At 43.7% G+C, this 57,671-nt stretch carries 32 protein-coding genes and 1 tRNA gene (1 of these 33 running past the window's edge); 10 read left to right on the top strand and 23 right to left on the bottom strand.

Features of this window, described 5'->3' with window-relative positions:
• Window positions 1-929, bottom strand: the 5' portion of a protein-coding gene (gene asnA, locus BUC01_RS18510) for an aspartate--ammonia ligase (protein WP_073314477.1). The gene continues 109 nt to the left of window position 1, outside the view; the window shows 929 of its 1,038 coding nt (coding positions 1-929); it begins with the start codon at window positions 927-929; the stop codon falls past the left edge of the window.
• A gap of 203 nt (window positions 930-1,132) precedes the next feature.
• Between asnA and BUC01_RS18505 the strand changes: the two genes are divergently transcribed.
• Window positions 1,133-1,205: transfer RNA gene (locus tag BUC01_RS18505), tRNA-Arg, on the top strand.
• 63 nt (window positions 1,206-1,268) lie between these two features.
• Here the strand turns inward: BUC01_RS18505 and BUC01_RS18500 are convergent.
• The 17 genes from BUC01_RS18500 to BUC01_RS18415 form a co-directional block, all read right to left on the bottom strand.
• A complete protein-coding gene (locus BUC01_RS18500; protein WP_025831734.1) occupies window positions 1,269-1,556 on the bottom strand; it encodes a transcription termination/antitermination NusG family protein in 288 nt (95 codons plus the stop codon).
• A 567-nt stretch (window positions 1,557-2,123) separates the two neighbouring features.
• Entirely contained in the window at window positions 2,124-2,852 is a 729-nt protein-coding gene (locus tag BUC01_RS18490) for an inorganic diphosphatase (RefSeq protein WP_025831736.1), read from the bottom strand.
• A gap of 101 nt (window positions 2,853-2,953) precedes the next feature.
• Window positions 2,954-4,291: a glucose-6-phosphate isomerase gene (locus tag BUC01_RS18485; RefSeq protein WP_073314474.1), complete on the bottom strand. Its 1,338-nt coding sequence runs from the start codon at window positions 4,289-4,291 to the stop codon at window positions 2,954-2,956.
• A 47-nt stretch (window positions 4,292-4,338) separates the two neighbouring features.
• Window positions 4,339-5,334 (bottom strand): NAD(P)H-dependent glycerol-3-phosphate dehydrogenase, encoded by a 996-nt coding sequence (locus BUC01_RS18480; protein WP_007210337.1) that lies wholly within the window; start codon window positions 5,332-5,334, stop codon window positions 4,339-4,341.
• A 99-nt stretch (window positions 5,335-5,433) separates the two neighbouring features.
• Window positions 5,434-7,164 carry a lysine--tRNA ligase gene (gene lysS, locus BUC01_RS18475; protein ID WP_025831741.1) on the bottom strand — a complete coding sequence of 577 codons (1,731 nt, stop codon included), beginning with the start codon at window positions 7,162-7,164 and terminating at the stop codon, window positions 5,434-5,436.
• A 344-nt stretch (window positions 7,165-7,508) separates the two neighbouring features.
• Window positions 7,509-8,660, bottom strand: coding sequence for a glycoside hydrolase family 88/105 protein (locus BUC01_RS18470; protein ID WP_034524278.1), 1,152 nt, complete (start codon window positions 8,658-8,660; stop codon window positions 7,509-7,511).
• A 16-nt stretch (window positions 8,661-8,676) separates the two neighbouring features.
• Entirely contained in the window at window positions 8,677-11,055 is a 2,379-nt protein-coding gene (locus BUC01_RS18465) for a glycoside hydrolase family 3 N-terminal domain-containing protein (RefSeq protein ID WP_025831745.1), read from the bottom strand.
• Window positions 11,056-11,064: 9 nt separating this feature from the next.
• Complete coding sequence (locus BUC01_RS18460) at window positions 11,065-13,137, bottom strand: beta-galactosidase (protein WP_073314472.1); 2,073 nt, start codon at window positions 13,135-13,137, stop codon at window positions 11,065-11,067.
• An 11-nt stretch (window positions 13,138-13,148) separates the two neighbouring features.
• Window positions 13,149-14,444, bottom strand: a complete 1,296-nt coding sequence (locus BUC01_RS18455) for a DUF4861 domain-containing protein (RefSeq protein ID WP_025831750.1) — start codon at window positions 14,442-14,444, stop codon at window positions 13,149-13,151.
• 8 nt (window positions 14,445-14,452) lie between these two features.
• Window positions 14,453-16,924 carry a hypothetical protein gene (locus BUC01_RS18450; RefSeq protein ID WP_073314470.1) on the bottom strand — a complete coding sequence of 824 codons (2,472 nt, stop codon included), beginning with the start codon at window positions 16,922-16,924 and terminating at the stop codon, window positions 14,453-14,455.
• A gap of 137 nt (window positions 16,925-17,061) precedes the next feature.
• Window positions 17,062-18,261, bottom strand: a complete 1,200-nt coding sequence (locus BUC01_RS18445; RefSeq protein ID WP_025831756.1) for a glycoside hydrolase family 88/105 protein — start codon at window positions 18,259-18,261, stop codon at window positions 17,062-17,064.
• Window positions 18,262-18,285: 24 nt separating this feature from the next.
• On the bottom strand, window positions 18,286-22,320 hold the full coding sequence (locus BUC01_RS18440) for a fibronectin type III domain-containing protein (protein WP_025831758.1): 4,035 nt from the start codon (window positions 22,318-22,320) through the stop codon (window positions 18,286-18,288).
• Between the two features lie 99 nt (window positions 22,321-22,419).
• A complete protein-coding gene (locus tag BUC01_RS18435; protein ID WP_244895764.1) occupies window positions 22,420-26,448 on the bottom strand; it encodes a two-component regulator propeller domain-containing protein in 4,029 nt (1,342 codons plus the stop codon).
• Window positions 26,449-26,539: 91 nt separating this feature from the next.
• Window positions 26,540-28,912 carry a hypothetical protein gene (locus BUC01_RS18430; RefSeq protein WP_073314467.1) on the bottom strand — a complete coding sequence of 791 codons (2,373 nt, stop codon included), beginning with the start codon at window positions 28,910-28,912 and terminating at the stop codon, window positions 26,540-26,542.
• A gap of 100 nt (window positions 28,913-29,012) precedes the next feature.
• Window positions 29,013-30,536, bottom strand: a complete 1,524-nt coding sequence (locus tag BUC01_RS18425) for a RagB/SusD family nutrient uptake outer membrane protein (protein WP_025831760.1) — start codon at window positions 30,534-30,536, stop codon at window positions 29,013-29,015.
• A gap of 12 nt (window positions 30,537-30,548) precedes the next feature.
• The gene (locus BUC01_RS18420; protein ID WP_025831764.1) at window positions 30,549-33,755 is read right to left on the bottom strand and encodes a SusC/RagA family TonB-linked outer membrane protein; all 3,207 of its coding nucleotides are present in this window, start codon (window positions 33,753-33,755) and stop codon (window positions 30,549-30,551) included.
• A gap of 159 nt (window positions 33,756-33,914) precedes the next feature.
• Window positions 33,915-35,819, bottom strand: coding sequence for a hypothetical protein (locus BUC01_RS18415; RefSeq protein ID WP_025831766.1), 1,905 nt, complete (start codon window positions 35,817-35,819; stop codon window positions 33,915-33,917).
• 258 nt (window positions 35,820-36,077) lie between these two features.
• Here BUC01_RS18415 and BUC01_RS18410 point away from each other — a divergent pair, with 258 nt between their 5' ends.
• Both BUC01_RS18410 and BUC01_RS18405 read left to right on the top strand, forming a co-directional pair.
• The gene (locus tag BUC01_RS18410) at window positions 36,078-37,436 is read left to right on the top strand and encodes an MATE family efflux transporter (protein WP_025831768.1); all 1,359 of its coding nucleotides are present in this window, start codon (window positions 36,078-36,080) and stop codon (window positions 37,434-37,436) included.
• A gap of 72 nt (window positions 37,437-37,508) precedes the next feature.
• Window positions 37,509-38,135, top strand: coding sequence for a cytidylate kinase-like family protein (locus BUC01_RS18405; protein ID WP_073314465.1), 627 nt, complete (start codon window positions 37,509-37,511; stop codon window positions 38,133-38,135).
• 79 nt (window positions 38,136-38,214) lie between these two features.
• Here BUC01_RS18405 and BUC01_RS18400 read toward each other — a convergent pair whose 3' ends face one another.
• Window positions 38,215-39,876: a putative transporter gene (locus BUC01_RS18400; protein WP_025831770.1), complete on the bottom strand. Its 1,662-nt coding sequence runs from the start codon at window positions 39,874-39,876 to the stop codon at window positions 38,215-38,217.
• Window positions 39,877-40,310: 434 nt separating this feature from the next.
• Here BUC01_RS18400 and mutA point away from each other — a divergent pair, with 434 nt between their 5' ends.
• Both mutA and scpA read left to right on the top strand, forming a co-directional pair.
• A complete protein-coding gene (mutA, locus tag BUC01_RS18395) occupies window positions 40,311-42,173 on the top strand; it encodes a methylmalonyl-CoA mutase small subunit (RefSeq protein ID WP_025831772.1) in 1,863 nt (620 codons plus the stop codon).
• Between the two features lies 1 nt (window position 42,174).
• Complete coding sequence (gene scpA / locus BUC01_RS18390) at window positions 42,175-44,322, top strand: methylmalonyl-CoA mutase (protein WP_073314463.1); 2,148 nt, start codon at window positions 42,175-42,177, stop codon at window positions 44,320-44,322.
• Between the two features lie 377 nt (window positions 44,323-44,699).
• Here the strand turns inward: scpA and BUC01_RS18385 are convergent, their stop codons facing one another.
• On the bottom strand, window positions 44,700-45,137 hold the full coding sequence (locus BUC01_RS18385; protein WP_025831774.1) for a DUF6078 family protein: 438 nt from the start codon (window positions 45,135-45,137) through the stop codon (window positions 44,700-44,702).
• 224 nt (window positions 45,138-45,361) lie between these two features.
• Here BUC01_RS18385 and BUC01_RS18380 point away from each other — a divergent pair, with 224 nt between their 5' ends.
• The gene (locus BUC01_RS18380) at window positions 45,362-47,578 is read left to right on the top strand and encodes a DNA topoisomerase 3 (protein WP_025831777.1); all 2,217 of its coding nucleotides are present in this window, start codon (window positions 45,362-45,364) and stop codon (window positions 47,576-47,578) included.
• Between the two features lie 6 nt (window positions 47,579-47,584).
• On the opposite strand, the gene BUC01_RS18375 is transcribed toward BUC01_RS18380, so the two are convergent.
• The gene (locus tag BUC01_RS18375; protein WP_073314461.1) at window positions 47,585-48,661 is read right to left on the bottom strand and encodes an anhydro-N-acetylmuramic acid kinase; all 1,077 of its coding nucleotides are present in this window, start codon (window positions 48,659-48,661) and stop codon (window positions 47,585-47,587) included.
• 85 nt (window positions 48,662-48,746) lie between these two features.
• Here BUC01_RS18375 and porE point away from each other — a divergent pair, with 85 nt between their 5' ends.
• Window positions 48,747-50,753: a PorE family type IX secretion system protein gene (gene porE, locus BUC01_RS18370; RefSeq protein WP_073314459.1), complete on the top strand. Its 2,007-nt coding sequence runs from the start codon at window positions 48,747-48,749 to the stop codon at window positions 50,751-50,753.
• A gap of 19 nt (window positions 50,754-50,772) precedes the next feature.
• On the opposite strand, the gene BUC01_RS18365 is transcribed toward porE, so the two are convergent.
• Window positions 50,773-52,131 carry a dipeptidase gene (locus BUC01_RS18365; protein ID WP_025831778.1) on the bottom strand — a complete coding sequence of 453 codons (1,359 nt, stop codon included), beginning with the start codon at window positions 52,129-52,131 and terminating at the stop codon, window positions 50,773-50,775.
• A 15-nt stretch (window positions 52,132-52,146) separates the two neighbouring features.
• A complete protein-coding gene (aroC, locus tag BUC01_RS18360; protein WP_025831780.1) occupies window positions 52,147-53,223 on the bottom strand; it encodes a chorismate synthase in 1,077 nt (358 codons plus the stop codon).
• Window positions 53,224-53,586: 363 nt separating this feature from the next.
• Here aroC and BUC01_RS18355 point away from each other — a divergent pair, with 363 nt between their 5' ends.
• The 3 genes from BUC01_RS18355 to BUC01_RS18345 all read left to right on the top strand — a co-directional run bounded on the left by BUC01_RS18355 (window position 53,587) and on the right by BUC01_RS18345 (window position 57,580).
• A complete protein-coding gene (locus tag BUC01_RS18355; RefSeq protein WP_175560900.1) occupies window positions 53,587-54,954 on the top strand; it encodes a DUF4925 domain-containing protein in 1,368 nt (455 codons plus the stop codon).
• A 381-nt stretch (window positions 54,955-55,335) separates the two neighbouring features.
• On the top strand, window positions 55,336-56,838 hold the full coding sequence (locus BUC01_RS18350) for a PCMD domain-containing protein (protein ID WP_073314455.1): 1,503 nt from the start codon (window positions 55,336-55,338) through the stop codon (window positions 56,836-56,838).
• A 298-nt stretch (window positions 56,839-57,136) separates the two neighbouring features.
• Window positions 57,137-57,580 carry a calycin-like domain-containing protein gene (locus BUC01_RS18345; RefSeq protein ID WP_073314453.1) on the top strand — a complete coding sequence of 148 codons (444 nt, stop codon included), beginning with the start codon at window positions 57,137-57,139 and terminating at the stop codon, window positions 57,578-57,580.
• The last annotated feature ends 91 nt before the right edge of the window (window positions 57,581-57,671 follow it).

The raw sequence follows: 57,671 nt of genomic DNA, 5'->3' as shown, positions 1-57,671 counted from the left end.
CGTGACTGACCTATACCGCCACCTATGGACAAAGGTAACGTATCATTCATCAAACGTTTATGGAAGTAAAGTTCCAGTCGCTTTTCTTCTCCTTCTTGTTTTAACTGGCGTTGCAGGGTCGCCTTGTCCACACGGATCCCCATTGACGAGAGCTCGATGCTGCGTTGCAGTACATGATCCCATAATAAGAGGTCGCCATTCAATCCGGGGAGGCCATTCAGCCCTTCTGAGGTGTAGTCGTCGTAGTCCGGAGCTCGTCCGTCATGCTTCTCCCCGTTACTTAGCTTACAGCCGATACCGATAATGAATACTGCACCATATTTCTTCGTAATGGCATGTTCGCGGCATTTAGGCTCCAGATCCGGGTAAAGCTGGCGTAACTCTTCGGCATGGATGAAATGTAGCTTTTGAGGCAGGCAAGGTTTAATACCCGGATACATTTCATACACCATATATTCAGTGCGTATCATGGCCGCATATATGCGGTTCACGATTTCTTTTAAGAACTCTACGTTGCGGTTCTCGGTAGTGATGACGCGTTCCCAGTCCCATTGGTCCACGTAAAGAGAGTGCAGGTTTCCCAGCTCTTCATCCGAACGTATGGCATTCATATCTGTGTAAATGCCATATCCGGGTTCAATATTATAGTCTGCCAGTGTCAGTCGTTTCCATTTGGCAAGAGAATGTACTACTTCGGCTTGTGCGTCTCCCAGATCTTTGATGGGAAATGATACGGCACGCTCCACACCATTCAAATCATCATTGATACCCATACCTTTCAATACGAAAAGAGGGGCAGTGACACGGCGCAAACGTAATTCAGACGAAAGATTCAACTGAAAGAACTCTTTGATCTGTTTGATTCCTAATTCTGTTTGTTTTAAGTCCAATAAGGGTTTATAACCCTCTGGTTTTATCAGATAACTCATATGTGTATACTATGTTTTTGTTCGGCAAATATAGGTATAATATTTATATTTGCATTGAATTTATCTAAATTTGTGAGCAATTTGTTTCTTGTTAACCTGTTGTTGCTCTCAAAATAACATTCCTGTTATGAAAGATTTGCTGCAAAAAAAGATGAATAATTAGGAATATGCCCGAATTTTTTATACTTTTGTCCCCGCATTAGGGCTCCGTAGCTTAGTGAATAGAGCGTCAGATTCCGGTTCTGAAGGTCGTGCGTTTGAATCGCACCGGGGTCACTTAAGAGAAAGGATACCCATAGGTATCCCCCTTTCTCTTATTTCCTTTTTGCAGCTCTGTTATCAGTTTCCCTCTTCCGCCATCTCTATTGGGAGTGTAGGGTAGGTGCCTTTCAGCGTTTCTATCTCTACTTCTGTAGCATAGATAAAGATGCATCTGTTGACAGCAGGGATTTGTATTTCCCTTGTCCGTTCTTTCCATTGGCGCTTTACGCGAATGGTGGGAAGATAAGTTATCACACCTTTATTATCTAAAGTCTCTTTAGCTTTTTTTTCTCGCCGGGGCGATGTCAGTACAATGTACCAGTTTCGCGTTTCGTTAAGGCGGTTTTTAATGTCTTGAAGTATCATAATCAATAAGATTGTGTAATAATAAAATTTGAGGTATTGAAGAATTGTGGATTGTCGGTAGACAAAACTTGCATAGTGGCTGGTAAAACCAGAAATAATAGTAATAAAGAGCAATTCTGTTTTTTGTACTTTTGATAATCATTGAAGATCCACAACAGAATTGTCAAAATACAGACAGGAATAGCTATAAGAATAAGAATCAATAAGGTCATAATAATATATTTGTTAGTTGTTTATATGATTCTGTGGCAAAAGTATCATAATTTATTTGATAAAACAAATAAATTGTGAATAAATGAAACCGGTGAAACTGATAACTCTTTTTTTACTCTTCGGAACGCAATTTATACATCATGCTTTCATAATAATGAAATAAACTACTATAATACTTGGCAATAAATGATTTGTAGGAAAGAAGATGAACTGCATGAAACATTTCCCGCCTATATTTTGATAAGCTGAAGTTAAATTCTGAAGAAATGAAAAAGTTAAATTTGGAGAAAATGTAAGTCGGGCTAATCAGATAAAATATTTTCTTTTTCATAAAAGAAAAAGCGTCCGGTTTCTTTATCCGAACGCTTTACGTAAATCTTCCCAATTGTTACAGAAGTCCTGCATGGATGAGAATAGAACATCCGCACCGGCATCCAGCAACACTTGTCCGTCGATAGGGCCTGTGTTGACGGCAACCGTAAATATACCCGCCGCTGCTCCGGCTTGTACTCCCATAGGGGCATTCTCCACAACAATTGCTTCGTTAGGTTTTAATCCGCCTTTTTGTAAAGCCATCAGATAAGGTTCTGGATGTGGTTTGCCGTACTTTACATCAAATGCAGTCACCATAAGTTCACGATGGAACATACCCGGAAAGTTGTGAGATAGACGGTCTAATAATGAATGCTGACCGGAGCCGGTGACTACCATCGGTACCAGCCCGTCCGCTTTTATTTTTTGTAATACTTCCCATGCGCCGGGCATACGCTTGGGTTCGGGATTACTGTTGAATTCTGCACTCTTCTCTGCGTAAATGCTCTCTATCATTTCGGGGGTGGCATCTTTGCCATATTGCCGTTGATAGACGATGTTTATAGTGGCAGCCCCGGTACGACCTTCGTGCAGATAAGCTTCTTCACGGCTTAAGTGCAGTCCGTGGCGTTCCATGACCTTGTGCCAGGCATCTGCGTGATAAGGCATGGAATTGAACAATACACCGTCCATATCAAAGAGGACGGACTTCAGTTGGATTTGTGAATACCCGTGAGATTGAAGATAACGGGTGACAGCTTCTTGAAACATAATACCTATTGTTTTATGACTGCAAAGATACAATAAAAAAACGAGGTGTGAACGATTTTATTCATTCACACCTCATCCTATCTATAGGTTACTTGTTTCTTTTACAATCTTGCCTGGATAGCCTTTGACTCTTCTTCGTATCCCGGTTTGTTCAGCAATGCAAACATATTCTTTTTGTATGCTTCTACACCCGGTTGGTTGAACGGATTAACCCCCAGCAGATAACCACTGATACCGCAACCTATCTCGAAGAAATACAGTAACTGACCGATGTTGAACTCATCCAGTTTTTCGATAACGATACGCATATTAGGCACGCCACCGTCCACGTGAGCCAACTGCGTACCCAGTTCGGCCATCTTGTTCACCTCGTCTACGCGTTTTCCTGCCAAGAAGTTCAGGCCGTCCAGGTTGGCTTCATCCGAAGGAACTTCCAGCTTGTGGTCTACTTTCTCAACAGAGATTACTGTTTCATAGATGGTGCGTTCACCTTCCTGAATCCATTGTCCCATAGAGTGCAGATCGGTAGAGAAGTCTACAGATGCGGGGAAAATACCCTTGTTTTCTTTACCTTCTGATTCTCCGTAAAGCTGTTTCCACCATTCGCTTACATAGTGCAGTTTGGGGCAGAAGTTTACAAGGATTTCAATCTTTTTACCGCTCTTATACAGTTCGTTACGTGTAGCAGCATATTGTGCGGCAGGGTTTTCTGCAAACGGAACATTCACACCGCAAGCCTTTTCCATGTCGGCAGCACCGGCTACCAACTTTTCGATATCGAAACCTGCAATTGCAATCGGCAACAAGCCCACCGGAGTCAGTACGGAGAAGCGGCCGCCTACATTGTCGGGGATGATGAATGATTTGTATCCTTCTTTATCAGCAGTAATGCGGGCAGCGCCTTTCTTGGCATCTGTGATGGCTACGATTACCTTCTTTGCCATCTCCTTGCCGCGTTGGTCTTCGCATTGCTTTTTCAGCAGGCGGAAAGCGAGAGCGGTTTCGGTGGTGGTTCCCGACTTGGAGATATTGATCACGCCGAATTTCTTGTCTTTCAGGAATTCAGTCAGTTCATACAAATAATCTTCGCTGATATTATGTCCTGCATAGATCATGACAGGTGCAGTTTTCTTTTCCTGCAACCAGGTGAAGCTGTTTGACAAAGCCTCGATCACTGCACGTGCGCCGAGGTAGCTTCCGCCAATGCCGGCAACGATCACTACTTCGCAGTTGTCGCGCAACACTTGTGCAGTAGCTTTCAAGTCAGCCAAATCCTCTTGGCTGATAGACGAGGGGAGGTGTAACCAGCCCAGGAAGTCATTACCTTTTCCGGTACCGTTTTCCAACGCTTCCTGCGCAGCTTTTACCTGAGCTTCGTAAGCGGCAACGGATGCTTTGGAAATAAATCCAAAAGTCTTTTCAATGTTCAAACTAATCATAATATTCTAGGTTTTAAATTCAGTGTACTCATTTTAATTACAGGTGATTACCGCAACGAATCAGTCAGCAGCTTAATTTCTATCATCGGCGAGATGCGTTCGTACAGGATGTTGTAGACGGCATCCAGTATCGGCATATTGACGTGATGATGCTTGTTGATTTCCTTGATACATTTCGTTCCGTAATATCCTTCGGCAATCATTTCCATTTCTATCTGCGCGCTTTTCACGGAGTATCCTTTGCCGATCATTGTACCGAATGTACGGTTACGGCTGAAGTTGGAATACCCCGTTACCAGCAAGTCGCCTAAATAAACAGAATCATTCACATTTCTGTTCAGTGGATGCACGGTTTGCAGGAAGCGGTTCATCTCTTGCACGGCGTTGGATATCAATACTGCCTGGAAGTTATCACCGTACTTCAGACCACTACAGATGCCGGCGGCAATGGCATACACATTCTTCAGCACAGAACTGTATTCTATGCCGGCTACGTCATTGCTGACAGATGTCTTGATGAATGAACTGGCCAGACGTCGGGCGATGGTACATGCCTTGTCTGTATCCGGGCAAGCGATGGTGAGATAAGAGAGACGTTCCAGGGCTACTTCTTCCGCATGGCAGGGACCTGCCAGTACAGCAATGTTTTCGGGCGGAACGCCGTATTCTTTCGTAAAATACTCCGATACAATCAGGTTGTCATCGGGTACGATTCCTTTAATAGCAGTAATGATGAATTTGTCCCGTATCCGTGTTTTCAGCTTTTTCAGGTGAGCTTTTAGATAAGGAGAGGGGGTGACGAATATCAGCGTATCAGACTCTTTCACTACGTCATTGATATTAGAGCTGAAGTTGATACGCTTCATGTCGAATTTGACGCCCGTCAGGTAGGCAGGGTTATGGCCCAGTCGTTTAAAATCAGTTATACGGTCATCTCGTCGCATATACCAGTTTATCGACTCAGCCTGAGCGAGTACCATTTTTGCAATGGCTGTAGCCCAGCTTCCTCCGCCCATTATGGCTATCTTTCCGGGTAATTTCATATTGTGAAATTAATAATTAAAAATTAAAAATTAAAAGAGGGTAAAGGAAAATCCTTTCCCTCTTTCGATCTTTAATCTTCTTATTTAATTTTTAATTCTTTAATTCTTAATTTTCTCAATCCAGCCTTCTACGTCGTTAACAGACGGGTTGGTCAGTTCCAGTTTGTATTTCTTGTTGATGCCGCAAATGTCCTGGTGCAGTTTTTGCGGATTCACACCTTGCATATCTTCTATTGTGTTGTAACCGGCTTTTTGGATGACGGGCACCCAGTCTTCGGCAATACCCAATTCCATGTATTTGGCGGGAGCATCTTTGGCGATGACTTTTTCGGGGCGCATCTGCGGGAAGAACAATACTTCCTGGATGTATGATTTGCCTGTCATCAACATTGTCAGACGGTCGATGCCGATACCGATGCCCGATGTGGGAGGCATACCGAATTGCAGGGCGCGCAGAAAATCCTGATCGATGAACATAGCTTCGTCATCACCTTTTTCGCTCAGGCGCAATTGATCTTTAAAGCGTTCTTCCTGGTCGATGGGATCGTTGAGCTCGCTGTAAGCGTTAGCCAGTTCTTTACCGTTCACCATCAACTCGAAACGTTCGGTCAGTCCGGCTTTTTCACGGTGCATTTTGGTCAGCGGACTCATCTCGACAGGGTAGTCAGTGATGAAAGTCGGCTGTATGAAAGTTCCTTCGCAGAATTCACCGAATATCTCGTCTATCAGTTTGCCTTTTCCCATAGTGTCGTCAATTTCCATGTTCAGAGCCTGACAAACCTGACGGATTTCGTCTTCGCTCTTGCCGTTGAGGTCATAGCCGGTCTTTTCTTTGATGGCATCCAGAATAGGCAAGCGGCGGTAAGGGGCTTTGAAACTGATGGTTTTTCCGTCGATGGTGGTCTCTGTGCAGCCATTAACAGCAATACAGATGCGTTCCAACAGTTTTTCGGTAAAACTCATCATCCAGTTATAATCCTTATATTGTACGTACAACTCCATGCAGGTAAATTCCGGGTTATGGTTTTTGTCCATACCTTCATTGCGGAAGTTCTTTCCTATTTCATATACACCCTCGAAACCACCTACAATCAGACGCTTCAGATAAAGCTCGGTAGCGATACGCAGATAGAGATCGATGTTGAGTGAGTTGTGGTGTGTGATGAACGGGCGGGCACTTGCTCCACCGGCTATGGATTGCAGGATCGGAGTTTCCACTTCAGTATATCCGGCTTCGTCCAGCACGGCACGCATGGTCTTGATGACGGTGGCACGTTTCAGGAAAGTTTCTTTCACGCCGTCGTTCACGATAAGATCCACATAACGTTGGCGGTAGCGCAGTTCGGGGTCTTCGAAAGAGTCGTAAGCAACGCCGTCCTTGTACTTCACGATAGGCAGTGGTTTGATGGACTTTGCCAGTACGGTCAACTTCTTGGCGTGGATACTGATTTCGCCCATCTGTGTGCGGAACACGAATCCTTCAATCCCAATGAAGTCGCCTAAGTCGAGCAGGCGTTTGAATACAGTGTTGTAGAGTTCCTTGTCTTCTCCCGGACAGATGTCGTCGCGGGTGATATACACCTGGATACGGCCTTTGGAGTCCTGCAATTCGATGAACGAAGCCTTACCCATTACACGGCGCGTCATGATACGGCCGGCTACGGATACCTGGCGAGGTTCAGCGTCATCATTGAATTCCGCTTTTATATCAGTGGAGAAAGCATTGGTTACATACTCTGCGGCGGGATAAGGCTCGATGCCCATCGCGCGAAGTTCATTCATACTGTTACGTCGAATGATTTCCTGTTCACTTAGTTCTAATACATTCATTTCGTTGTACATTAACACTATTTGGGGACAAAAATACGAAACATTTTCAATATATCGGCATGAAGAGAGGGAGAATTAGGAAAAGTTTAGGGCCAACGTGTGCATAGATACCTTGATTATAGGCTGGTAATTGATTGTGGGAGCGGGTAATGGGGAGAGATAGGGCGATTGCTATAAGATGTATTTATTAAGGTGTGCTACTTCGTTGCTATATCTTTACTACTTCTCTTTTTTATGGTTCCTGCAAAGATAGTACGAGCTGTATGACTCGTACCGTTTCAGTCGTACAACTCGTACTATCTTTGCGGGCATCATAAAAAACAAAGGGAGGCATATTGAAGGAGTTATTCAGCCTTCAATTGATGGTATTGGTCGTAGAACATGGTAGCTATGCCAAAGGCATAAGCTCGTGAATCTACGATACCTCTGTTGTAATAATACTCTTTATCTCCAATACAAGTTCCATCGCAGATGTTTTTCATTTTCAGGAATTCACCGGCAGGTTGCAGGCTGTTCGCTTCTAAACCGACGTATGCACGTTCTATCATGGGCATATATTTATCTGCCGGTAATATTCCCAGCGCAATGCCTTTGGCTGCCGCGTAGGCATACATAGCCGTGCTGGAACTTTCTATGAAGTTTCCTTTTTCACCCGGATAAACAGGGAGTTGGTACCAATGGCCTGTTTTTTCGTCTTGTAGTGGATATAGTGTATTGACTTTCTTGGTAAGGGAGGCTTTCAGATAAGCATAGTCCTCATCATTTTCCGGGAGAAGTTCCATCAAGTCTACCAGGGTCATTAATATCCAGCCGTTGCCACGTCCCCAGAATTCGTTATTCCTCCGGTTAGGATTCTCTGCCCATCCGGGCTGGCAGCAAGGATCTTGCGAAGGAATGGTGTCGTTATCCCATCCATGATACCAAAGTCCAGTTTTAGGATCTTCCAGTTTCTCCGCATGCTTTTTAAGTTGGGAGATGGCTTCCTGGAGGAATTCCTTATTACCTGTCAGTTTATACATTTGCATGAGGAACTCACCTACCATATATACGGTATCGTCCCATAACTCAATCACCTCTTCTCTGTGCGATACACCTCCGTTGCTGGCTCTGGGGATATTCTTGTATTGTTCAAAAATCTCAAATGCCTTTTCTCTGTATCGCTCTTCGCCAGTGGCTTGTGCCAGATAGGCCAATCCTAAACCTGAAATGACGGCATTGGGATGTCGTCCGTTGGCATCCCGGAAGGTGGAGTCTACGGCTGTCTGGATGTATGGAAGCAGATAATCTTTATCTATATTATTTTCGCAACGCACCACGGCGAACTTCAGGAATACTGCTTCATTCCAATTCCAGATGTAGTCTTTGGCAGGCATGTAATCTTCTACTACGTATTGGGTCAGTTTGTCTCCCCAATTATTGAACTCTTTCTCCGATGAACAGGAAAAGAGCGACATGATGCTTAATAAACTCAGGCATGTGATGAAATTCTTTTTCATGATACAAATCTTTATTCTATTTAATATTAAATTTTCCTTCTAATCGAATGTCTGTTGAGGAAGCCCCCACCATGACTTTGAATGTTCCCGGTTCTACTATAAACTTGTTATTCTTATCCCATAATCCGAGATCTTGGGGAGTCAGTACGAAAGTAACTTTCTTGGTTTCTCCCGGATTCAATGAAATACGCTCGAAACCGCGTAATTCTTTCATATAGGTAGTCACACTGCTCACTTCATCCCGAAGATATAGCTGGACTACTTCGTCACCTGTCCTGCTTCCGGTGTTTGTAACTTCGCAACTTACTGTAATTTCTCCTTGTGGCCCCTGTTCTTCAGGAGTGATTTGCAGATTATCATAACTGAAATTTGTATAACTCAGTCCATGTCCGAAAGGATATAAGGCGCCATACACAGCTGTCTCGCAAGATTCATCGGAACCTGGTTTGAAAGGAAAAGCAAAAGGTATTTGTCCGACTGACTTCGGAAAAGTCACGGCTAAACGTCCGCCCGGATTATAATCGCCGAATAAGGCTTCCGTAACGGCAGTTCCTGCAAATTCTCCAGGAAACCAGGCATGTATGATAGTCGGAATATATTGATTGGCGTAATTGATGGTAGAAGCACGTCCGTCGAGCAGAACCAAGACAGTCGGTTTGCCGGTTGCGTAAATGGCTTGCATCAATTCTTGCTGATGTCCCGGAAGGTTCAGGCTGGTGCGTGAACGGTCTTCACGTACTGTCAGTTCCGAGCCACCCAATACAAGTATTACTACTTCGGCATTGCCGGCAGCTTTAACCGCCTCGTTCAGCATCTGTTGTTCCTCAGCAGTTTTTTCGAAAGGTAATATTTCACTTTCCGGGAAATGACTGTCTATAATTTCACAACCTTTCTTATAAACAACCTCTACATCGGGCAACATTTCTTTAATACCTTGGTAGACGGTCTTTATAGGAGCATTTGCCGGGCCATATCTACAAATCAGTTGAGTACGTTCGTCGGCATTGGGGCCGATGACGGCTACTGATTTCACTGTTTTCTTCAAAGGCAATAGTTGATTGTCATTTTTCAATAAAACCAGTGATTGGCGGGCAGCTTCAAGGGCAACTTCCTGATGCTCCTTGCAGTGTACTATCTTTTCGGCCAACTTGCCGTCTCCCCGGTAGGGATTGTCGAACAGTCCTAACCAGAACTTAACTTTTAAGATATCGGCTACGCGGTTGTCGATTGTTTTCATGGATATTTTTCCTTCTTTTATTGCCTGGCGCAATGGCAGAACGAAATCTTCCGGTCGGGTGAAGTGGGTGCGGACGTTCAAGCCTGCATTTACGGCTTGCGCCACTCCTTCCACTTCGTCAGAAACTACGCGGTGTTTGGTGGTAATGAATTCTACTGCTTCGCTGTCCGATACTACATAGCCTCTGAATCCATATTCCTGACGAAGAATTTCAGTCAGGAAGTGATAACTTCCTGTAATCGGCTCTCCGTCGTAATCGTTGTACGAACTCATCACCCCCAGTGCACCGGCTTCACAGAAAGCGCGCCGAAACGGTTCCAGGTAAAGCGTACGCATTTCACGGGGAGATACATGAGGGTCGGTACGGGTTTTTCCGTCACGTCCACCTACCGGCACGCTGTATACGGCAAAATGCTTGACGGTAGAGACTAATCCGTGATTTTGCAGGCTTTGAATCATTTGTTTGCCTAATTGCCCCACCAGATAAGGGTCTTCACCATAACATTCTACCGAACGTCCCCAACGAGGGTCCTGACATATATCAAGGATAGGAGAATAAATGTTGGTATATCCTAAGGCTACGGCTTCCTTAGCCTCTACTTCACCGATACGCGCTATCAACTCTTTGTTCCAGCTGCTTCCCTGTCCGCTTTGAGAGGGGAAAAAGGTGGCGCGATCATGACACAACCCGCGGATGCCTTCGTTTGTGAAATCAACCGGAATACCTAAACGGGTTTCTTCTACAAACCAGCGTTGGATATCGTGTATCGCTTTGACATGTTTACTATAAGGGTAAGCGTATTCAGAACCGAAACTACCCAGCCCGTTGTGTTCTTCGTCAATGTTTCCGATACCATCTTTCCATAACGCTTGCTTCCAGTGTGCCTCCGGCAGCGCATCTTCCAATACACGTCCTGAACCGTAAAGAGTAGCCATTTGGCAAGTCTTTTCTTCTGTTGTCATTTGGGATAGCAAGTCTTTAACACGTTCCTCTATGGGGGCGGAAGGATTTTCATAGATATCCATTTTCCCATTCTTGTTAAAGTCTATCCAACCTTTCTGATAGATCTTTTCTTTTTGGGGAGCGCTCCATACAACTATACCGGTGCATATCAGAAGTATGAAACTGTTTAGTCTGTATAAATACTGCTTGTTCATAATTATTGTTTATTGATTTATTTGCATTAATAAATAATCCATCGCTTTCACAGAAGCAGATGTAGTGTATTCCTTTTCTGTCTTAATGTCTGAGGCGTAGGTGCTTAGTTCAATGGTTTGCTCTTCATCCGAGAAGTTGACTACGTAGATGTATTGTTTTCCGGAAGTATCTTCTAATTCAGATATTTCGACTAACGGGTGCTTACATCGGGCTAAAGGTACTATTGAAGAGGAGTAAACCGCTTCTGTTATTAATTTATCAACGATGCTCTGTTCTGGTACAGTAGCTACATAGTATACTTTTCCTTTTCCATATTCATTGCATGTGATGGCTGGCATCTCCTTAAAGTAATTCCCACTGAATGAAGCAAGTTTTGAAGCTGTTTTCAGGCGAATCTGATCGAACCAGAACTGACAACATCCGGTTTGTTGTTCATAAGTCAGTATATTACTTTTTCGACCGAATAGTGCCTCTTGTCCTTCGACTTCAATGCCCGCCAGTTGTTGCAAATCGGTGGTGACTAAAGCATCTGCTTTATGTAGTTGCGCATTGCGTATGCCACTGACACAAGTCAGGATAACTGTGGAACCTTTTTGGGTTGCGGCTTCCAGCCGTTTACAGAAGTCGGGGGAGGCCATAGCCAGATAGGGAACTACAATTAAATCATAATTTGTCAAGTTGGCTTGTGAGGAAATAACGTCTGTCATAACTGACTGGGAACGTAAGGCATGATAATACTTATAAACCTCGCGCAGGTATTTCAAGTCGGGGCAAAATGTATAACCGTTCTCAAAAGCCCAGTCTACCTGGAAGTCACGGATTACGGCGGCTTTGGCTACGGGTAACATTTCACCGGTTTGGATATAAATCTCCTGCAATTCTTGGGCTGTCTGTTGTAATTCACGAAATTTACTTCGCTTGACGTTATCCGATTCTATGACTCCTGCCATCAAATGTTCATGTCCGGATTCGAAAGAACGGAACGGGAAAAATACAGATAGACGGCATCCGTAAGCTAATTGCTGATGATTCCATAAACGCGGATATCCTTCCTTTACAATCTCCTTTTGTGTCAATGCCGTGCGTCCTATCTGTGCTTCGGGCACCCATATGGGGCGTGACTTGCCGCCGCGTATGATTTGCATGGCGAAAGATGTCATGGCGGGATCAAAGGGATGTCCTGTATCATTCCCATAGAGATGTTCCAATGTCACATTCACCGGATAATTGTCGAATGACAGGACATCACTGGTGTCAGATAGTTTATACAGATCCATTGTGGTTACAAAACCGCTTCCTCCGATGTTGGTGGTGACTTTCATATTAGGAGCCACCGCTTTGATAGCTTCCCGTTGCATACGGAAAAAGTCCAAAGCTATATCCGAATAAAATTGCTGATAATCCAGATAGGCACTTGGATTGTCCATTTTGCGGGGTAACCATGCCTGTTTAAAATTGTTTAATGTCTCACTCCAGAAAATGGTTCCCCATGCCCGGTTTAAGTTGCCTATTGTGTGGTATTTCTGTTTCAACCAAGTCTGAAATTTCTTCAGGCATTCCGGACAGTAACAGTATGGTTCTTCGGTTGCCAACTCGTTGTCTATCTGAAATCCGATAATGGATTTATTGTTTTTGTAGCGCTCGGCCAGCTTGTGTGCGATACGTAAACTGTATTGGCGGTAATCCTCGTTGTTGAGACAGGCGTGGCGCCGACGTCCGTAAGGTTTTCTTTTTCCATCCGCTCCCATAATCATTATTTCAGAATGTGCGTCGTGCATCCATTTAGGGATGGCGGCAGTGGGAGTACATAGCAATGATTGTATTCCATACTGTGATAGTATCTGTACGGCATGGTCCAACCATTCGAATGTGAATTTTCCATCTTCGGGCTCCATACTGTGCCAGGCAAAATCACCCATCCGTGCAACGTTGAAACAGGCTTCTTTCATGAGGCATGCATCTTTTTCCACTTGTTTGCTATCCACGTGTTCCGGATAATATGCAGAGCCTATATAGACTTGTCCACGGACTGATATAAAACAACCTAAGAAGACCAGACTACTGATTAGCAATTTCTTCATACCCTCGTGTCCTATAAATGAATGATAACAGGGTGATTGATGCGTTGTGCCTCATGGGCAATCAGAGCGGTGAATGCTTCCCGCTCACGGAATTGCTCATCTCTCAGCTCCCAGGCTGCATAGATCCGGAAGTTGTATTCTCCGTTTGCATCGGGCTTCATTTTTACACACCAGGTTTTTATAATATCTGCATTTTCTTCCGGTGTGTGGAAGGTTTCTACTAAATTAGTGGCAGGCACCAACAATCCCATGCCGAAATAAAAACTGCCATTCACGGTCTGTTTGTCGTGGGTCAGTATGGCATGTTGTTTCCCTTCATATTCTTCTTTCGTAAAAGGCTGGGTATTCAGATTATTGACGATGCCGCTCACTAGAAAGTAATCCTGTGGCAAGGGAGAAGTCCGTATTTTCTTTTCATATCCGTATCTCCCGGCCCAGATGCTTACTTCTTCGCAAAGGTTTATTTTGCTGTCCTTTATTTGCCAACCGTCATAGCTCAAACGGATAATAGAACGGACGGGGCCTTCGGTCACCAACTCATAAAAAGTAGAGTCAATGACGTCTTCCGTAAGTGAAGCGGGGACGCCCATACGTACCAGACTATCCGGAATCTGCATGGCGAGTCCTCCAAGTCCGAACGAGTTGGCGGCACTCAGAATGTCGCAGCCCCATTCGCGTACTACCTGGTAGGTATTTGCCGGATGTCCTTCTGCATTGATGCCAACGGTGTCTAAGACCATTTCAGGGATTCTCTTACCGAAAACATCGCAGCAGTTACGACCATCAAAGTATTGCCGGAACCCCATCTTGTCATTTTCCCAAACGGGGCCGTCCATTTGATAAGGATACATTTCACTTCCACGTGGAAGGTTGTATTTGTCATGTACATCTTTGGATAGTTCTTCTATAACCCCAGGAGAAGTCATTTTTCCATAACGGATATTGGTGCGTGGAGTAAAAACCGGGTATTCTTCCGGTTTAAGCCACTGTATATTCAGTTTCGTTTTTTCTGAAGGTGCCAAGGTGTACACGAATGCCAGTTCGTCCCATTTTCCGTCTCCATCCAGGTCGTCCAGTTGACAGGGAATGTATTTTCCCTGTTCGTTGGTTATGGCAGGCTGAAGAAGATTGTCTGTCGGATTGAGCTGTGTACGTGTAAGTATCAGAGCTTCGTCCTCACGGTTCACATTCAGCGTGTTTTCTATAGTAAACTCCTTCAAGGGCTGGGGAGAGGTGCAACCAGTGAGAACAGCCAATCCTCCTGACAGAATGAAACAACTTACGGTGAAATAATATTTTATATTCATGACTCTTTTTATTTGTTACGTATTACTTTCCAATCATCATTAATTCCCATGTATATTTCCAGGTTGACAGGAGTTGCAACCCGATCTCGCCATTTGATATTTACTGTATAGCCCTTTTCTCCCTGATTCTTGATTTTTACGTCTTTGGACAGTTTTATAGCATCCATGTTTGCAGAGTGGGGAATTAAAACGGATAGCCAGCGTATCGCTTTTCCTGCTTCCAGCGCACATTTGCTATAGATGGCATAATCATCATTCTTCCAATGTTTGGGTTGATATTGAATACCGTTTTCGTATCCGGCTGGTGCATCAAAAGCTATGAATAAGTTTTTGTTTCCTTCGCCATACTTATCGGTGAATGCACGTGCATGTGCTGGATAGTGTAACAGGGAAGCATCAAACCAATCGGCGGTCGGCCCATCCGAATTACCGCAATGGGGAGCGGAGGGAACATGCCATACCGGGCCGGCAACCAGTTTGTCAGCTGCTTTTCCAGGTCGAAATTCGTCCAATACAATCAGGAAACCTTCTTTTGTCAGAATACTGCTTCTTTTCCAGGATGAATCGTGTGTCCATATTTCCTTGTAAGATACAGAACCATAACTGTCTTCCGCCTTATTTTCGGCTTTGGCATCGGTCAGAATACCACCTTGTTGGCGATCCAGGCGCAAATTATGCTTCATGTCATTATCATTGAAAGCAATTAAAATAGGTACCCTTGTCCATCCTTTTATCGGGGTTACGTATTTATAGGATAATCCGATGCGACTGTAATCGTCGTTTACATTGATTTGCTCGTTCATTTGGATACGGAGAACGGTACGCCCATATTTGGTGCGGATGCGTAGCACCTGTTTTCCGGTTTCGGAATCAGTCACAATTGCATAGTCTTCTTTGGCTAATTCCGTTTCCGGAAATTGTTGTGTCTTGTCGGGAGCTATAAAGCCGAATGATATCTTATCCGTCAGTTTATCGAAAGGAACCATAACTTTTTCTCCTTTATCTCCGGCAATGAACAGATTGCTGATATAAATATCTACAGGAACATCAGAAGGGCATACATTACGCTTCTCATACCCACCGAACCAAGTTCTTCCAGGAAACACTTTGCCTACCGATTCTTCTCCTTCGACAGGAAGCAATGCGAACTCCAGTCTGATTTCACGAAGGTTTATCAGGTCATTATTGCCTGCCACTGCTTCCGGATTTCCCCACATATATCCATACGGGGCTTTCTGGTCAGTCAGTGCATAATGTACATCAGTCGATTTTTGGGAATTAATGGTGTATCGCTCTGAAGGCATATACCCCCTGGTGACACGCATATTGGCGGAAGAGTTATACCATCGTCCGGAATAAACTCCCGTAGTCTGGCGGAAAGGATACTGTGCATCCGGTTCGGAAACCAGCAGGGTATTGTTCCATGCCGGCCATTCGTAGCGCCCTCTGTCTGCGATAATCATGGTTCCGTCCACTTCGTAGTGTATCAGATCCCCACGGGTATCCGAAATACCTCCATGATAGAGGACGTTGCAATCGTCCTGAATCCAGAATTGTGCAAAGGGTGCACCAACCTTGCGCGAGGGGGCTAATATCAGGCGGTCTTTACTCTGATAGGTGGCAGGAAAGAGGCATTGTACGGATGCCTGCATTTCCGGCACTTTCGTTTCCATGCCGACATACTGGGGATATGCTTTTTTAAAAGCCTCTTCCGAGAGTCTCCCGCTTTTCATGTTGCCTGCCAGATATGTCTTTTTCAGTGCCCATAAGATGGTCGGGTCAGGGCATACCTCCATAATAGCGGCAAAAGCTTTTACGTATGATTCCTGATCGTAAGGTTCTCCATCACCGGTGGAACATACCAGCCCGGAAGAACTGACATGGTTTCTGAACTTGTAATACACTTGTTTCAGTTTGTCTCCTTTTAATTCTTTCTGTTTTCCGAGTTTTATTCCTAAAGCTATCAGGCGCGGAATATTGTGGGCTACATAGGCAGGCTCATAACTGTCTCCCGGCTCATACCAGTCGTTCCATACAGCTTCGGCATAAGCTTTCCATAATTTGGCATCTTTGTGTTTCGGAAATAATCTGGCTGCTGCCAATGCTCCCATTGCATAGTTGGCTGCCCGGTTGTTGGGTCCGCGCTCTTCACAAAAACTAATTCGGTTTACAAGTGATTCTGATAGGCGATTGAGTTCGGTATCCATCATATTTCTTTCTTTGAGTATGCGTAGGGAGTCAAAGAATTTTTCGCGGGCAAAGAAGGATATCTCCAGTGTGCGGGGTTGTCCTTTATTGCTATCAAAAGCGTCCAGAATACCCAGAAGAATTGTTTTTCCCTGAAGCATTTCTTTTTTATCACCTGAATTTACCAGATCGTAAGCGGCGTAAATATCTTTATCATTGCTGTGATAGAATGTTACGTGGTCTTTAATCTGCATGTGCTGAAGAATTCTTTGCTTTACTTCACTACGTGTCATACGGTCAAGTGTTTTTTCTTGTGCACACAATGGAAGTGCACACAAGAAAAATACTGTTAGCAAAGAATATTGAGTAATTGATAATATGTTTTTCATGTTTTGTAAGGTTATTTTCTTGCATTACAAAGAACGTGATTTTATTTGGCAAGTAAGGCATATGCACACCACAAAACGGGTGCCTGTCCGTGAAGATCTCCTGTCAGGGCCTTGCGGTTTCGGTAGTGTTCACTGTTATCTCCCAGCATAGTACCTTCACACACGGCTTCTACATCTCCCTTCTCGTTAACGTAGTGAGTCAGGGCTATCCAAGCATTCCGGGCAACCGGTCCGTATTCTTCTGCGGGTAACCAACCTTTTTTGACTCCGGTAATCATGGCGTATGCGAACATGGCAGAACCGGAAGTTTCTTCCCACATAGAAATGTCATCTACAACCTGTTTCCACATGCCATTCTCATCCTGTGTATCTTTTAGTTTTTCCATCATTTTCAGATATCCTTTCATGATCTCTGCCCGGTCCGGATTGTTTTCCGGGAGCATCCGAAGCAATTCGGACATGCCTGCTGCCATCCAACCATTGCCGCGCCCCCAGCAGAATGGAGCTGTCGGGGCATGATAGAACAAGCCTGAAGGTTGCTGGATGGAGTCCAGATAAAGCACCATTTCGCGGGCCGCCCTGTTTATGTATTTGCAATCGTTCGTTACCCGGTAGGCCTGTGCTTGTATGGTGGTTATCATATACATATCGTCCAGCCAGAAACGAGTTTGCCAGGAATATCCTTTATCAGCCCATGCTTTTTGTTCAGGCTGGCAGATGTTGGCATCGGCGAAATCACCATACATATTACTTTTACGTACTTCCCCTTCTTGCAGCTTCCACCCTTCCGGCAATTCCCATTGGGAGTCGGCATACATCATGCCTAAAGCCTTATAACGTTCTTCGCCGGTTTGAAGATAAAGTTCCAGTGGGAGGGCACCGAAAACATTATTGTCTACATGGTTCGGTTTGGGCTGTAGGTAGGCTTCGGAGCTAAATAGAGGCTCGAAACGGGCTTTTAGACGTTCGGTAAGTTCTTTGTTGTCTGTCTCCTGGGCAAACCAAAGTCCTCCTAACCAAGTACACACGTCAGGATAAGTGATTTGTGTCCTCGGTTCATTAACGCGTAGCGGGCTACCATATTGGGAATGTCCCTGTTCCAAAAACCGGTTGGTAATTTTGTTTCCAATTTTGATAGGATCGGCTTCCTGGGGGAGATTGTCAAAATACCCGCATTCTTTGGGGGTACAAGATGCCAAGGCCCATGCTGTCAATACTGCTGTGAATAATTTACTTCTCATATTTTCTTGTATTTTTTTATATTGTTAGTTCGGATAATATTTCTCAGGTGTCATAGCTGAGGAAACGTAAGGTTCCATCCAGAATGCAGAGGTACGTTTGTATTTCAGTTCTGTAGCCGGATACCAATTGGCCCAGGATGCCGGATGAGTGTCGGCAATCGGAGCTTTTACGCTTTCACCGTATCCATTGACGGCTGTAACGGTATATTCGTAAACAGTGAATGAATCACCGGCAAGATTTGGATTGTCCAGTTTGCCGGGTAATTTGCAGGCTTTGATCACTCCGGGGACTTTTGTATCGGTATATTGGTTAGCCTTACCTTCAAATATGAGTGTGAAGTCTTTTTCTCCGGCTTTTCTCCGGTAAATACGATATTTTTTTGTACCTAAGACATTTCCCCATGACAGGGTTACTTTTCCACTATCCAGATTCAGGTGTAAACCTTCCGGGTAGTGTGGTGCCTGGTCTGTGGTGTAGACTGGATACTCCTGGGCAAAGTCGGCAGTATGCTTTTTGTTGACAGATATTGCCCGTATATGTATCTTTCCGACCGGTTGCGGTGCTAACTTATATGTTGATTGGGCTGTAATGCCTGCTTCTTCCCAGGTTTGGGCATTATCCCGGGATATTTCTATTTTTACCTTCCGGGCTGATGTCGGTATATCCAGATAGACAAGTGTGCCGTTTGGGGAATATTCGGTATCAATAATCCGGGTAGGCATAGGGGTTGCTTCGCGTGCGTATTCTATAGAATGTTCTCCCTCGGGTAAAAGGATGTTGGCAGTTCCTTGCTGTGCGATGCCATCAATGTATAATTTACCATCGGATACTCCCTTTAATGTCAGGCTGGCTTTTCCATCACTTTTGTAGCATCCTTTACAAGTATTGATGCCGGTACGGGTCATAGCGATAGCCGTACCGGTCTTCGATAATTCGATAGAGAGACCATCGGCGGAAAGAACTGTACCTTTCATCAAGGCAAGTTGAAGAGTACCGTCATTCATTCTGCGGATGATTCCAGCTTCGCCGGTGAATGATTCCTTGTCTGTCTGATAGTTTATCTCTGTTCCGTTGCGGAAAATAATATCCGTACTATGTGGAGCTTTGATATGCAATATATCGGTCCTTGCACCTTTTTCTGCGGGCACGAATTCATAAATACTCGTATTGTTCAGTAAAGAGGGATTGACCATTTTGCCATACAGGACGTCAATCGCGCCTTTTTTATGTGAAACCAAAGTTAATAATGAGCCGTCCGCATCGCGATAGAAACCTTTGGAGTTGTTTGTTTCTCCCTTAGTCCAATGATCCGGGCGTGCTTTTTTACCGAAGAAAACGATTTGTGGGAATTCATCTTGTTTCTGAACAAACCAGGAGAAACGGGCGGCTGCTCTCCAATTGGTTCCGGTCTGGTCGTAGAGCAAAAAATAATCTGTACCTATCAGCATTATACTACGTGACAAGTATTCCGGCCAGGAAAAACTGTCTTCTCCCTGGGCTGAACGAAGTTCGGCTAATTGGGCAATTCCTAAATCATAAAGTGGAGCTACAAGTTCGTTCATTCCGATATTGCAGAATGCTCCGTTTTTCATGACTCCGAAATTGGTGATGCCGTCCAGATTGTTTTGTACATGGTCGCCTACCACTTCATTTTCATGTCCTGTATAGATTTTACCTTTTGCATAAAAGTAGAGTCCGCCGGAGTTTCCTTGTCCTTGGTGCCCCCAACGGTAGTTGGGACCTTTATCCACTTGATTTAAGTGGATGGATAGTTCTTCGTCCGTATCCACTCCTGCACGCAGGACAATACCATGCCCTGTGTATTTGGTACTTTTCAGATGTGGGTTAGTTCCCTTGTTTATGGTTGGGTATTGTTTTTTGTGGACGCTACTCCAGTTGGTATGAGTTTCTTTTGTTTCCACACCGGGACCCATCGGGCCGGTCCAATATAAATTTTCTGCAAGCAACGGGTCATAATACTGCATCCAGTCCGCTAACTGATAAACTGAACAATATCGCGGAACGATTCTTCCTCCTCCATGAGCGCCGTGTGGCGGATAACATCTTTCCAGGCTTTTTCCATTTTTGTCTTCGTATAGAACCGGAGCGGTCATCATGTCCAGCATCCAATGTCCCCGTTGTACCATATATTTTCCGGCAAAACGATTTTTACTGTCTGATTTTTGCAGGGCGATATGGGTGGCGGAAGTCGGTCTTAAAAAGGCCCAGTTATAGATACCCATGCTTTCCACCCAGCGACCGCCGTTGGATTCAAAGGCCTTCACGTCAGGACGGGTATAAAAGAGACCGTATATTTCAAGTGTTTTTTCAAAAAAATCGGCCCATTCTTTAGCCATGGGGTGTTCGGGATAGAGAAAAGCCATTTGGCCCGGTACCGCCCAACCGTCTGCTGCCATGTTAGCGGTTCCGGCCAATGACGTGCGGATGGTATTCATTGCTTCTAAAGTGTTGACATAAGCAGATATTAGCAACAGACCGTCTACTGTCTTTCTCTGCTCTTCTGTCAGTTGCTTGTAAAGTGCCAGATAATCTTCCACCCAGCTACCAAAAAGCGGACGGTGGGATATGGAGTGAATGCCTGGAAATCCGTTTAACCCGGTCATATAGTAGGCCATTGGAGAAGTTGTTATCTGCTGATAGAATTTTTCAGCAGTCGGTGATCCTGCTTTCCCAGTAAAGGGAGTATCCGGATGCTTGGCATTTACCGGATACTCCAGAATCCAATCTTTCACCCTATTTAAATTTAATAGCGCATATTGGCGGTGCAACAGCATTGCATAGCGGAACCCCATCTCGTTGGAATGGTCTGCACCACCTTTCATGGCTATTTTGTCAATACATTTATTGAATTTGTCAACCAGCCCCTGCTTCTCTTCGATAGTATAGAGGGTTATGGCTGTAGACCGGCTGCCACTATGAAGGGGGTATTTGAAGTGTAATTTCTGATTGTCATAGCGGAAATATACGGATAAATCGGGAGTCGGTTGCCAGATTCCATATTGTTGGTCGTCCCAACGGTTATGGTCATATACAAACACTCCTAATTCTCTGGCTGCATTCTGAGTTTCCCAAAACGAAATTGCAGGTATTTGTTCGCGGGTGGAATTTCCTCCGAAAGGTAAGAGACGGTATAACATTTGTTCGGCAGGCTTTTCTATCCAGCCCATCCCTGTCCAGTGCGGGTCCTCCTGGCTCCAGTTGGTATATATTGGTTTATCAATAGGTAAACCTCCATCTACTGATACTTCCTTTTGTCTGTCCCAGTTACCGTAACGGCGGGTAGGGTGGAAGTTACTCCATTCCATATCAACGAATATCTCGTCTTGCTTTGAGATATTTTCCATTTGTTCATCCAGAATGACAAAAGGATAACCTTGTATGATTTTTATTTTGGCATAATAAGAAGAATTATTGTCCAATAGGTAGAGTATTCCACATTCTACAAATAAGTCTCCGGATTCTAAAACGGAGGTTTTTACTTCTTTGACGTTATGGTGTCCGGCGTGGAGTTTATTATCACCTATTTTTTGCTGATTATTGAGTATGGAAATAATGGGGGCGGGGATAATCTTGTTCTGATAAATACCTCCGGCAGGTATTTCTACTCCAAAACTTCCGTCGCTGATTTGCCAGGCTGTTACTCCTTTCCGGAGGGTAACAGGTGAACTTAGTCGGGGAGCATTCCCCTTGCGTACATATAGTGTATAGTTAAATTCTCCTCCGCTTGGCAGTTCTGCGAAGAAATTTATAACAGCGGATTTTAGTTTTCCATTGTCAATGACTTTGTCTGATAACTGGAACGGGATGGATTTACCTTGTTTATTATCAAAAAGGTCTAATTCAGATTCAGATTGTATGGTTCCGGAAAAACAAACCGGATAGCTAAGGAGTGTACGCGGCCAATCATATATAGATAAGTTGATGCAATCTCTTCGAGAGATTTGCATCGGGTTCTCTTGGGACACAACTGGCTGTTGTGCATAGTTCGCTTTTGCGGAAAACAGTATCAGCAATAATGCAATAATGTGGTTTCTCATGGTCATAAACTTGCCTGATTTTTTTGCAAACTTAGGCGAAAAGCCTTTGACAGGCTATGAAAATAGTGTCAAAGGCTTGTATTTTAGACCTACAATCGGTTATTTGCCAATATTCTTGATGTATTCTGTAGGGGTTTGATTAAATACGGATTTAAAAACTTTACTGAAGTAAGCCGGATCGGAGAAGCCTACTTCATAAGCGACTTCTGCAATAGTCATTCCACCGGCCTGTAATTTTTCTACGGCCATTTTCATCCGGATATTTAGTATTAGTTTATTGGGTGACAAGTCAGAGATTGCTTTAATTTTCCGGAAAAACTGTGTACGGCTCATTCCCAGTTTATTATATAGTACTTCCATTGATAAATCCGGGTCTTGGGCATTTTCTGTAATTAATTCTACCAGTTTTTTCATGAATGGATCTTCCACTGTGATTTCTCTTACCGGTACTTCTGTCGTGCCCAGTTTTTGACAGAATATGTTTCTTAATTTCTCTCTGTTTTTGATGAGGCTTTCTATCTTAGCCAATAGTATCTGTGCATTAAATGGCTTTAATATATAATCATCGGCCAGTGCCTGATATCCGTCTTTTATATGTTCTTCCAGACTTTTGGCTGTTAGTAGAACCACCGGAATATGTGCTAAAGTCATATCATTTTTTACGGTGCGGCAGAGTTCCAGTCCATCCATTACAGGCATCATGATATCGCTGACTATCAAATCGGGCATCTGCTCTTTTGCAATTTCTATGGCTTTCTTACCGTCGGGGGCTTCCTGTACACTATAGAGTTTTGATAATTTAGAGACAATGTATTGGCGCATGTCTTCATCATCTTCCACTACCAGGATTCTTAAACGATTGTCGGATTCTTCGGGCATTTCCTGATGATATTCCGGATCGACAGATAGCACACTGTTTTTTTCTACTTTCAGTGTGTGGGTGATGGCTTGGTCAGTGTATATTACATTGGAACTATTATAGTGGTCTTTTCCTAGTGGTAGGCGTATAAAGAAAGTGGTTCCCTGTCCGGGGGTACTTTCCAGCCAGATTTTACCAGAATGCAATTTAACTACATACCGTACAAGGTTTAGCCCGATACCGCTACCAAACATTTCATTTTTGTTTCCGTTTCCTATTTGGAAGAAAGGGTCAAAAACTTTCGATTGGTTTTCAGGGGAGATGCCTTCTCCACAATCTTTTACTGAGAATATGACACAATATTCTTCGACGTTGGATGTCAATTGGATCTTTCCTCCTTTAGGAGAGTGCTTGATGGCATTCGAAAGTAGATTGAACATAACTTTACTCATTAAGTCTACATCCACCCACAAATCGTTTCCGTAGTAATTGTTAGAATATGAAATGGTCAGTTCATGCTTGTTCAGTAACTCAGAGAAACTGTCAATCTGTTCGGAGATGAATATCGCTACATTCAGATTGCTGAGTTTCAATTGCATGGCTCCATGTTCTAACTTACGGAAATCCATAAGCTGATTTACCAGCAACAACAGACGATTCGCATTTTTTTGTATCTGTTTCATTGGGTATTTGAGACTGGAAGGGAGTTGCTCATCATTGATGATATCATCTACCGGTCCGGTTATCAATGTAAGCGGGGTGCGTAATTCGTGAGAGAAATTGGTGAATAATTCAATTCTCATCTGGTAGTTTTTCTCGATATTCTCTTTTTCTATCTGCTCAATCTTTTGTTTATACTTGGCTGTTTTCTTTTCGTAGAAGTAACGGGCTAATACCATTAAAAAGATAATGATAAATAAGATATATATGGTTTTAGCCCACCAGGTAGCCCAGAATGCGGGATGAACTGAAATTATAATTGTTGTTTCCACCGTACTCCAGATTCCTTCGTTATTGCATGCCTTGATACTGAAAACATATTTGCCGGCTGGCAGGTTGGAGTAGATTACTTCATTATTTTCGATATAATGCCACTCTTTGTCCATTCCTTTTAATTGATAGGCATATTTGTAACCTTTGGGAGAGATAAAGTCAAGTGCTGAATATTTGATCCGGATTGATGAATTATCATAAGGGAGATCTATTTTATTGTCATTATTAAAGTTGTTGATTTCAATATGTCCGGGTGCATTTTTTGAATTTAATGACTCCACCAATGATATTTGTACCAATGGGGCTGTCACCTGTTTATGTGAAAGGCGCGCTGGGTCTAACTCCGCCAGCCCGTTGTTTCCACCTATATAGATGTGTCCGTTACTGGCTTGTACTAACGATTTGTGTGAAACTTCATTCAATGGAAAACCGTTTCCACGAGTGAAATTGACTATGGTTCCATCAGGCTTGATTTGTGATAGACCATTGATGGCGGATACCCATATATCTTTACTTGTACGTTCCTCTAATATTGCACAGATAGAGTTATGTACCAGTCCATTATCCTTGTTATAGTGGTGTATCTTTTGTTTTTCAAGATTACATTTGTATAATCCGTTGTCGTATGTACCGATCCATATATTTCCTGCATTGTCTTCGTAGAGTACACTTATGTTTTTATCATTTAGTTCTTCAAATGCGGTACGTTCGCCTTTGAAATAATGCTCCGGGTTTTCCGGTTGATATTTGAATACCCATAAACCATTTGTGCGGACCCCTACTATCATGTCGTCTCCGTGGCGTAAAATATCTTGCGTCAACATATATCGGGTGGCGGCGTTATAATTGGTCGAAAGATTCCGGTCTAACTTTTGTGTTTTTTCATCCCAATACGATAAATCATCTTCTGCAATCCACAGATGATTTTCTGCGTCCCTTGCCATTGCACGGATTTGCTCTTCACCGGTCATAGGAGTAATGACTTTGGCGATAGATCTGGTTTTCAGGTTCAGTGAATAAACTCCCATATTTAAAAAATAGAGGTACAGCTCATCTTTGGAATTCTGATAGACATAATATAAATCCGTATCATGTTTTGGAGAATTATTTCCGGAAATATTTACTTCTTCTATTTGGTTGGAGTGAGTCAAATTCATTGATATCAGCCCTTTACTATGTCCAATCCATAATTTCCCCTGAGATTCGGCCAGTGAACCTACTACCTGGATTCCCGTAGCTGGTTTCGTTGAGGCTGTCAGTGGATGATGGGTGAAAGTAAACAATTGGGGATGGTAATAGATGGCTCCCTGGCTGAATGTCCCCATCCATAATGCCCCCTGCTTATCTTTATAAACTGTCATCATGCGGTTGTTTATAGATAAGTGCTGGTTAATTTCGGTATAGAAGACGGAACGCGCTATGTCATAAGCTACCAATCCCCGATCGGTTGCAAGAAGTAATGTAGAATCATTATATTCAGTGATATCATGGATATAGTTACTCTCTATCGGTACATCCGGATGAACCGTATATGAGACCGGTCTTATCTCTTCCTCTTTTGGAAAATATCGGTAAAAGTTTTTTAATTCTTCTCCCAGCCAGATACGTCCTTTACTGTCCGTGAAGCCTTTCATCAGAGAAAAACGTTTTTCATTTTTATGTAGAATCTTATAGCGCTCGGTTCTTACATCATAGAGTGCCAATCCTTGATTAACAATATCCAGTAACAAGGCGTATGGGTCTGCTACGGCCATCATGTGGATATAGGTTTCACGCAGGTCTTTTACATATGAACAGGTGCCGTCATTTTTAAACACATACAATCCTTGTTTGGTGGCTACCCAGATGTTCTTTTTAGGATCTTCATGGAGACCGACGACAACGGATGAAGGGAACTCTTTCCCTGCGTATCGTTCCTGTAAATCAATAAATTTCTCCTGCATAGGATCGAAAAGTACAATTCCGCTAAAGGTGCCGATCCAGAAAAGACCGTCTGATAATTGGGTGATACTCACGATATCATTGGGCTGTTTGACTTCCCGGCTTGGTAAATGATAGTAGTTTTTTATCTCATAGCCATCCAAACGGTTCAGTCCGTTTTTGGTTCCAATCCAAATATATCCTTTAGCGTCTTGACAGATAGCTTTTACGGTACTGTTGGACAGTCCGTCCTTTACGGAATAACTGTTGAGTGTAACGTTTTGAGCCGATGCGGCAATAAACCCTGATAAGAGTATAAACAATAAGAATAGGCGCTTTGCAATATTCTGCATCATCTTCGGAAACATAAAATTCAACTTATAAATTTGGCCTCTAAAGATAATGCAAAATAGGCAAATCATGATAATATAATCACTTTTTATATTGTTATTTACGGAATACATTCCAGTTTCCTTTCGTATCAATTTGAACTGTGATTTTTTTATTGTTGTTTTTAATTTCAATGGTGCTGCATTCATTCCGGGTTCTTACCGATAGTGAATTAGCAATGTCTGTAGCTTTCTTTTTTATATGGTAAGGCATTACAATGGTAACAAATGTCAGCGGTTCGAACGGAGTGACATATTGCTTGGAGAAAACGGTTGTAGGCTGTATGGTATATTCCTGTTTCTGAAAACCATAACTACGTTTGGGGTGTTTCTCGAAATAAACCAGTAGTTGCCTTTCTTCTATATCTTTTCCCAAAGAGTCTTTCCATGGCTGTCCGGCATTTGAAGCATCTCTATATATCTTTTTTCCTCCGTGGGTACTGAACCAATTTTCACCATGTTCATCCATCTGATACAGTTGCCAGATACTTCCTGCGATGTAACCGTCGGTTCCTTCACCTGGGATTAGATGATCTTGTACTATGAGAACACCCTCAGCAGTCAGCACCATGCGGCGTTGCAAAGTCGAACCATCAACACAATGATTATCCAGGATGATTGCACCGTATGAGTCTTTGTCTTTATTTTCAGCTTTTGCCGTCCGTACAATATTGGGGTTGAATAATACGCCGACTTCTTCGTGTACATAGTCTTCTACCGGTTTCCTTACTTTGTTGTATGCTCTTATCTTGAAACTTATAGAAGATTTATCTCTGCCGTCGGGAGCCATGTGTTTCCAGTCACAGCCAATATATCGGTAATCGTCCAAATTAAAATCTGCTGCAACTTTCAGGTTGAAGAAATGAATTCCATTATCTTTCAACGTAATGCGTATCATTTTTCCTCCTTTTTCATTATCTACAAGCTCCACATCATCTCCCCATGCATCCAGTGTATTACAATCATGCAGTATCTTTTCACCTGCCTTGCCATGCAGACGGACATTGTCGATACAGATGACTTCGCCTGGCTGGCCGTTTTGAAAACGAAAAGTGATGCTTTGGAATCCTCGCATTTGAGGATTGTGTTCCGATATATGTGTGGACGAGCTGAAATCAATCCAATCCGTAAACCAGCGGTTAGTCATCCAACGGTTAGAGTCTTCGCCGAATGGAAAACCATTTATCTCTTCTTTCATAAGGAGAACTGTGTTGCCGTGACGCATATCTGTGGCATGACGTTGTACTCCATGAAAGTGCGGACAACAATTGGTTTCGAAATAGTTGATGGTTCCGCGCAGGTTGGGGTGTTTGTGTGAGCCTTCTGCATAGAGGTCGCTCATCACGAAAGGAGTACCCGGAGTGTGCGAAGCGGCTAGTAACAATTGGTCCGCTATGCTATTTTGCCCTTTTCGGTTGGTACGTGTAGTGACCATAGCTCCCCAGTCCGGAGTGGATGTTGTCGGTGTGAATGGTGGTAATAGAGCGATTTCGGCGATTGATGCCCATTCGCAGGCATCACGTAAGAACCAACCGCGTTTCGTATATTTTTCGGGTAAGTTAGGAAGTCCTGTTTTATATAGTTTCCGAGCAGCTTCGTGATAGGTTGCATTACCGGTCAGACGCGCCATCTTTTCAAAGACAACAATCCATTCAAAATAGGCGAAGAAGAAGTCATCTCCATACTCCGGCATGTAGCCGCTGGGAGCCTGTTGGTGCAGGTAACGTGAAAACCATTTCTCAATTTCAGGAGTTTGCAGCAATTTGGTACGTCCGCTTTCTTGTGCAATGGTGATGATGTCATTCAGATGTATGGCTGAATATAAGGTTGCTGTTTCATCCACATCTTTATTATTATACCAGAAATTCCACATTGTATCCGTATATGCTTTCCATAGTTTAGCATTGGGAGCATCCGGAAAGAGATTATACATTCTGGTGAAACCTAAGGCGCGTTCCTGACCTTGATTATGATCAGTAATGAAGTTAGGTTCGAAGTGCAGGTCAGCGAAACGAATGACGGTTTTTCTGGTTTCATTACCCTTCAGACGTCCTTCTTTTTTTAGCAGTTTGTAGGTAGCGGCTACATTGCGGGTGGAAAAGAAGTCATCCCGTCCTCGCATCAATTGTTCGTCTTTTTCCCAAGCGGTGATAGCGGATCGGAAAATTTCTTCGGCCATGTCAAGGAAGCGTTTTTGTCCGGTCGCTTCATAGAATGTACCTGCGGCGGTCATCAGGTGGGTGGTCCAACGAACATTACGGTTTTGAATTTCTTTTTGGATACGTTCTTTACTATATGAATGGGTTTGATTATCAAATGCTTCGACGGCAATAGACAAAGGATCTTTATCCATCTTAAAAAACGGCTTACCGTATGCGGAAATAATTCCCCAAAAACAAAAAAGGATATGGACGGACAGTTTCTTTACCATGATGAATCTCTTTTTTTACTGGATTTATTATAAGATTGGGCAAACCGGATTTTCCGGCTTGCCCAACACTATATATACACTCTTATTTCATTGCCGGATTTTAATATCCGTCATTTTGCCACATTATGTTTTCGTCTCCATAGGCGTTGATTTCTGATTGTGGAATCGGAGCCAGAAGGTTACGCTTTTCCATGGTGTACATCGGAGTCTGAGTGGCTGTGTTAAACCCTTCATTTTTGAGAGAGAAGTGCTTTTCCATAGCCTCTTCTGCAAGTCCCCAACGAATCAGGTCAGGCCAACGAACTCCCTCGTAACAGAATTCGATAAAACGTTCGTGAACAATATAATCGAAAGTAGCCTGCTTGCTGTTCAGTTTGGTTGCATCAACAGCTTCCAGTCCGGCTCTTTTACGCACTTCGTTGATAATGGACAGAATAGTAGTGATATTGGCTGAATAATTAATTTCATTCAGTACCTCGGCGTACATTAATTTAACATCGGTATAACGGAGGATAGAAATGTTATTTCCCCATTCATCATAAGCTCCGGGTTTGGTCTGTGTAGCTTTCAGGAACTTACGCGCCGTATATGTGTCCTCATGCTGATAGTCTTTATCGTAATAAAGATTGTTAACCATGGTAGCAGCTCTACGGATGTCTCCATCTTCATAAATGCCTTCTCCCCAGATTGATTCGGATACTTGTGCTGTACCTGAAGGTCCCTTGAATGTTACGTTGTGAAGAAAAGGAGCGTCCTTTTCAAGATTTATGCTGGATGCGAGCAACATACTATTGAAAGTCTGACTGATGCCTAACGCCTTGCCGGTAGAACCGCCGACATATTGCACTTCCCATACACGTTCTGAAGTATTGTCGAAACTGTCATCGAAACAATCTTCATAATTGGCGGCCATCTTATACAAAGAAGGTTCTTTTTCCACTATCAACTTCAACCATTCGGCGGCTTGGGTATAGTTATGCATATACAGGTAGGTACGTCCCAGCATACCGGCCATTGCATATTTAGTAATACGTCCCACTTCTGTTCCGCTTCTTTTTTCAGGAAGCATTTCGTAGGCCAGTTCAAAATCCTTGATGGCTTGCTGGTAAGTCTCTTCTTGTGAAGAACGTTTTACTTTCCGTAGCTCTGCCAATGAAAGATCAGTGGTTATCAGCGGAGAACCTCCCCAACACCAGGCAAACTGTAGATAAGCTAATCCGCGCATGGCGTAAGCTTCTCCTTTAATATGGGATTTCTGGCTCTCATCAGAGAAAATCACCCGGTCAATATTATCCAGCACTTTATTGCTGCGAGCTACCAATACCCAAAGAGATTTCCATGCGGTTTCCCAAGTTTTTTCCGTAGAGGTGTCTGTAAAGCGGGTGATGTTATTATTCATATTCTTAATAGCATCTTCTCTTAATACGATTGCTTCCAGATAATTACGGTTATAGATAGTTTGTAGCTGTGAATAGACTCCGGCGATGGAAGCCTCACAATCAGCAGGGGTCTTATATAAACTCTGGTCTGTATATATGGACGGTTGGTTGACGTCCAGATAGCTGTCGCAGGAGGAGAGTGCCCACATGCAGCAAACAGCTGCTATTTTTGTTATAATTTTCATGATCGTTACTGATTAAAAGGTTACGTTGACTCCAAATATATATTTTCTTGAAAGCGGATATGTATTGTAATCTGCACCTCTGAGCATCGGATTGGTACTGTAGCTATTGGTATCCGGATTACCGATATAGTCGGTGAAGGTGTGCAGGTTCTCTACTGTTCCGTAAATCTTGGCTGCTTTGATTCCCAGTGCATTCAACCATTTTTTAGGCATATTGTAAGCCAGACTGATATTCTGGATACGCAGGAAAGTAGCATCGAAGATTTCCAGGTCTGTTCTGTGCAACTGTCCATCCTGTTCAGAGTTGTCACCCAAGCCATAAGGAGTTGGTGTTTTTCCATCCCATGACATATCTATACCCAGTTCGGTAGGAATCGGATTACCATTAGGATAATCTTCTTTGTAGCAGTGTAACCATCTTTTCAAGGTATTGTTGGCTCCATACTTACCGCCGGTGTCCAGATTACGGGCACCAATCCAAAGTACATTACCGCCTATCTGTCCGCGAAGGAATATACTTAATTCAAAGTCTTTGTAAGTGAATCGGTTAGTGAAACCAAACATTATGTCGGGGTCGTTAGAACCGTAAGCTACTCTGTCGTCGTTATCGATAGAACCACTATTGTCAGTATCCACATATTTAACATTACCAGGTCTTTGCTTCTTTCCTTTTACGGTCGGAACCAACGGTTTGTTAGGATTGTAGCGTCCGTCAGTCCCAACTTCGAAATCGGCTTCGGTCAGCAGACCATCTGTTCTATAAGTGTAGAACTGAGAAATAGGTCCTCCTACTTTGGTGATGAACTGAGCATTCCATGCATCAGTAATGATTTCGTCGTTACCTCCTAAATCCAGTACTTTATTCTTGTTTCCGGAAAGGTTTAACGTACTTGACCATTTGAATGATTTAGCATTGATATTGACTGTAGTCAGGTCTATTTCCCAACCACGGTTTTCAATAGATGCCAGATTGGTGCGCATGCTGTTGAAACCGGTAGCTGCGGGTAATTGTAAGTTATACAACAGGTCGTCCGTGCGGTTGATGTAATAATCGACATTCAACTGTATGCGGTTTCTGAATAAAGAAAGGTCGAAACCGAAGTCAAATGCTTTGGTTGTTTCCCATTTCAGATCCAGATTAGCGTAGTTGGTCGGATAAATAGCTATTTGAGAAGTATTTCCATAAGCCACGTTGCCGGTGGTAAATGTAGAAACATAGTCGCTGTAACCGATACGGTCATTTCCGGACATACCCCAGGAAGCGCGGAGCTTTAATAAAGAGATGAATTCAATATCTTTCATGAATTCTTCACTGTTTATTTTCCAACCGGCAGATACGGACGGGAAGGTAGCCCAGCGGTTGGACGGTCCGAAACGGGAAGAACCGTCACGACGTACAGATGCTGATACTAAGTACTTGTCATCATAATTATAGCTTAAACGGCCGAATAAAGAAGCTGTGCGAACAATATTCTTCATGGTGCTTGCCTGGCTCGGAGTAGCACCCTGGTTCAAGGTAGGAACATTATCCAACGGGAAGTCGGTCGCTTTCATGTCGGCTGTATAAATACTGCGGTTCTCTATACTCTGTCCCAGCAAGACATTCATTTGGTGCTTTTTCCAGAGAGTAAAATCGTAACTTAATGTATTTTGCCAACCGGTACGACTACCTGAAATGACTTTGCTTGTGGCAGTAGCACTCTTTACAGACATTTTCTGTACATCGAGCGGGAGGAAATATTCGTCTATGCGGTTGTCAGAACTATAGTTGAACATAGACTTGAAAGTCAGCCCTTTGATAATGTAGGCTTCAACCCAGGAAGCTACATCGAAGTTTTTGATATTTCTGCTGTCGGTAACTTGTTTAAGGCGTTCGTATGGATTCACATCATCTTTTCTGAATTTGCTGAAACCTAAGGAACGAGTACCTTCGTTAATGCCGATTGTGGGGATCATGGTCAAGGCAGTCATGATAACTTTGTCTTTACCTTCTGATTCGCCTCTGTCTTGTGAAGAAATTGTAGGAGCGAAGTTCACACCGGCTTTGATATACTTATTAATGTTCATTGAGGCGTTAATACGGAAGTTGAAACGTTCGTATCCGGTATGTTTCACGATACCTTCCTGATTCATGTATCCGGCAGAAGCGTAAATAGAATATTTGTCGCCTTTGCTGGAGACAGAAACCTGGTGGCTGTGAGTGAAAGCGGTCTGCAAGATGGCGTCAATCCAGTTTGTTTGAGGTAAATCGGAACGTAAAGTCCAATCTGCTGTATCAGAATTCGGATTCAGTAACCAGTCAGGATTTACCCGGTCACCGCTTGGACGGTTCTTGTTAGGCGTGTCCAGCGTATTGTTTCCATCTTTTTGGAGCCACATTGCATTTTTCAGATAGAGGTTGTATGCCATCCATTCTTTGGGAGACATCATTTCGGGCAGACCTACAGCATTCTGGAAACCTAAATATGATTCCCATTTAACGACAGGGGCACCTTTTTGAGCTTGTTTGGTTTCAATCAGGATAACACCGGCAGAACCGCGTGCACCATAAATAGAAGTGGCTGCTGCATCTTTCAGGACCTGTATGGAAGCTACGTCGGAAGGGTTCACATTACTCATGTTCTCCGTAATCACTCCGTCTACTACGATTAAGGGATTGGAAGAGCCATTAATAGAACTGACACCGCGCACGGTAATTTGCATTTCTTCACCCGGAATACCACTGCTGGTCTGTGTCTGTACACCGGCTAACTGACCGGAGAGGGCATCACTCAGGTTGGTAACCGGACGTCCTTCGATTGCATCGGATGTCATTTTGGATACGGAGGTGGTCAGATTACTTTTTTTCACTGAACCGTAACCTACCACTACCACTTCATCCAATGCCTGTGAATCTTCTTCTAATATAACTTTCAGATTGGTACTTCCATTGAGAGGGACAGTTTTGTCTTTGTAACCAATGAATGAGACAGTCAATACTGTCTTATTACTTTTTACATTCAGTGTAAAGTTTCCATTGATGTCACTGATGGTACCGTTTCCCGGTGCACCTTTTTCTACAACGTTGGCACCGATAATAGCTTCACCGGATGGATCTGTTACAATACCGGTAACTTTCACTTGTGCCCAAGTAAAACTACAGAAGCATAGAAGGAATAAGGTCAGTAGAAATCGGGACTTTCCTTCCACACATTTCGAGAGTGTGATTCTGTTTTCCATAAATTAAATTTTTTAGATACTATTAATTTCTTTAATATGTTTAAAGCAAGCTTGTTTTTCATTTGCAAAAGTAGCTGATGGGGTATGAAGGGATATGGAAAATCGTTTCAAAACTTATGAAAAAGGTCTCAAAAGTCCATTTTTCCCAGCTTTGGTACTTTATTCCATCTTCAAAGATTTAGTTCCTTCCGGAGTGTGGAATAATAGGATATTGCTACCAGCTTTTTGTTCCATATACTTGCTTTTTGATATGTATTCGGTATTCAGTTTTCTGGGGGTACCGTTTAGTTTATACTGTCCGTTATAGGCTGTTTCAGGAGAAAAGAATGTCAGTTCAAGTGTATTACCTTGTAGATTTGTATATGAAATTCCTGGTGTGTTGCTTGTCTCATAACCGGCAGAACGGGTAAATTTCACTTTTTGTTGGATATCGCTGGCAAATTTCTCTAATTCGGCTTTCAGGTTTCCTTGCGCATCTTTGTATCGTTCTGTGATTTCGGTTGTTTCCAATACCCAGGAACCTCTACGGCATTTTTTATCTTTTAGTATAAGGACATCATGTTCTTTAATGTCATATTTGCCACCGGATGTTTCAAAAGTCCAGTCTTCGGGAGTGGCGAAAGCGAACATCATGGAACCTGTATGGCATAGTATCCAGGATAGGCCGTTAATCTTCTTTACAATCCTTTTCTTGATACCCTTACGACTGAAAGGTACGTACATCTGATAGAAAACGGGGAGATTCATATAACTCTCTGCTACATTATATATGCCAATAGCACTTTTTCCATATCCGAATACGCGATGGTAAGGATTTTCCCCATACCCAAGTTTGTTGGAGTTACTCTGATAAATCTGAGGACGTTCCGGATTATCATGGCATACGCTGAATACGGAAGCTTCGGAACAGCCGGATTGCCATACAAGGTGTATATTTTTAGTTTCCTTGAAAGCGTAGGTGTATTGGAAATCTTTTAGTTTATCTGGAAAAGCTTCTATTGTCTGAGTGGACAGGCCATAGTTATGGTTCTGATAAGTATAACGGCAACTATAGTGTTTGCTGTCTATACGTAGGGCTTCAAAGTCATAGGGATAACTTTTAGTCTTGTTCAGAGATTGCAGAAAAGGAAGAGGCTTCACGTTACGCTGGTAAGCCAGCCAAAAATTGAAACAGCCGAAATTATCTTTGTTTGCCGCTTCCCGGTAGATAATGCGTTCGTCCGGTGAACCGTAAAATAGCCAGGTCAGTTGAACTAATTGTACCCCGGTACTTAAATTTCCAGTATATAGATTCTTCCAGCCTTTACAGCGGGGAGGGTTTGCACAATAAAGTCCTTGGTTCCAGGGGAGTAACAGTTGTGCAATCATGTGGTGATACGTGTTCAGGGCATTGCTTCGTATATCTTCGTCCTTCGAGAACTCGGCGAGCATCCTGACATACTGGAGATTGGTGCCTAAATAGGTAAAGGCATCGGATTCAGGACAGTTTTGAGTAATGAAATGTTTCAGAGTATGTATGATTCTGTCATGAAGGAATTCTTTTAGTTGGAGAGCGTTCTTTCCATCGGCGTCTACGAAGTCCGGCCATTCTTCTGCACACAGCAGCCCACTGGTTTGATGCATTAGTTTCATATTCAGTGTACCATTATCCCGGGTATATTTACCGATTTTCATAAAGTCTTTGATCTTTTGTCGTAATGAGTCGGGCATTTTTTCTTTGGTGAGCATATATCCATGCATGGTGGCATGAGCAAAGAAGTCCATGTCGGAACCGGAGTTGTAGAATGCTTCAGTATGTTCCAGCTGATACTGGTACATTTCACTTAGCCTTTTTATGGCAGTTTCCTTTTCGTGGTCACGCCATAACCGGGCAAAATAGAAAGGAGATACATATTTGATATTACCATTGACGGCAGGTTGGGCCTGTAACATCTGGTCTACAAGTGAGTGACTGCGTTCTTCATAAGTAGAACCATGTATGACGGTTATTTGGGCATGTCCGGCACTGGTGAGAAAGATTCCCGCCAGCAGGCAAATGATACGATGATAAGATAGGTTTTTCATATATTTCTTTTATTTGGAGGACAAAAGTAAGCGGGAAAGTTTTCAATAGGTATGAAAAACGTATTCTATTTTAGTAAAATCATCTCTCGGACGGGACTTTAACACTATCAGGAAGCTCTCTCTGGCAAATTTATTAGCTTTTGCTCTCTTTCTTTTAATGTTTTCGTTTCGCAATCCTTTTAGAGTTTCGATTTCTTCTTTGCTTGTTTACCTGCCGGAAAATGAGTACCTTTGCGCCCTCAATAAAAGAAAATAGGTATGACAGGACAAAAGGCACCCACAGCGTTGGGAACAGAAAAGATTGGAAAACTACTGATGCAATATGCCGTGCCGGCAATTATCGCGATGACGGCATCTTCCTTATATAATATGGTAGACAGCATTTTTATCGGTCATGGAGTAGGTACAATGGCTATTTCAGGATTGGCGCTTACTTTTCCTCTGATGAACCTTGCAGCAGCATTCGGCTCGTTGGTGGGAGTGGGGGCTTCTACGCTGGTATCCGTGAAACTGGGACAGAAAGACTATGATACTGCCCAACGAATATTGGGAAATGTGCTGGTGCTCAACATTGTTTTGGGTTTGGCGTTTACGGTGGTGACATTGTTGTTTCTCGACCCTATCCTTTATTTCTTCGGTGGTAGCGATGAGACGGTGAAGTATGCTCGTGAATATATGCAGATCATTTTGCTCGGTAATGTTGTCACCCACCTTTATCTTGGTTTGAATGCTGTGCTCCGTTCTTCCGGGCATCCGCAAAAAGCAATGTATGCCACTATCGCTACAGTGGTCATAAATACGATACTCGACCCCTTATTTATCTATGGCTTTGGTTGGGGCATTCGCGGAGCAGCCATCGCTACTATCATTGCACAGGTTATTTCACTGATGTGGCAATTCAAGATATTCAGCAATAAAGACGAACTCCTTCACTTTCATCGTGGCATTTTCCGTCTGCGCCGTAAGATTGTGATGGATTCGTTGGCAATCGGTATGTCACCGTTTCTTATGAATCTGGCGGCATGTTTTATCGTAATTGTCATCAATCAAGGGTTAAAACGTCATGGGGGTGATTTATCTATCGGTGCATTCGGCATTGTCAACCGCTTGGTATTTATATTTGTAATGATTGTGATGGGATTGAATCAGGGGATGCAGCCCATTGCCGGGTATAACTTTGGTGCACAACAGTACGCTCGCGTTTCCCGCGTATTGAAACTGACCATTATCTTTGCCACTGTGGTCACTACCACCGGTTTTCTGATGGGTATGCTTGTGCCGGATCTGGTGGTTTCCATTTTTACTTCCGATGAAGAATTGATAGCCCTCGCGTCACGTGGATTGCGTATTGTGGTTATATTCTTCCCAATCATTGGTTTCCAGATGGTGACATCGAATTTCTTCCAGAGTATCGGAATGGCAAGCAAGGCTATTTTCCTTTCCCTGACCCGTCAGATGCTTTTCCTGCTTCCGGCACTGATTATTCTGCCCCACTTTTTCGGTGCGGCGGGTGTATGGTACAGTATGCCGTTCTCCGATTTGCTTGCCAGCCTGGTAGCGATGGTGATGCTGATAAGTCAGTTCCGTAAATTCAGAAAAGCGGAACAGCAAAATTAGTATTGATTATTTTTTTGTTTCTTTCCTATAAATCCTTACTTTTGCTATTAGTAAACCAAATAGATTGAAGCTATGAATAAGAAATTCGTTGTGAACATCGGTCGCCAATTGGGAAGCGGCGGAAAAGAGATTGGGGAGAAGCTGGCAGCCCGTTTGGGCATCGATTTCTATGACAAGGAGTTGATAACGCTGGCTTCTAAGGAAAGCGGTCTATGCCGTGAATTTTTTGAAAAAGCTGATGAACGTGCTTCGCAAGGCATTATTGGCGGACTCTTCGGTATGCGTTTCCCGTTTGTGGGAGATGGCGCTTTGCCTACTCAGAATTGTCTGAGTAACGATGCGCTCTTTAAGGTGCAGAGTGATGTCATCCGTCAGTTGGCTGACGAGAAGTCCTGCCTTTTTGTAGGCCGTTGTGCTGATTACATTCTTCGTGATTATCCCAACTGTGTGAACATTTTTATTTCCGCTTCTCGTAGTAGCCGTATTGCACGTTTGTGTGCCGCCCATTCCGTCTCGGAGGAAGAAGCGGAAAATATGATGAGCAAGGAGGATAAGAAACGTTCTGAATATTATAATTATTATAGTTATAAGACGTGGGGAGCTGCGGCGACTTACCATCTTTGCATTGACTCATCTGTCTTGGGAATAGAGAAGACAATAGATTTCATCGAGGAGTTTGTGAAGCTCAAAATAAAGTAAAATAGAGATCGGTTGAAATAAAAAAGAGAGATTGCGTTTTGCGTAATCTCTCTTTTTATTCTTATTTGTAATGTGTGCATTACATCATCGTCAGCAATATCATCTGTCCCGCCAAAATACGCAGGAACATCGTCAATGGATAAACTGTGGAATAACCTACTGCCGGAGCATCGTTACCAGATGCCTGATTGGCATAAGCCAGTGCAGGAGGATCTGTATTACTACCGGCAATCAATCCCATCAGCGTGAAATAATTCACTTTGCAATAGAAGCGTGCAATCATACCGATAATCAGCAATGGAATGGTAGTAATAAGGAAACCGTAGCCTACATATGACAATCCGGAACCTTCTACCACCGTCTGTACAAAATGCTCACCGGCCTCGATGCCTACGCTGGCAAGGAAAAGCACGATACCGATTTCACGTAACATCAGGTTGGCACTCATGGTTGTATACGTCACCAGCTTCAATTTATGTCCGAAACGTCCGATAAGGATAGCGACTACCAACGGACCACCGGCCAAACCCAGTTTCACCGGAGTCGGTATGCCCGGGAAAGCGATAGGAAGGCTACCCAGCAAGATACCCAGGAAGATACCCACGAAGATGGTCACGATATTCGGTGTGTCCAAACGCTTTAACTGATTTCCAAGTACGCCTGCAACACGTTCTACAGCATCTTGCTGACCAACCACCATTACGCGGTCACCTACCTGCAATATCAGATTCGGATCAGCAAACAAGTCCATACCCGAACGGTTGATACGGGTTACGTTCACTCCGTACATACTACGGAAATGAAGGCTGCCCAGTTTCTTGCCGTTGATTTCAGATTTAGTCACCAATATACGGCGTGAAACCATCGGCATATCTTGTTTTTCCCAATCTACTTGAATCTCTTTACCGATGAAAGCGGTTACCGCCTCGGCATCTTCTTCAGAGCATACGATGAACACCTGGTCACCGATATGGAATTCAGTATCTTGATTGGGGATGCTGACATGGCCTTCATGGCGGATACGTGAACAAACGAAAGGACGTCCCAAGAACTCTTTGATTTGGAGTAGTTTCTTTCCGTCGATAGATTCGTTGCGAACTTCCAGATGCAACATGTGCGGCATGTGCTTCATGTCCGAAGTCTGTGTAGAAAGTTCATCCTCTTCTTTTTTCATATTCACCCGGCAGATGTAGCGGATGGCAATGATAGAACCGATGATACCGACCACACCGAGCGGATAGGCGCAGGCATAACCCAGTGCAATGGGGTCACCTGTGTAGTTCAACTGGTTCAATGCTTCCTGTGCGGCACCCAAACCCGGAGTATTGGTGACAGCACCATAGAGGATACCTACCATCATGGGAAGATCAATTCCCCCGTCAATGAAATAGATGGCCAAGGCTACTGCGATATTCAGTGCCACAATACCTACGGCAAGCATGTTTAGCGTCATTCCACCTTTCTTGAAAGAAGAGAAGAACGACGGTCCTACTTGCAGACCAATACAGAATACGAATAAAATAAGCCCGAATTCGCGGATGAAATGCAGAATGTGTGTCTCACCCGTAAAACCGAAATGTCCCATCAGGATACCGGTGAAAAGCACGAACGTCACACCCAGTGATATCCCGAAAATCTTAATCTTGCCCAAAAGTACGCCGACAGATATTACGAATGCATATAAGCATACGATATGGGCGACGGAGGCAGGGTCCCATAACAAACTCTCTAACCAATCCATAGTTACCTTTGTTTATCTTTTTTATTTGCTTGTTGAAATTTCGCGCAAAGGTAGGCATTAAAAGGGAGGTGGCAAAGGGTTTTCGGGAGTTTTTCTTTGAGTTGTGGCGAGGAGGGGCTTTATTCGCGGACTGTATAAGGAACATACCCGAGGCGCACTTGCTCCACACCTTCTCCAGTGTTTCTCCACTCAGAGGTAGCTGTATGTGGAGAAACACTGGAGAAGGTGTGGAGCAAGTGTGTCTCAGATACTGTTCGCGAATGGCTCGGGGTTGAAGCGATTTAAAAGTAACCTTGTCAGAATGTCAAACTCCGTGCGAATTTTACTTAAAAATCCTTGTTATTATAACTTATTGAGTATATTTGCAAGTCCTATTTTCGACAAATAGGTAAATGAAGAGATTACTAATTATCTTTTTAATTATTAAATAAACTATGGCAGACAGTAAAGAAAAACTCTTCTCAGACTTTGCTCCCACCTCTACCGAACAGTGGATGGAGAAAGTAACAGCTGACCTGAAAGGCGCTGATTTTGAGAAGAAACTCGTTTGGAAGACAAACGAAGGATTCAAGGTAAAACCTTTCTACCGCATGGAGGACCTCGAAGGACTGAAGACGACAGAAGCACTTCCCGGTGAATTTCCCTACCTCAGAGGTACCAAGAAAGACAACAACGAGTGGCTGGTTCGCCAGAAAATCAAAGTGGAATGCCCCAAGGAGGCTAACGCGAAAGCGCTGGATATCCTTAATAAAGGTATTGACTCGCTGGCTTTCCGTGTAAAGGCGAAAGAACTCAATGCCGAATACATCGAGACATTGCTCGAAGGCATCTGTGCTGAGTGTGTGGAATTGAACTTCTACACTTGTCAGGGACATGTAGTGGAACTCGCAGATATTCTGGTGGCTTACTTCCAGAAGAAAGGTTACGACCTGACGAAGCTGCAAGGTTCTATCGGCTATGACTTCTTCGACAAGATGTTGGCTAAAGGCAAAGAAAAAGGAGACATGTCGGCAACTGCCAAAGCTCTGATTGAAGCAACCGCTGCTCTGCCTAAATACCGCGTACTGAATGTGACTGCCCTGACGCTGAACAATGCCGGCGCATATATCTATCAGGAACTGGGATATGCTTTAGCATGGGGTAATGAATACATGAACCAACTGACTGCTGCCGGACTTCCCGCAGCCCTCGTTGCCAAGAAGATTAAGTTCAACTTCGGTATCAGTTCGAACTACTTCCTCGAAATAGCCAAGTTCCGTGCTGCCCGTATGTTGTGGGCAAACATCGTTGCTTCTTATGACTCAGAAGACCGTTGTGCTGCCAAGATGCGCGTTCATGCAGAGACTTCTACATTCAACCTCACTTTGTTCGACGCTCACGTAAACTTGTTGCGCACACAGACCGAGGCCATGAGCGCCGCTCTGGGTGGTGTGGATTCAATGACGGTTACTCCGTTCGACAAGACTTACGATGCTCCTAATGAATTCTCAGAACGTATGGCACGCAATCAGCAATTGTTGCTGAAAGAAGAGTCTCACTTCGATAAGGTGATTGACCCTGCTGCCGGTTCTTATTATATTGAAAACCTGACTGTATCCATCGCCAAGCAGGCTTGGGAGCTTTTCCTTGCCGTTGAGGAAGCCGGTGGTTTCTATGCCGCAGTGAAAGCAGGTACAGTGCAGGCTGCTGTGAACGAAAGCAATAAAACTCGTCATAAAGCAGTAGCTCAGCGTCGTGAAGTATTGTTGGGTACCAACCAGTTCCCGAACTTTAATGAAAAAGCGGGCGACAAAAAACCGCTCGAAGCTACTTGCTGTTGCGGTGGCGGACACGATACTTGCGAAAAAGATGTTCCGGCATTGAATTTCGACCGTGCTGCCAGCGAATTTGAAGCGTTGCGCCTTGAGACGGAAGCCAGCGGCAAACGTCCGAAAGCGTTTATGCTGACTATCGGTAACTTGGCTATGCGTCAGGCACGCGCTCAATATTCTTGCAACTTCCTGGCTTGTGCAGGCTACGAAGTAGTGGATAACCTCGGCTTCCCCACAGTGGAAGAGGGCGTAGAAGCAGCTATGGCTGCCAAAGCTGATATTGTAGTGCTTTGTTCCAGCGATGATGAATATGCTGAATATGCTGTTCCTGCTTTCCAGGCTCTGAACGGTCGTGCTATGTTCATTGTAGCAGGTGCTCCTGCTTGTATGGACGACTTGAAAGCTGCCGGTATCGAGAATTTCATCCATGTCCGTGTCAATGTACTCGATACATTGAAAGAGTTCAACGCTAAATTATTGAAGTAAGATGAGAAAAGATTTTAAAAACTTAGACATATATGCCGCATTTCAGCCCGTGAACGGTGCTGAGTGGCAGAAGGCTAACGGCATCCATACTGACTGGAAAACGCCGGAACACATCGAAGTGAAGCCTGTTTACACGAAAGAAGACCTCGAAGGCATGGAACACTTGGGCTATGCTGCCGGTCTGCCTCCTTATCTGCGTGGCCCGTACTCAGTGATGTACACGCTGCGCCCCTGGACTATCCGCCAGTATGCCGGATTCTCTACAGCTGAAGAATCAAATGCATTCTATCGCCGTAACCTGGCTTCCGGGCAAAAAGGTTTGTCCGTTGCATTCGACTTGGCTACACATCGCGGTTACGACCCCGACCACGAACGTGTGGTAGGTGACGTAGGTAAAGCCGGTGTATCTATCTGCTCACTGGAAAACATGAAGGTTCTCTTCGACGGTATTCCTTTGAACAAGATGTCAGTATCTATGACAATGAACGGTGCCGTACTTCCGATTCTTGCTTTCTACATCAATGCCGGTCTGGAACAAGGTGCTAAGTTGGAAGAAATGGCAGGTACTATCCAGAATGATATCCTGAAAGAATTCATGGTGCGTAACACTTATATTTATCCGCCTGCATTCTCAATGAAGATTATTTCTGATATCTTTGAATATACTTCACAGAAGATGCCGAAGTTCAACTCTATCTCTATCTCCGGTTACCACATGCAGGAAGCAGGTGCTACGGCTGATATCGAGTTGGCTTATACGTTGGCGGACGGCTTGGAATACCTCCGTGCCGGTGTTGCTGCAGGCATTGACATCGACGCTTTTGCTCCGCGTCTGTCTTTCTTCTGGGCTATTGGAACCAATCACTTCATGGAAATAGCCAAGATGCGTGCTGCACGTATGTTGTGGGCGAAGATTGTGAAACAGTTCAACCCGAAGAATCCGAAATCTCTGGCACTCCGTACACACTCCCAGACGTCTGGTTGGTCGTTGACTGAACAAGACCCGTTCAATAACGTGGGCCGTACTTGTATCGAAGCTATGGCTGCTGCATTGGGACATACTCAGTCCTTGCACACCAATGCGCTGGATGAGGCTATCGCTTTGCCGACGGACTTCTCTGCACGTATCGCACGTAACACTCAGATTTATATCCAGGAAGAAACTTATATCTGCAAGAACGTTGACCCATGGGGTGGTTCTTACTATGTAGAGTCTCTGACCAACGAACTGGCTCACAAAGCATGGGAGCTGATTGAAGAGGTAGAAAAGCTGGGCGGTATGGCAAAAGCCATCGAAACCGGTATTCCCAAGATGCGTATTGAAGAAGCTGCCGCACGTACGCAGGCCCGCATCGACTCCGGTTCGCAGACTATTGTCGGTGTGAACAAGTATCGTCTGGAGAAAGAAGCTCCGATTGATATTCTTGAAATCGACAACACGGCTGTCCGCCAGGAACAGATTGCCAACTTGAAGACTTTGAAAGAAGGACGCGACGAGGCAGCTGTGCAGAAAGCACTGGAAGCTATCACCAAGTGTGTGGAAACCAAGGAAGGCAACTTGCTTGAGTTGGCAGTTGAAGCTGCCCGTGTTCGCGCTACGCTGGGTGAAATCTCGTATGCTTGCGAAAAGATTGTAGGACGTTATAAAGCAGTAATCAGAACTATATCAGGCGTGTATTCATCAGAAAGTAAGAACGACAGCGACTTCAAGCGTGCTTGTGAACTGGCTGAGAAGTTTGCGAAGAAAGAGGGACGTCAACCTCGTATCATGGTAGCAAAAATGGGTCAGGACGGTCACGACCGTGGTGCCAAAGTGGTAGCAACCGGTTATGCCGACTGTGGTTTCGACGTGGATATGGGACCTTTGTTCCAGACACCTGCCGAGGCTGCCCGCGAAGCAGTTGAAAACGACGTTCACGTAGTGGGCGTTTCTTCACTGGCTGCCGGGCACAAGACTCTGATTCCGCAGATTATTGAGGAATTGAAGAAGTTGGGTCGCGAAGATATCATCGTGATTGCCGGTGGCGTTATCCCTGCACAAGATTATGATTTCTTGTACAAAGCCGGTGTGGCTGCCATCTTTGGTCCGGGTTCTCCGGTAGCTAAGGCTGCTTGCCAGATTCTGGAAATCCTGATGGATGAAGAATAAATTTAAGAAGTGATAAGGCGCTGAGGCGCTAAGGTAATAGGCGGACTGCGGGTGTTTTGATACTTGCAGTCCGCCTTTTTTTTATTAGTGCTTTATTATCAGCGCATTGCATTTATATTTTGTTTACGCCACGATGTAAAAGCATTTACCGCCGTATGTAACGACCTTTACCCCATATTGTAACGGTCTTTACCTCGGTATGTAACGACCTTTACCTCGGTATGTAAATGACGTTACCATTTGGGGTAAATCAAGTTACTGCGAAAGGAAACAGCCGTGTCCTCATAAGGTGAAAATCATTCACCTGCCGAGGGCACGGCTGTTTGCTTGTAAGATGCTGCTATCCATCCGTTACGTGGCGAACGGAAGAAACCTTGTCACCAGTTATATTCCTCTACATAGCTGTCGAAATACTCTTCTTGTTGCAAACCCAACTTCTTGGCCAGTGCAATCACTTTTTGTTGTTCGGCAGGCGACAGCAAAGTCTCCCCTTTCCGTTTCTGATAATATCGTCTGATTCCCCAACTGCCAATCAGTCCGTAGCGGAATGTTCCGGATGCGCTGACAGCCAGCGCTTCTGTGGTGCGGACAAAACCTTTTGCATAATGTACCTTCTTATTGGAACGGTAATACTCGCACTTCCCTGCCATGGCTTCAATTGTTTTTGGATTCAGCGTAGGCGGAAAAGTAACACTTGCCGGCGTATGAGTGTATGTAATCCGGCGTAGGCAAGTGTCGGCATGAGGGCAATCTGCTGTCGCGCACAGACCAAAGTTATGGGGAACTTTTGAATAATCGAATGATTCTTTTTCCATTGTAGTTTTAATTTAATGATTGTGCGGCAAAGGTACGACATATATCACAGATAGGGGTAGATTATAAAATGATATTCTGACTTTATAAATAAAAAATCCGTTACTTCTGTATGATACATCTGTAACCACATTTGTGTTAATGCCACTTTGTTGCCATCGATAATCACTTATTCTTTTATCATTCCCCCCTTTTTTGTACCTTTGCTCCGTTAAAAAGATAATGAATGATAGTTTGTATTGCCGAAAAGCCCTCTGTGGCGCGTGACATAGCTGATGTATTGGGAGCGAAGGATAGGAGAGATGGATACATTGAAGGGAATGGATACCAGGTGACCTGGACATTCGGCCACCTCTGTACGCTTAAAGAGCCGCACGAATATACTCCGAACTGGAAATCGTGGAGTCTGGGAAGCCTTCCCATGATACCGCCCCGTTTCGGAATTAAGCTCATCAGCAATCCCACTTACGAAAAGCAATTCCATACGATAGAAGCCCTCATGCAGAAAGCCGACATGATCATCAACTGTGGTGATGCCGGACAGGAGGGAGAATTGATTCAGCGCTGGGTGATGCAGAAAGCCGGGGCACGCTGTCCGGTGAAACGCTTGTGGATTTCGTCATTGACGGAAGAAGCCATCCGTGAAGGTTTTGCCAAATTGAAAGATGCTTCCGACTTTCAACCTTTATATGAAGCCGGGTTGTCCCGTGCTATTGGTGACTGGCTGCTGGGGATGAACGCTACGCGCCTCTATACCATGAAGTACGGACAGAACAAGCAGGTACTTTCTATCGGCCGGGTACAGACGCCTACATTGGCACTCATCGTAAACCGCCAGTTGGAAATACAAAACTTCGTCCCTAAGCAATATTGGGAACTGAAGACGGTGTATCGGGATACTACCTTTGCCGCCATCATCAGGAAGAGTGAGGAAGAACTCATTCTGGAAGCAGAGAAGAACAAAGAAGCCATTGCTGCCGGAAAGAAACCTAAAAAAGAGGAAGAAAACCGGGGAATAGATCCTATCACCAGTCAGGAGCAAGGTATGGCTCTACTGGAACAAATCAGAAATTCTCCCTTTACGATTACGGATGTCACCAAGAAGGAAGGAAAGGAAGCTCCGCTTCGCCTCTTCGACTTGACTTCCTTGCAGGTGGAGTGTAATAAGAAGTTCGCTTACTCTGCCGATGAAACCTTGAAACTTATCCAATCATTATATGAAAAGAAAGTAGCCACCTATCCGCGTGTGGATACCACTTTCCTGAGTGATGACATTTATCCGAAATGTCCGGGCATTCTGAAAGGATTGCGTGACTATGAGACCTTTACAAAACCTTTAGAGGGAACTACTTTATTGAAATCGAAGAAGGTGTTCGATAACTCTAAAGTCACCGACCACCACGCCATCATCCCCACGGGACAACATCCGCAGAATCTGACAGATATGGAACGCCGTGTGTTCGACCTGATTGCACGCCGCTTCATTGCTGTGTTCTATCCGGATTGTAAGTTTGCCACTACCACTGTGCTGGGTGTAGTAGAGGAAATTGAATTCAAAACTACCGGTAAACAGATATTGGAACCGGGGTGGCGGGTTATTTTCGGAACTCCGGGAGCACAGTCGCAGGAAGAAAAGGAAATAGGTGAGGAGGAGAACGTGTTGCCTGTATTTGTGAAAGGTGAAAGCGGCCCCCATTTGCCCAATCTATATGAGAAGTGGACGCAACCGCCCCGTCCTTATACTGAGGCTACCCTGCTGCGTGCCATGGAAACGGCGGGTAAGTTGGTGGATAACGATGAGTTGCGCGATGCGCTGAAAGAGAATGGTATCGGTCGTCCGTCCACGCGTGCGGCAATTATCGAGACACTCTTCAAGCGAAATTATATCCGTAAGGAGAAGAAGAATTTGATTGCTACGCCTACGGGAGTAGAGCTTATCCAGATTATCCATGAGGAATTGTTGAAATCTGCCGAGCTGACCGGTATCTGGGAAAAGAAACTGCGTGAGATTGAAAAGAAAACGTACAATGCCGCCCAGTTCCTGGAGGAACTGAAACAGATGGTTTCGGAAGTTGTCATGAGTGTGCTTTCGGATAATACGAACCGGCATATTACGATTGAAAAGGCTGTTCAGGAGGCATCTGCCAATGATAAGAAACAGGACGGAAAAGCTGCTGCTAAAGAAAAGGATGCTTCGAAGCCCAAGCGGCAGAGTAAACCGCGCAAAAAGGTAACTGAAGCGAAAACGGATGCGCCTGAGGCAATGGGCAATGCGCCTGAAGCAAAATCAGAAACGCCTCTTGCAAATACTTCTCAAACACAGGTTGTTGAGGGACAGACTTGTCCTTTATGTGGCAAGGGAACTATTATTAAAGGTAAGACGGCTTACGGTTGTTCCGAATGGAGAAACGGATGTACATTCCGTAAGCCTTTTGAATCATAGTCCGCGTCACTTAAACAGCATTCCTCCGATGTTGTCCATGGAAGCTCCGGTCACGGATGCCAGACAATTGGGCTCGTCTGCCATGTAGAGTGTGCCGAGAAAAGCGAAAATGAGCGCTTCCTTATATTCTATGATAGACCGTTCGGGGATAACTATTTCGCAGGGACAAAGTGCATCTATTCGCTCTATCAGGAATTTATTGAAAGCGCCGCCACCGGTAATGAGCAGTTTGCTGTTGCCGGATGGTCGGGGATGAGCCGTAATGACACGCTCTATCTGATAGGCAGCGTGCTCATAGAAAGTGCGTAGCCTGTCTTCCAGGTTTAATCCGTATTTCTCCAGCATTGGATAAACTAATGTTTCCACCCATTCGCGTCCAAGAGACTTGGGCCCTGTCTGATGATAGAAGTCCATGCGGTTTAATTCATCCAAAAGCGGTTGGCAGACAGATCCCTGCCGTGCTATCTCTCCGTCCTTGTCAAATTCCAAACTGATCTGCCGACAGTAATGATTGATGACATAATTGACGGGACTGATATCAAACGCTATACGGCGGTTTTCCTGTTCAAAAGAGATGTTGGAGAAACCTCCGATATTGAGACAATAGTCGTAATCGGCAAAAAGCAGCCGGTCGCCGATAGGAACGAGCGGGGCGCCTTGTCCGCCCAGCATGATGTCCAGACGACGGAAATCGGATACGGTGGGAATACGGGTTTCGGCAGCAATAGCCGCCCCGTCACCTATCTGGAACATAATGCGCTTTTGAGGTTCGTGGAAAATAGTGTGCCCGTGCGAAGCGATAATATCGGGGTGCACATTGAACTCTTGCATAAAGTCATTCACCCGCTCTCCCAAAAACTTACCATACGCACTATGGAATGTGATGAATTCGAGTGCAGTCATTTGCTGGGCTCCTGTGCCAAGTTTCTGTTTTAAATCATCAGGATAGGCATAACCTTTGGCACAATCAATGTGGAAATTCCATTTCTTGGTTTCACGGCGAAAAGTGCAACAACATACGTCCAGGCCGTCAAGAGAGGTTCCGGACATTAAACCGATGGCTTGAATTTTGAGGTCTTTCATAGGATGAGGGGTTTTGATGTTTGGCAAATGTAGTGAGAAGAAGGGAATTATACAATAAAGTGCCGCCTTTTCAGTTTATATAGTCATGAGATTATATAGGCCGCTTTTATTTGTTTTTCTCAGTGCAATGTTGCTCCTCACTTCCTGTGGGGCTGGGAGGAGTTTGCGCCAGGCGGAACAAAGCTATGCCCGTGGAGAATTTTTTGATGCAGCTCGGCATTACAAACAGGCTTATACCCGTACTTCACCCAAAGACCGTCCGCAACGTGGAATCCTTGCTTATAAACAAGGTGATTGTTACCGGCGCATCAACTACACATTGAAAGCCAAAGCTGCCTATATGAATGCGGTTCGTTACCGCTATCCCGATACAATCTCTCATTTCTATCTGGCAGAGATGCTTCGGAAGAATGGTGAATATGCTGCCGCTATACCTTATTATGAGAATTACCTCGTTTATGCCCGGCAACTTTCTGATAAAAAAGAACGTAAAGACTCTTTGGCACATATAGGACTGACCTCCTGCCAATTGGCGCAGGAATGGAAAAAGAATCCTACCCGCCATATTGTGAAGCGTGTTCCTATCCTCGTATCCCGCCGTAGCGATTATTCTCCAATGTATGCAGGTGACGATGCCGATGTTCTGTATTTCACTTCTACCCGCAATGAGGCGAAGGGGACTGATCTGAATGGTATCACCGGAATGAAGAGCGCCGATATATTCCACTCCAAACGGAACGAAAAGAAACAATGGCAAAAGCCGGAACCACTTGCTTCCGAAGTGAACAGTGAATTTGAAGAGGGCGTCTGTTCTTTTTCGGCAGATGGCAAAACCATGTATTTTACTCGTTGCCGGACATTGCCCGATGCGCCTGCCTATGCCGAGATTTACGTCTCTCAACGTGCCGGTGCCGAATGGGGAGCTCCTCAGAAGTGTGCCATTATGAATGATACCCTTTCTTCCGTAGCCCATCCCGTTCTGTCTCCCGCAGGCGATTATCTCTATTTTGTGTCTGATATGCCCGGCGGACAAGGTGGACTGGACTTGTGGCGCATTAATGTAACTCGCGATGGCTTCGGCTATGTTGATAATTTAGGCCCCGACATAAATACTTCCGGTGATGAGATGTTTCCTACCTTTGCATCGGATGGCACGTTGTACTTCTCTTCTAACGGTCACCCCGGTATGGGTGGATTGGATATTTTCCGTGCTGTTTCCGACAGTCTGACAGAAGGTTGGCGAATTGAGAATATGCGGTCTCCTATAAATTCGCAGGGTGATGATTTCGGTATGACTTTCGAACCGGGTGCCCCTAATCGTGGTTTTTTCTCTTCTAACCGGGGAGATGCCCGTGGTTGGGATCATATTTTCTGTTTTGAATATCCTGAAATACACCATACTCTGAAAGGACTGGTATATGATAAGGAAGGAGATGTGTTGCCTGAAGCCCTCGTTACGTTGGTGGGTGATGATGGAACTTATCTGAAAATAAATGTGAAGAAAGACGGTACTTTTACGCAAGAGTTGAATCCGGGGCATCGTTATGCCCTGCTTGCCTCTTGTCGTGGTTATCTTAATGATAAAGAGGAGCTACTGACGGAAAACGTTGATGAAGACCGGTGTTATGAACTGGAATTTGCCTTGGCCTCCATCACCCGTCCGGTACTGATAGAGAATATCTTCTATGAGTTTGACCGTGCCGATCTGACTCCGGAATCCACGGTGGCTTTGGACGAACTGATACAATTATTAAATGATAATCCGAGTGTTGCCATTGAGTTGGCGGCACATTGCGATTATAAGGGAAATGATGATTACAATCTTCGCCTGTCACAGCGTCGTGCTGAATCTGTGGTGCGTTACCTGATCAAAGGTGGCATTGAACCGGAACGTCTGACGCCCAAGGGATATGGGGAACAACAGCCTAAGGCCGTTACTAAGTTTACTCTTAAATCTGCGCCTTTCCTGAAAGAAGGGGATGTTCTGACAGAAGAGTTCATAAAAAATCTCCCGCTGGAACAGCAGGAGATTTGCAATGCGATAAATCGTCGTACGGAATTTAAGGTTTTGCGAACGACGTATTCTAAATGAGGAATGGAAAATTCTTCATTTATCTGTAGTTTAGATGAAATTCTACTACCGCCTCAATTCCTTTCCGGAAGATATCCAACGGAATATTCTCATTGGGAGAATGAATGGCATTTGATTCCAGACCAAAGCCCATAAGCACTGTCTTGATGCCGAGAACTTGTTCAAATGTCGAAATAATAGGAATACTTCCTCCACGACGCACGGCAAGCGGTTTCTTCCCGAAAGCTTTCTCAAAACCTTTCTCGGCGGCTTGATAAGCCGGGAGGGTGATGGGGCATACATATCCTTGTCCACCGTGCATAGGCGTAACTTTCACCTTTACCGTATCCGGAGCGATACTCATTATATAATCGGCAAACATCCGGGAAATTTTGTGATGATCCTGATGAGGTACCAAACGGCAGGATACCTTAGCCGTAGCCTTGGATGGAAGTACCGTTTTGGAACCTTCGCCTGTATATCCGCCCCAAATGCCGCAAACATCGAATGACGGGCGGCAACTGTTACGTTCCAGCGTACTGTATCCTTTTTCTCCATACAATTCTTTTACGTCGATAGCAGCTTTGTATTTCTCCTCGTTAAAAGGGATATGTGCTATCATGTCACGTTCTGCCTGCGGCACTTCTTCTACGTCATCGTAGAAACCGGGTACCGTGATACGTCCGTCTGCATCTACCACTTTGGCAATCATGCCGCACAACACATTGATAGGATTGGCAACAGCACCGCCGAAGTGACCGGAATGCAAGTCACGGTTGGGGCCTGTAACTTCTATTTCCCAGTATGCCAGTCCGCGAAGTCCGGTTGTCAGTGAAGGCAGGTCGGCACCCAGCATACTGGTGTCTGATACCAGAATAACGTCTGCTTTTAGCAACTCCTTGTGTTCCTCACAGAACGCTTCCAGGCTGGGAGAACCGATTTCTTCTTCACCTTCGAAGATGAATTTGACGTTATTTTTCAGCATCCCATGTTTCACCAGGTATTCGAATGCTTTTACCTGAATGAATGCTTGCCCCTTATCATCATCCGCACCACGTGCCCAGATGTGCCCGTCGCGGATTTCCGGTTCAAAAGGTTCGCTTTTCCATAAATCCAGTGGTTCCGCCGGCATTACATCATAGTGGGCGTATATCAGTACTGTTTTTGCAGCCGGATCTACTATCTTTTCTCCGAAAACAATCGGGTTCCCTTTTGACGGCATTACCAATGCTTCGTCCGCACCAGCTTCAAGCAGCAATTGCGCCCAACGCTCTGCACAGGCTAACATGTCATCATGATGCTCAGGTTTTGCACTGATACTTGGAATACGGATGAGGCTGAACAAATCTTCCAGCATCTTTGATTCGTTCTCTGAGATGTATTTCTGTATTTCGTTCATATATATAATAAGGTATTATAATTGCGTCGTACGGTCAATAAGATAAAAGTCCAGTAACGTCATGGCTGCCATTGCTTCTACAATGGGTACTGCACGGGGCAATACGCATGGGTCATGGCGTCCGCGGGCTTTCAAAGTCGTGTCCACACCATCCAGATTGACTGTATGTTGCTCCATTAGCACGGTAGCTACCGGTTTGAAGGCAACCCGGAAAAAAATGTCCTGTCCGTTACTGATGCCGCCTTGAATACCGCCCGAATGGTTAGTCTTCGTTTCAATACGTCCGCAGTTATTGAAGAACACGTCGTTCTGTTCCGAACCTTTTTGCTTCAAACCTTTGAATCCGTCACCGTACTCAAATGCCTTGGCGGCATTGATACTAAGCATACCGGAAGCGAGGGCGGCTTGTAACTTACCGAATACCGGTTGTCCCAAACCAATCGGGCACCCCTTGATGACACAGGTCACCACACCACCGATGGTGTCACCTTCCCCCTTGATTTTGAAAATAAACTCTTCCATTTCCTTTGCCTTCACCGGGTCGGGACAACGTACTGGATTGGTTTCTATTAAATCGAGGTCATAAGCGGTATAGTTTTCTTCCAGGCGGATAGGGCCTACTTGTGAAGTATATGCCGTGATACGTACTCCCAATTGGCGGAGCGCTTGTTTGGCAAGTGCACCTGCCACTACGCGTGAGATGGTTTCGCGTGCCGATGAACGTCCGCCTCCCCGGTAGTCACGGATTCCATATTTCACCTTATAAGTATAGTCCGCATGTGAGGGGCGATATACCTCTTTCATATTATCATAATCATTGGAATGTTGGTTCTCGTTCCATACAATGAATCCGATAGGACATCCTGTTGATTTGCCTTCGAAGATACCGGAAAGGAATTCTACTTTATCCCCTTCTTTCCGTGCCGTAGTAATAAGGGATTGTCCGGGGCGGCGACGATTCAGTTCCGCTTGCACGAAATCCATATCAATGCGGATGCCTGCGGGAAATCCATCTATGACGCCTCCGATGCCTTTACCATGTGACTCCCCAAAGCTGGTAAGGCGGAGGATATTGCCGAATGAGTTGAACATAATCTTTTGCTTTAATGGTTTATGTATAAGGTTTATTCATGCCAAATCCTTTGAATAAAAGCTTTTGGATGCCTAAAGATAACAAATAGTTATGGATTTTTTCTCATGGGAGGGAAGAAATATTATTTTTTTATGGAATGAGATGTTTTTTAATATCGCTGTGAATTTACTCTATTGGTAAGTGATTTTCCATAAAAGGTGGTAATTAAAGGTTGGATGCTTAAAAAAAGAACAGCTCATTTTTAGAATAGACCTTGTCTAATATCATTAAAAGCTGTTATTTTGCACCCTTGAAATCTTATTTTATTAAAAAGGCATGACTACCCAGCGATGGGGAGCTATTATTTACTAAACAAGAAAGATATGAAGAAGAATTTATTTTATTTATTTGCATTGATCTGTTCAATGAGTTTGTTTACGGCTTGTAGTGACGATGATGATCCATCATGGAAAAAACTGCCTACTCAGGCAATTACAGCTGAAAATCTGTCTTTGACGACTAATATACCCAATAATCCGGATGCAAGTGTGAGGTTGATTATGTCTGATGCTCAGAGTGGTGTTATAGCTTTGAGTAAAGCAGTTAGAGGTATGGATGAAGTTGAAGTAAATGTGAATGTAACTGAGCAGTCGGATGGTTCTTTTAAATTTCAGGGAGAGAAGAACATTGAAACAACAACTAAAGCCATGACTGATTTGATAAGTTCTACTACTGTAAGAGTTGAAGGAACAATCACTTTGGATGGCAAGGCAGAAGTTGCGGTAACTACAGCTGCTACAGGAAACTTAGTAAAGAAGTGGAATATGTGTGATAATTTTGTTTTTGATAAAAAAAGTAAAATTGCACATGCTCCATTTATGCTAAACTGGGTATCTCCTTATGCTGATGCTGATGGACAGAATGCAGGTCTTGCTGCTGAAAATATTCAGCATATGGGGAGTATCATTGTATCTGGTATAATGGTGAAACTTCTGAAAGATGTTGAATTTAAGGCTGACGGTTCTATTGTTGCAAATTATGCAAAGGATGCTGAAATCAATCAAGATGAAATTATTTCCGGTATTTTTGGTGGTGGCGGATTGCCTTCTACAGAGGATATAACATGGCTTACTTCTCCTGCTAATTTAGCTTATTGGTATGCAGGCAATGATCATGTTCATGTATTACTGAATATTCCGGCAATTGTTGCAGAAGCCATGAAAGATGCGGAGAATCCCAGTATGACTCCTGAGGCTATTTTGGGAATCGTAGAAATGGTGAAGGGCATGACTGGTGCTCAGATAAAAGAACTTTTAGGTGGATTTTTGTCAAGTATGGGAAGTGATAACATTCTTAGCAAATTGGATATAACAAAAATCTCGGATAGTGATATTGAAAAGCTGATAGGATATGTGGTTAATGGTTTTCCGTTAGGGTATGATACGTCTGAGGTAGCTTTGAAGGATGGAAGTAAAGTTAGTACTTTCCATGTATATCTTGAGAAAGAAATTTTTGATATTTTTATGCCGGCTCTTTATCCTATGTTGCCTGATTTGGATGTAATGCTGAAAAATATGACTGTAGAAGTTTTTGGTTCACCAATGCCTGTTTGGGGATTGATTCAAATGCTGACAGCTTTAAACTCATTGACAGAATTTGAGGACGTTTGGAAAGCTACCACTCTGTTTAATGTTGGGCTTGATTTGGCAACAGGGTCTTTAAAAGACGTAGCAGAAGAAGAGGAAGAATAATTATTGTTGATGCTATATAAAAAAGAGGGATTTCCTTTCGGGGAAGCCCTCTTTTTTATATAGCATCAACTCCTTTTTGCCTTCTTTAATTTGATTTCAAGAACGTCCTGAAATAGTAAACAATGGAATCACTTTCAGTGTTTATTATTTCAGGCTTTTTGTTCTGAAAACAATGTTAAACATATTGTGTAGTTAACAGATAAAAAAGCTATATATAACTTCACATTTAATAGCTTAAGTTAAAAATGGAACATTAATAAGTAAAACAGACCTTTTGTCCTTACTTAAAAAGCTATTATTTTGCATCCTCAAAGGTGTTGCATTAAAAAAAGAACATAATCTCCTGTTTTGGGAGACTATTATTAACTAAACAACAAGATTATGAAGAAGAATTTATTTTATTTGTTTGCATTGATCTGTTCAGTGAGTTTGTTCACTTCATGTAGCGATGATGATGATCCTGTTTATCCGATTGAGGAAGAATTGGCAGGTACATACAAAGGAACTCTTGATATAGAATTGGATGGTAATCCTGTAGGTGTGGGATTGCCGAAGAATATTACGATTGCAAAATCGGGAAATAATATCATTAGTCTGGAACTGAAAGATTTTAGTTTCATGGGAAATAATCTGGGAACTATTAAATTAGAAAAATGTGCTTTGAAACAAAATGGAACTTCATATTCATTTACCGGTAATCAAGAATTGAATTTAGCAAATGGTATTGGTAAGTGTAATGTGGATGTAACCGGTACATTAAATAATGGTAAGGCTGAAGTCAATTTAGATATTGCTGTAGAACAGTTGGGTGAAACGGTGAAAGTAGTATATAAAGGTGATAAATTAACTGGCTCTGAAAGTTCGGAAGCCCAAATTACTAGTTTTGTATTTAAAGATGCTCCGATTATAACGGAACAGCCGATAATTGATGATGCTACAGGTAAGATAACTTTTAAAGTCTTAGATGATGCTACGGATGAAGAATTAGCTGCACTTGTACCTACTATTGAAATTTCTTTAAAAGCAACTATAAGTCCTGCAACAGGTGTAAAGCAAAATTTTGCTTCTGATGTTACTTATACAGTTATAGCAGAGGATGGAACAGTGAAAGAATATATTGTTTCATTAGCTGGCCGTCAAGTAGCGATGAAATTTCCGTTTGATGAATGGAAATCTGTTGGTGCTGGTAAATCTAAGCATGATGAACCGATTGAAGAAACGCTTGCTACCAGTGCAACCGCTGCTTCTCTTTTGTGGCTTTATGGTATAGAAGGTTTTCCTTTGTATAAAGAAACTGAAGATGTTGTTGCAGGTGAAGCTGCTGCTAAGTTGGTGACTATGGATACAAGTGCAAAAATGAATTCATTGGTGCCTGCCATTACATCGGGTTCTGTTTTCACAGGAAAATTTGTTCTTGATATGAAAGATCGTTTGAATAGTACGAAGTTTGGCGTTGCTTATGAGATGAAGCCAGCCTATTTTAGAGGATGGTATAAATATACTCCGGGCGATAAATTCATAGATGGTACTGGAGCTACTAAGCCGGAAGATGTAGTAGAACATCCGGAAATTACAGATGAGTGTGCTATCCAGGCTGTATTGTATGAGGCTGAGGACGCTGAGGGTAATGAGGTAACTTTAACAGGGAATAATATCAATAGCTCTGAATACCGCGTAGCTGTAGCTGTACTGGATGATGGTACTGCAAAAGCCGCTTATACCTACTTTGATATACCTTTTACTTATGTGAATGGAAAAACATATGAGTCGGGTAAAACATATAAGTTGGCAATCGTTTGTGCATCAAGTAAAGACGGTGATGCGTTCAAAGGTGCTGGTGGCAGTACGTTATGGATTGATGAGTTGGAAATAATAGGTGAATAATAATTCGGTACTATAAAATAGAAAAAATGCTGGAAGTCAATCACACATCTGATTTCCAGCGTTTTTATTTATAATCTTTAGAACTCATATATTTGTATTAAAAGAATGTTCCAAATTACATAATTCTGTTTGAATTTTCAGAAGAGTAAACCGTGTATTTTACTTTTTACTATATTTGTGAAATTGTTGATTGGAATAATCTGTTGAATAATAGTTGGTTACGGTCAAATTTCTTTTAATGTTCAATGATTATCCTTACAATAATAATAGTGATTTAATAACTTAAAAAGGCTTGACAATGAAGAAAAGTATTTTTTATTTGTTTGCTGTAATATGTACAATGTGTCTGTTTACAGCGTGTAGTGATGACGATGATAATGATGGGCCGTTGACTGTTGATAACGTTGTAGGTACTTATAAAGGGACGTTGACGGTTCTGGGAGCTCCTACACCGGATACTTCTATATCTTTGATAAAAGTTAGTGATAGCAAGGTGACGATTGAGTTGAAAGACTTTAGCTTCCTGGGGCAATCCCTCGGAGATATTGTAGTGGAAGGATGCGATGCGAAGCAGAATGGCAATAAAATAGATATTGATGGTAGTGGGAATGTTTCAATTGTATTGGGCACTTTTCCGGTTGTAGTTGATGGAAGTTCGGATGGTAAGACACTGAACGTTACTATTAACATTGCGGGTACACCTGCTGGAGATCTTGCGGTAAGTTATGTAGGAAATAAATAGGGATATTCCTAAAATAATAAAATTTAAGGCAACTAATTCATTGCGAGTTAGTTGCCTTTTTTGTATCTTTAAGCATTCCCCCCAAAAAACG

Origin of the sequence: Bacteroides stercorirosoris, from assembly GCF_900142015.1 — a bacterium.
Taxonomy (GTDB): domain Bacteria; phylum Bacteroidota; class Bacteroidia; order Bacteroidales; family Bacteroidaceae; genus Bacteroides; species Bacteroides stercorirosoris.
This window is presented reverse-complemented; position numbering and strand designations above follow the sequence as displayed.

Coding starts and splice junctions, on each gene's coding strand:
- BUC01_RS18500 (WP_025831734.1), bottom strand. CDS start 1,556: ATGATACTTCAAGACATTAAAAACCGCCTTAACGAAACGCGAAACTGG.
- BUC01_RS18490 (WP_025831736.1), bottom strand. CDS start 2,852: ATGTTTCAAGAAGCTGTCACCCGTTATCTTCAATCTCACGGGTATTCA.
- BUC01_RS18485 (WP_073314474.1), bottom strand. CDS start 4,291: ATGATTAGTTTGAACATTGAAAAGACTTTTGGATTTATTTCCAAAGCA.
- BUC01_RS18480 (WP_007210337.1), bottom strand. CDS start 5,334: ATGAAATTACCCGGAAAGATAGCCATAATGGGCGGAGGAAGCTGGGCT.
- lysS (WP_025831741.1), bottom strand. CDS start 7,164: ATGAATGTATTAGAACTAAGTGAACAGGAAATCATTCGACGTAACAGT.
- BUC01_RS18470 (WP_034524278.1), bottom strand. CDS start 8,660: ATGAAAAAGAATTTCATCACATGCCTGAGTTTATTAAGCATCATGTCG.
- BUC01_RS18465 (WP_025831745.1), bottom strand. CDS start 11,055: ATGAACAAGCAGTATTTATACAGACTAAACAGTTTCATACTTCTGATA.
- BUC01_RS18460 (WP_073314472.1), bottom strand. CDS start 13,137: ATGAAGAAATTGCTAATCAGTAGTCTGGTCTTCTTAGGTTGTTTTATA.
- BUC01_RS18455 (WP_025831750.1), bottom strand. CDS start 14,444: ATGAATATAAAATATTATTTCACCGTAAGTTGTTTCATTCTGTCAGGA.
- BUC01_RS18450 (WP_073314470.1), bottom strand. CDS start 16,924: ATGACACGTAGTGAAGTAAAGCAAAGAATTCTTCAGCACATGCAGATT.
- BUC01_RS18445 (WP_025831756.1), bottom strand. CDS start 18,261: ATGAGAAGTAAATTATTCACAGCAGTATTGACAGCATGGGCCTTGGCA.
- BUC01_RS18440 (WP_025831758.1), bottom strand. CDS start 22,320: ATGAGAAACCACATTATTGCATTATTGCTGATACTGTTTTCCGCAAAA.
- BUC01_RS18435 (WP_244895764.1), bottom strand. CDS start 26,448: ATGATGCAGAATATTGCAAAGCGCCTATTCTTATTGTTTATACTCTTA.
- BUC01_RS18430 (WP_073314467.1), bottom strand. CDS start 28,912: ATGGTAAAGAAACTGTCCGTCCATATCCTTTTTTGTTTTTGGGGAATT.
- BUC01_RS18425 (WP_025831760.1), bottom strand. CDS start 30,536: ATGAAAATTATAACAAAAATAGCAGCTGTTTGCTGCATGTGGGCACTC.
- BUC01_RS18420 (WP_025831764.1), bottom strand. CDS start 33,755: ATGGAAAACAGAATCACACTCTCGAAATGTGTGGAAGGAAAGTCCCGA.
- BUC01_RS18415 (WP_025831766.1), bottom strand. CDS start 35,819: ATGAAAAACCTATCTTATCATCGTATCATTTGCCTGCTGGCGGGAATC.
- BUC01_RS18410 (WP_025831768.1), top strand. CDS start 36,078: ATGACAGGACAAAAGGCACCCACAGCGTTGGGAACAGAAAAGATTGGA.
- BUC01_RS18405 (WP_073314465.1), top strand. CDS start 37,509: ATGAATAAGAAATTCGTTGTGAACATCGGTCGCCAATTGGGAAGCGGC.
- BUC01_RS18400 (WP_025831770.1), bottom strand. CDS start 39,876: ATGGATTGGTTAGAGAGTTTGTTATGGGACCCTGCCTCCGTCGCCCAT.
- mutA (WP_025831772.1), top strand. CDS start 40,311: ATGGCAGACAGTAAAGAAAAACTCTTCTCAGACTTTGCTCCCACCTCT.
- scpA (WP_073314463.1), top strand. CDS start 42,175: ATGAGAAAAGATTTTAAAAACTTAGACATATATGCCGCATTTCAGCCC.
- BUC01_RS18385 (WP_025831774.1), bottom strand. CDS start 45,137: ATGGAAAAAGAATCATTCGATTATTCAAAAGTTCCCCATAACTTTGGT.
- BUC01_RS18380 (WP_025831777.1), top strand. CDS start 45,362: ATGATAGTTTGTATTGCCGAAAAGCCCTCTGTGGCGCGTGACATAGCT.
- BUC01_RS18375 (WP_073314461.1), bottom strand. CDS start 48,661: ATGAAAGACCTCAAAATTCAAGCCATCGGTTTAATGTCCGGAACCTCT.
- porE (WP_073314459.1), top strand. CDS start 48,747: ATGAGATTATATAGGCCGCTTTTATTTGTTTTTCTCAGTGCAATGTTG.
- BUC01_RS18365 (WP_025831778.1), bottom strand. CDS start 52,131: ATGAACGAAATACAGAAATACATCTCAGAGAACGAATCAAAGATGCTG.
- aroC (WP_025831780.1), bottom strand. CDS start 53,223: ATGTTCAACTCATTCGGCAATATCCTCCGCCTTACCAGCTTTGGGGAG.
- BUC01_RS18355 (WP_175560900.1), top strand. CDS start 53,587: ATGAAGAAGAATTTATTTTATTTATTTGCATTGATCTGTTCAATGAGT.
- BUC01_RS18350 (WP_073314455.1), top strand. CDS start 55,336: ATGAAGAAGAATTTATTTTATTTGTTTGCATTGATCTGTTCAGTGAGT.
- BUC01_RS18345 (WP_073314453.1), top strand. CDS start 57,137: ATGAAGAAAAGTATTTTTTATTTGTTTGCTGTAATATGTACAATGTGT.